The sequence below is a fragment of the Massilia atriviolacea genome (genome assembly GCF_003953935.1).
In the GTDB taxonomy this organism is placed as follows: Bacteria; Pseudomonadota; Gammaproteobacteria; order Burkholderiales; family Burkholderiaceae_D; genus Telluria_A; species Telluria_A atriviolacea.
In genome coordinates this window covers 57,672-112,046 of record NZ_RXLQ01000021.1, presented here as the reverse complement: position 1 = coordinate 112,046, position 54,375 = coordinate 57,672, and the positions used below count along the sequence as shown (strand labels likewise).

Sequence of the window (54,375 nt, the reverse complement as noted above, 5' to 3'; positions counted from 1 at the left end):
GCCAAGATTCTGGGCGACGCAGCAGGTAAGTAATTAGTTAGGGCGGGCCCGGACACGCGTCCGGCGCCCCGTCGAAATCAGGACTTGCCATCAGCGGCCGCACGATGGTACAATTTCTGATTCCACTGAAGTTTTACGTAGGGACGTAGCTCAATTGGCAGAGCGTCGGTCTCCAAAACCGAAGGTTGGGGGTTCGATGCCCTCCGTCCCTGCCACCGTTCTGGTGCAGGGCACCGAAAGTAAAAACGTATGTCTAATCAATCCGTGCAAACCGTCAGCACGTCAAACGACAAGTTTAAAGTCGCGCTGGCAGTGGTTGCCGCGATTGCAGGGGTCGTCGGGTTCTTCTACCTGAAAGGCCAAAGTAAACCAGCTTGGATGTGCGCTGTCGCACTCGCGGCTGGTTTAGTTTTTGCCGTCCTGCTTTTGTGGACTTCGTCCAGTGGCCGTGAATTCCTCAGCTTCGCCAAGGAATCGGTCCGCGAGACCAAAAAAGTCGTCTGGCCCGCTCCCAAAGAAGCAATGCAGATCACCGGTATCGTGTTTGCGTTTGTGACCGTCATGGCGCTGTTCCTGTGGGGCACGGATAAGACGATTGAATTTTTGTTGTACGACGTGATCCTGGGTTGGAAATAAAATGAGCGAAAATGTGCAAGATGATGCGACCGGTGCTCCGGTGTCGGGCGATGACGTTCCGGCACAAGAAGCAGGCGCAGCGCTGAGCGTACCAGTCAGCAACAAGCGCTGGTACGTCGTGCACGCTTATTCCGGCATGGAAAAAAGTGTCATGCGTGCACTGACCGAGCGCGTCGAGCGCGCCGGTATGCAAGATCAGTTCGGCCGCATCCTGGTGCCGGTCGAAGAAGTTGTCGAAGTCAAGAATGGCCAGAAGTCGGTCACCGAACGTCGTTTCTTCCCGGGCTATGTGCTGGTTGAAATGGAAATGACGGACGAAACCTGGCACCTGGTCAAGAACACCAGCAAGGTCACCGGCTTTATTGGCGGTAAGTCGAACAAGCCGACGCCGATTCCCGCGCGCGAAATCGACAAGATCATGCAGCAGATGCAAGAAGGCGTCGAGAAGCCCCGTCCAAAAGTGCTGTACGAAGTGGGCGAGCAGGTACGTATCAAGGATGGTCCGTTCACCGACTTCAACGGCAACGTCGAAGAAGTCAACTACGAGAAATCCAAGGTGCGCGTCTCGGTCACCATCTTCGGCCGCGCAACGCCAGTCGAACTCGAGTTCGGCCAGGTCGAGAAAGTGTAATCGGCATCCATGCCGATTACATCCCCACGACGGTGGGGATCCAAGTTTTTCTAAAGCGCCTAATCGGAGCGCCGCGGCAGTCCAGCGAAATCCGGTAAGAGGAGCCCTGCCATGATTGTACCGGCGGGGCGCTACTACTCAATCCAAGATAGGAGCCATCATGGCAAAGAAAATCATTGGTTTTATCAAGCTGCAAGTGCCAGCTGGTAAAGCAAACCCATCCCCACCGATCGGCCCAGCACTGGGTCAGCGCGGCCTGAACATCATGGAATTCTGCAAGGCGTTCAACGCCCAGACCCAGGGTCAAGAGCCAGGTATGCCTATTCCTGTCGTGATCACGGCATTCGCGGACAAGTCCTTCACTTTCGTGATGAAGACCCCTCCAGCGACCTACCTGATCAAGAAGTTCGCCGGCATCACCAAAGGTTCGCCAACGCCGCATACCACCAAGGTAGGCAAGCTGACCCGCGCTCAAGCTGAAGAAATCGCTAAAATCAAACAGCCGGATCTGACCGCTGCCGACATGGATGCCGCAGTGCGCATCATCGCCGGTTCCGCTCGTTCGATCGGCATCACGGTGGAGGGTCTGTAATGGCTAAGCTGTCCAAACGCGTTAAGGCAATGAAGGCCAAGGTCGACCGCAACAAGGCTTACGGCTTTGACAATGCAGTGGCCCTGATCAAGGAATTCGCAACCGCCAAGTTCAACGAATCGATCGACGTATCGGTTCAGCTGGGCGTGGATCCGAAGAAATCGGACCAGGTCGTTCGTGGTTCCGTGGTCCTGCCAGCAGGCACCGGTAAAGAAGTCCGCGTTGCAGTATTTGCAACCGGCGAAAAAGCCGAGCAGGCCAAAGCCGCCGGCGCCGACATCGTCGGTATGGAAGACCTGGCCGAGCGCGTCAAAGCCGGCGACATGCCTTTCGATATCGTCATCGCTTCGCCGGATACCATGCGTATCGTCGGTACCCTGGGCCAGATCCTGGGTCCACGCGGCCTGATGCCTAACCCGAAAGTCGGCACTGTTACCCCTGACGTCGCTACCGCCGTGAAAAACGCGAAAGCCGGCCAGGTCCAGTACCGTACCGACAAGGCAGGTATCATCCACGCAACGATCGGCCGCAAGTCGTTCGCTGATGCCGACCTGAAAGCTAACCTGGTTGCGCTGATCGATGCGCTGAACAAGGCCAAGCCAACGTCGTCGAAAGGTGTTTACCTGCGTAAGGTTGCCCTGTCGTCGACCATGGGCGCCGGCGTTCGCGTCGACCAGGCTTCCCTGGCAGCGTAAGAGCTGAGAAGTTGGTGTTCCCGTGCCGGACATCGCGCAGCGATGTTCGCCCTGGCGCCGACATACTGAATTAAGTCCACGGTGCAAGCCGTGGCGAATCTTTGGGATGTCCGGGCGCAAGCCCGGGCAGACAATCAAAGACCGTTGGGCTGAAGGCAGCAGGCAGGCCGGAGGTTAATACATCACCCAACGCAGATGGTGCACCCGAGCAAGTTTTGTTAGTCCCGCTGCGTGAATTCATCCGCTCAGTTGTACTTCTAAACGTCGGACGCCGTTGTTCGAACCGATGCAAGGCATTTGCCGCGCATCATTTTAGGAGGTTGACCGTGGGTCTCAATCTGAATGACAAAAAGGCCGTCGTCGCCGAAGTTTCCGCAAAAGTAGCAACTGCGCAAACCATCGTCGTGGCCGAATATCGTGGCATCCAGGTTGGTCACTTGACGCAACTTCGTGCCAAAGCGCGTACCCAGGGTGTGTACCTGCGTGTTCTGAAGAACACGCTGGCTCGCAAATCCGTTGAAGGTACGCAGTTTGCTGGCCTGGCCGACTCGATGGTCGGTCCGCTGATCTACTCGATCTCGGATGATGCCGTTGCTGCAGCTAAAGTCATCGCTGACTTTGCTAAAACCAACGACAAACTGGTCATTACCGCAGGTAACTACGCAGGCAAGCAGCTGGATAAAGCAGCTGTTGTCGCGTTGGCAAGCATTCCTAGCCGTGAAGTCCTCATCGCCCAGATCATGGGTCTGATGCTGACGCCGGTATCGAGCTTTGCACGTGGTCTGGCTGCTCTGGCAGCCAAAAAGAGCGAAGGTTCGGCTCCTGTTGCAGAAGCAGCAGCAGAAGAAGCTCCAGCCGCTGCTTGATTGCAGCGCTGCTCTTTTTAGTCAATACCAATCTATTCAAAAAATTTAGGAGTTTCAAATGGCAATTAGCAAAGACGACATCCTGGCAGCAGTTGGCGAAATGTCCGTAATGGACCTGAACGACCTGGTCAAGGCATTCGAAGAAAAATTCGGCGTATCGGCAGCTGCAGTTGCAGTCGCTGGCGGCGGCGCCGCTGGTCCAGCAGTTGCTGCTGAAGAGCAGACCGAATTCAACCTGGTTCTGGCCGACTTCGGCGCGAACAAGGTTGGCGTCATTAAAGCAGTTCGCGAAATCACCGGCCTGGGCTTGAAAGAAGCTAAGGACCTGGTCGATGGCGCACCGAAGACCGTGAAAGAAGCGATCTCGAAAGCTGACGCAGAAGCCGGCAAGAAAAAGCTGGAAGAAGCTGGCGCGAAAGCCGAAATCAAGTAATAGCAACAAAGCCTTATTTGGCGTTCAGTTCTGCGCCGGAGTCAAAGCTTGCGGTCCTCTCCCGAAAGGGGGAGGATGCGGCTTTGGCTCTTTTGTCGTCCCTGTCGTATAAGTAACGCTTAAGCAGTCCCCAGTAGTATACGTATTATCTTCTTATCACCTGGCAAAAAGTTCGAGACTTGAGGCCTTTCTAGTGCGCGCCCGGCCCTGGAAATTCCTGAATTCTCATCCTTTCTGTCACTCACGGAGTGTCCATGCACTACTCATTTACTGAGAAGAAACGCATTCGCAAGTCATTCGCGAAGCGCGCCAACGTTCACAACGTTCCCTTCCTTCTGGCTACACAGCTCGAATCCTACGAGAATTTCTTGCAAGCGGATACCATCCCGTCGACCCGCAAGAACGACGGCCTGCAGTCGGCTTTCACCTCGATTTTCCCTATCGTGTCGCACAATGGTTTTGCGCGCCTCGAATTCCTGTCGTATGTCCTGGGCGACCCGGCCTTCGACGTCAAGGAATGCCAACAGCGTGGCCTGACGTTCGCGTCGCCGCTGCGCGCCAAGGTGCGCCTGGTGATCCTGGACAAGGAATCGCCGACCAAGCCTGTGGTCAAGGAAATGAAAGAGCAAGAAGTGTACATGGGCGAATTGCCGCTCATGACGACCACCGGCTCGTTCGTCATCAACGGTACCGAGCGTGTGATCGTCTCGCAGCTGCACCGTTCGCCTGGCGTGTTCTTCGAACACGACCGCGGCAAGACCCACTCGTCGGGCAAGCTGCTGTTCTCGGCACGGATCATTCCTTACCGCGGCTCGTGGCTGGACTTCGAGTTCGACCCGAAGGACATCCTGTTCTTCCGCGTCGACCGCCGCCGCAAGATGCCTGTGACGATCCTGCTGAAAGCCATCGGGATGTCGCACGAACAGATTTTGGCGAACTTCTTCGTATTCGACAATTTCAACCTGCGCTCCGAAGGCGCCGAGATGGAATTCGTGTCCGAGCGCCTGCGTGGTGAAGTCGCGCGTTTCGACATCGTGGACAAATCCGGCAAGACCCTGGTGCTGAAGGACAAGCGTATCAACGCCAAGCACGTGCGCGACATCGAAGCGGCGGGCATCAAGCACATTTCCGTGCCAGAAGACTACCTTTTGGGTCGCGTGCTGGCCAAGAACATCGTCGACGCCGACACCGGCGAAGTCATCGCCTCGGCCAACGACGAGCTGACCGAAGACGTGCTGGGCCGCCTGCGCGACGCCTCCGTGGGCGAAATCCAGACCCTGTACACGAACGACCTCGACCAGGGTGGCTACATCTCGCAAACCCTGCGCATCGACGACACCGCCGACCAGATGGCCGCCAAGGTCGCCATCTACCGCATGATGCGTCCAGGCGAGCCGCCAACCGAAGATTCGGTCGAAGCCCTGTTCAACGGCCTGTTCTACAGCCCTGAGCGCTACGACCTGTCGGCTGTGGGCCGCATGAAGTTCAACCGCCGCATCGGCCGCGACGAACTGACCGGCGCCATGACCCTGTCGAACGACGACGTGCTGGCCGTGATCAAGATCCTGGTGGAACTGCGCAATGGCCGCGGCGAAGTCGACGATATCGATCACCTGGGTAACCGTCGCGTACGTTGCGTCGGCGAACTGGCGGAGAATCAATTCCGTGCCGGCCTGGTGCGCGTCGAGCGCGCCGTCAAGGAACGCCTCGGCCAGGCCGAAGCGGACAACCTGATGCCGCACGACCTGATCAACAGCAAGCCGATTTCGGCCGCGATCCGCGAGTTCTTCGGTTCGTCCCAGCTGTCGCAGTTCATGGACCAGACCAACCCGCTGTCGGAAATCACCCACAAGCGCCGCGTTTCCGCGCTCGGACCTGGCGGTCTGACCCGCGAACGCGCCGGCTTCGAAGTGCGCGACGTGCACCCGACCCACTACGGCCGCGTGTGCCCGATCGAAACGCCTGAAGGCCCGAACATCGGCCTGATCAACTCGCTGGCACTGTTTGCCCGCCTGAACGAGTACGGCTTCCTGGAAACGCCGTACCGCAAGGTCGAAAACAGCATGGTCACCGACAAGATCGACTATCTGTCCGCGATCGAGGAAGGCCGCTACATCATCGCCCAGGCGAATGCGACCATCTCGAAAGAGGGCACCTTGTCGGATGAACTGGTGTCCGCCCGTGAAGCCGGCGAAACGATCCTGGTCTCGCCGGAGCGCATCCAGTACATGGACGTCGCCCCAGGCCAGATCGTCTCGGTGGCCGCCTCGCTGATTCCGTTCCTCGAACACGACGATGCGAACCGCGCATTGATGGGTGCCAACATGCAGCGCCAGGCCGTCCCTTGCCTGCGCCCTGAAAAAGCCTTCGTCGGTACCGGTATCGAACGCACCGTGGCAGTCGACTCCGGCACCACCGTGCAAGCGCTGCGCGGCGGCGTGGTCGACTACATCGATGCAGGCCGTGTGGTGATTCGCGTCAACGACGACGAAGCACTGGCGGGCGAAGTCGGCGTGGACATCTACAACCTGATCAAGTACACCCGTTCCAACCAGAACACCAACATCAACCAGCGTCCGATCGTGCAGGTCGGCGACCGTGTCGCCAAGCGCGACGTGATCGCCGATGGCGCATCGACCGACCTGGGCGAACTGGCCCTGGGCCAGAACATGCTGGTGGCGTTCATGCCATGGAACGGCCTGAACTTCGAAGATTCGATCCTGATCTCGGAAAACGTCGTCAAGGACGACCGCTACACCTCGATTCACATCGAAGAGTTGTCGGTGGTCGCACGCGACACCAAGCTGGGCGCCGAAGAAATCACGCGCGACATCTCGAACCTGGCGGAAAACCAGCTGGCTCGTCTGGATGAGTCCGGCATCGTCTACATCGGCGCGGAAGTGCAGGCAGGCGACACCCTGGTCGGTAAAGTGACGCCAAAAGGCGAAACCCAGCTGACCCCGGAAGAAAAGCTGCTGCGCGCGATTTTCGGCGAAAAAGCGTCGGACGTGAAAGACACCTCGCTGCGCGTGCCTTCGGGCATGGTCGGCACCGTGATCGACGTGCAGGTGTTCACCCGTGAAGGCATCGTCCGCGACAAGCGCGCCCAGCAGATCATCGATGATGAACTCAAGCGTTTCCGCCTCGACCTGAACGACCAGATGCGGATTGTGGAAGGCGATGCCTTCCAGCGTCTGGAAAAAATGCTGATTGGTAAAGTTGTCAATGGCGGCCCGAAAAAGCTGGCCAAGGGCGTGAAGATCACCAAAGAGTACCTCGACGACCTCGACAAGTACCACTGGTTCGATATCCGTCCTGCCGACGACGATGCCGCCACCGCCCTCGAAGCGATCAAGGAATCGATCGCCGAGAAGCGTCACCAGTTCGACCTGGCCTTCGAAGAGAAGCGCAAGAAGTTGACCCAGGGCGACGAGCTGCAACCTGGCGTGCAGAAGATGGTCAAAGTCTACCTGGCCGTCAAGCGCCGCCTGCAGTCGGGCGACAAGATGGCGGGCCGTCACGGTAACAAGGGTGTGGTTTCGCGTATCGTGCCAGTCGAAGACATGCCGTACATGGCGGACGGCACCCCGGCCGACATCGTGCTCAACCCGCTGGGCGTTCCTTCGCGAATGAACGTCGGTCAGATCCTGGAAACCCACCTGGGCTGGGCAGCCAAGGGCCTGGGCCTGCGCATCGGCGAAATGCTGAAAGCGCAAGCCAAGATCCAGGAAGTGCGCAAGTTCCTGGGCCAGATCTACAACGAGACCGGCAAATCGGAAGACCTGGATAACTTCAGCGACGACGAGATCATGACCCTGGCGCAAAACCTGAAGAACGGCGTGCCATTCGCAACGCCGGTCTTCGACGGCGCGCACGAGTCGGAAATCCACCGCATGCTGGACCTGGCGTATCCTGAGCCTATCGCGACCAAACTCGGCATGACACCGTCGAAGAACCAGGTCACGATGTACGACGGCCGCACCGGCGAATCGTTCGAGCGCAAGGTTACTGTCGGCTACATGCACGTCCTGAAGCTGCACCACCTGGTCGACGACAAGATGCACGCGCGTTCCACCGGTCCTTACTCGCTGGTCACGCAGCAGCCACTGGGCGGTAAAGCCCAGTTCGGCGGCCAGCGTTTCGGTGAGATGGAGGTGTGGGCACTGGAAGCGTACGGCGCATCGTATGTGCTGCAAGAAATGCTGACCGTCAAGTCGGATGACGTGAACGGCCGTACCAAAGTGTACGAAAACCTGGTCAAGGGCGACCATGTGATCGACGCCGGTATGCCGGAATCGTTCAACGTGCTGGTGAAAGAGATTCGTTCGCTGGGTATCGATATCGACCTGGAACGTAACTGATATTCCCCCTCGTCGCTCCCGCGAAGGCGGGAGCCCAAGTTCGCTGCTTAGTCGCGAACTTGGGCCTCCGCCTTTGCGGGGGCGACGGAGCAAGCGCCGGCGACGTTGAGTTAGACGTACTATAGAAATTCCATCACCTGGAGTGATACATGAAAGCACTGCTCGATCTATTCAAGCAAGTTCAGCAAAACGAAACGTTCGACGCGATCAAGATTGGTCTGGCGTCGCCTGAAAAAATCCGTTCGTGGTCCTACGGCGAAGTCAAAAAGCCGGAAACCATCAACTACCGTACCTTCAAGCCGGAACGCGATGGCCTGTTCTGCGCCAAGATTTTTGGTCCTATCAAGGACTACGAGTGCCTGTGCGGCAAGTACAAGCGCCTGAAACACCGCGGCGTGATCTGCGAAAAGTGCGGCGTCGAAGTTACCCTGGCCAAGGTGCGCCGCGAGCGCATGGGCCACATCGAGCTCGCTTCGCCGACCGCGCACATCTGGTTCCTGAAGTCCCTGCCGTCGCGCCTGGGCATGGTCCTGGACATGACCCTGCGCGATATCGAACGCGTGCTGTACTTCGAAGCCTATGTGGTCACCGATCCCGGCATGACCCCGCTGAAGAAGTGCCAGATCATGTCGGAAGACGACTACGCCGCCAAGTACGAAGAGTACGGCGACGACTTCACCGCCTTCATGGGCGCCGAAGGTATCCGTGAACTGCTGCGCTCGATCGACATCCACCGCGATGCCGAAGCCCTGCGCGTCGAGCTCAAGGAATCGAAGTCGGAAGCGAAGATCAAGAAATACGCCAAGCGCCTCAAAGTGCTCGAGGCATTCCAGCGTTCGGGCATCAAGCCGGACTGGATGATCATGGAAGTGCTGCCGGTGCTGCCGCCGGAACTGCGTCCGCTGGTGCCGCTGGACGGCGGCCGCTTTGCGACCTCCGACCTGAACGACCTGTATCGCCGCGTCATCAACCGTAATAACCGCCTGAAGCGCCTGATGGAACTGCGCGCGCCGGAAATTATTACGCGTAACGAAAAGCGCATGCTGCAGGAAGCGGTCGACTCGCTGCTGGACAACGGCCGTCGCGGCAAAGCGATGACCGGCGCCAACAAGCGTCCGCTGAAGTCGCTGGCTGAAATGATCAAGGGCAAGGGCGGCCGTTTCCGTCAGAACTTGCTGGGCAAGCGCGTCGACTACTCGGGCCGTTCGGTCATCGTGGTCGGTCCCCAGCTCAAACTGCACCAGTGCGGCTTGCCGAAACTGATGGCCCTGGAACTGTTCAAGCCATTCATTTTCAACAAGCTCGAACTGATGGGTCTGGCAACGACGATCAAGGCCGCCAAGAAGCTGGTCGAGATCCAGGAACCGGTCGTATGGGACATCCTGGAAGACGTGATCCGCGAACATCCGGTCATGCTCAACCGTGCACCAACCCTGCACCGCCTGGGTATCCAGGCCTTCGAGCCGGTCCTGATCGAAGGCAAGGCGATCCAGCTGCACCCGCTCGTCTGCGCGGCATTCAACGCCGACTTCGACGGTGACCAGATGGCGGTCCACGTGCCGCTGTCGATCGAAGCGCAGATGGAAGCGCGTACCCTGATGCTGGCGTCGAACAACATCCTGTTCCCGTCGAACGGCGAACCGTCGATCGTGCCGTCCCAGGATATCGTGCTCGGTCTGTACTACGCGACCCGCGAAGCGATCAACGCCAAGAACGAAGGGATGCTGTTTACCGACGTGTCTGAAGTGATCCGCGCCTACGACAACAAGGAAGTCGAACTGACGACCCGCATCACCGTGCGTATCGTCGAGAACCCGAAGGATGCCGAGACCGGCGAATTCGTGCGCACCGTCACGCGCTACGAAACCACGGTCGGCCGCGCCATCCTGTCCGAAATCCTGCCGAAGGGCCTGCCGTTCTCCGTACTGAACCGCGCCCTGAAGAAGAAAGAGATTTCGAAGCTGATCAACACCTCGTTCCGCAAGTGCGGCCTGCGCGCCACCGTCGTGTTCGCCGACAAGCTGATGCAGTCGGGCTTCCGCCTGGCAACGCGCGCCGGTATCTCGATCGCGGTCGACGACATGCTGGTACCGCCGCAGAAGGTCACCCTGATCGCGGCCGCCGAATCCGAAGTCAAGCAGATCGAGCAGCAGTACGCCTCGGGTCTGGTGACCGCCGGCGAGCGTTACAACAAGGTGGTCGACATCTGGGGCAAGACCTCGGACGAAGTCGGCAAGGCCATGATGGACCAGCTCAAGGTCGAAGACGTCATCAAGCGCGACGGCACCAAGTCGACCCAGGAATCGTTCAACGCGATTTACATGATGGCCGACTCGGGCGCGCGCGGTTCGGCAGCCCAGATTCGCCAGTTGGCCGGTATGCGAGGCCTGATGGCCAAGCCGGATGGTTCGATTATCGAAACGCCGATTACCGCGAACTTCCGCGAAGGCCTGAACGTGTTGCAGTACTTCATTTCGACCCACGGCGCTCGTAAAGGTCTGGCCGATACGGCACTGAAAACCGCGAACTCGGGTTACCTGACCCGCCGCCTGGTCGACGTGACCCAGGATCTGGTGGTGATCGAGGACGATTGCGGCACCACCAACGGCGCGCTGATGAAGGCGATGGTCGAAGGCGGTGAAGTCATCGAGCCGCTGCGCGACCGTATCCTCGGCCGTGTCAACGTGCATGATGTCGTCAATCCTGAAACCCAGGAAACCCTGTACGAAGCCGGCACCCTGCTCGACGAAGACATGGTCGAAGAAATCGAACGCCTGTCGATCGACGAAGTCAAGGTCCGTACGCCACTGACCTGCGACACGCGCTTCGGCCTGTGCGCCAAGTGCTACGGCCGCGACCTCGGCCGCGGCATGCTGGTCAACGCCGGCGAAGCGGTCGGTGTTGTCGCTGCGCAGTCGATCGGTGAGCCGGGTACCCAGCTGACCATGCGTACCTTCCACATCGGTGGTGCGGCATCGCGTGCGGCAGTGGCCTCGTCGGTGGAAGCGAAGTCGAACGGTACCATCCGTTTCACCGCGACCATGCGTTACGTTACCAATGGCAAGGGCGCCCAGATCGTCATTTCCCGTTCCGGCGAAGTGCTGATCACGGACGACCACGGCCGTGAGCGCGAGCGTCATAAAGTGCCGTACGGCGCGACCCTGATCGTCAAGGACGGCATGGTCATCAAGGCCGGTACGGCCCTGGCGACCTGGGATCCGCTGACCCGTCCGATCATTACCGAGTACGCCGGTACGGTCCGCTTCGAGAACGTCGAAGAAGGCGTCACCGTGGCACGTCAGGTCGATGAAGTGACCGGCCTGGCTACCCTGGTGGCGATCGATGCCAAGCGTCGCGGTTCGCTGACCAAGACCCTGCGTCCGCAGGTCAAGCTGCTCAACGAAGCGGGCGAAGAAGTCAAGATCGCCGGCACCGAACACTCGGTGGCGATCGGCTTCCAGGTCGGCGCGCTGATCATGGTCAAGGACGGCCAGGCGGTATCGGTCGGCGAAGTGCTGGCACGTATTCCGACCGAATCGCAGAAGACGCGCGACATTACCGGTGGTCTGCCACGGGTTGCCGAGCTGTTCGAAGCGCGTTCGCCGAAAGACGCCGGCATGCTGGCGGAAGTCACGGGTACTGTCGCGTTTGGTAAAGAAACCAAGGGCAAGCAGCGTCTGGAAATCACGGACATGGACGGCAACAAGCACGAGTTCCTGATTACCAAGGACAAGCAAGTGCTGGTGCACGACGGCCAGGTGGTGAACAAGGGCGAGATGATCGTGGACGGCCCGGCCGATCCGCAAGACATCCTGCGCCTGCTGGGTATCGAAGCGCTGGCGCGTTACATCGTCGACGAAGTGCAGGACGTGTACCGTCTGCAGGGCGTGAAGATCAACGACAAGCACATCGAAGTGATCGTGCGCCAGATGCTGCGCCGCGTGCAGATCGTGGAAGCGGGCGATGCCAACTACATCGTCGGCGAACAGGTCGAGCGTTCGGAGCTGCTGGACGAAAACGATCGCGTGATCGCCCTGGGCAAGATCCCTGCAACGTACGAAAACGTGCTGCTGGGTATTACCAAGGCTTCGCTGTCGACCGATTCGTTCATCTCGGCGGCATCGTTCCAGGAAACCACCCGCGTGCTGACGGAAGCGGCGATCATGGGCAAGCGCGACGGTCTGCGCGGCCTGAAAGAGAACGTCATCGTCGGCCGCCTGATTCCTGGCGGTACCGGTCTGGCCTTCCACCGCGCCAAGAAAGAGAAAGAGGCGTGGGAAGTGGAAGAGCGCAAGGCGCTGCTGGACGCTGAAAAGGCGAACATGGCGACCGAGCTGCAAGCCATGGAAGACAACACCGCGGCACAGCACAGCGACGAAGCGTAACCTGGCTTAGGCGCACACGAAAACGGCACCGAGGAGCAATCCCGGTGCCGTTTTTTTATGTCGATTCTCTGATTCCTCCCCCGTCATCCTGCTCTTCGGGGCGCGGCGCCGGGACCGTCTGGCATTCTGTGCTTTGCGCGAGGGACATTCTTCACTCGTAGATTTTACCCATCCACAAAAACTGCGCCATGCGGCACCATGGATTTTCTGGAACCTTGTAGTACTGCAAGCCTTCCGCCGACGCCTCTCCCCAGCTGCGCGCAGCGTCGAGAAAATCGCCGATGGTCTGGTTCTCCCAGCCATTCGTTCGCGGCCCGTAGGGGGAGCTCGGCCGCTCCTTTTCCTCGCCTTGTTCATCGGTCAGTAGGCGCGTCTCGACAGTTCAATCTTCATCATGTCACCATTCACGCTTGTTTGAGGCCATTGTATCCGGCCGGCAGCGACTTACCGTCCAGCGCATCGTCGACAGCCTGCAGTCCCAGGTCTTCCGCGATGCGGAAGGCTTGCATCCCGGCGGCCAGCCTTTCATCCTTGCTGGAAAAATCACGAAAGCGCAAGCGCTTGTGCTTGCCGAAGTAGGCAAACCGGATCGCCGGACGCCTGGCCAGCCACGCAATCAGGGGCCAGTCGAAGCTGGCGAAGGCTTCCGCGACCTTGGGCACCACGATATGGTCCTGCTCCCAGGCCAGGAAGGCGTGGAACAATTGTTCGCGCTTGTAGCGGGGAAACTCGGTTCCGGCCGCGCAGGACGCATGGCAGTCGACCAGCAAGCGCGTGAACCGCGCGCCGATCACCGCCCGGATCACCTCGTTGCCGCCATATTGCCGCGTGTACGTGAAGATGGCATACGCTTCGGCGCAGACCTCGCGGTTGATGCTGCGGAAACGGTCCGCAAACACGGCAACGGCATCGAGCTGCCGCGCGCGCTTGCCGGGGATGCACAGGGACGGCAGCGACGCGATGCGCGCACCGAGCTTTCCCAATCTGAAATAACCGGTCGCCCATAAGGAGCCGTGCGCCGCAATCAGCGCGAAGACATGGCGCTTACCGGACTCATGATATAGGCGCCGATACAGTTTGATGCGCTGCTGCAAATCAGGCAGTTCGCCCGCCAGTGCATAAGCTTCGGTCCTGAGTTGTTCGTATGCCGCTGCTGTCATGGTGTTCCCGCTTGCTCAAGAGTTTTCCGTACTCATCTATACGCAAGCGTTGTGCCACGATGCAGGTATCCGCAAGTGGTTGATTAATAAAGGATTGTTTGCGGCAGCGGGGCGCTGCCTGTCAAGCGCGTGTACAGCAAACGCCGTGCTGCTATCAACGACACTTACACCTGGCCGTCAGCGGCTTGCGCCTGAACGCTGACCGCGCTACCTTTGCGGGATTGGCCGAGGGGATTTCCTTGCGCCCCGGTGAGCGCAATGCTAAGGTGCGGATTGTTTTTCCAATAACATTGGAAAAACAGCAGTCCACAGTCTTGTGTCATTTCCAAGGCTCATTTATCAACGCCATTTCGAGCGCACTGCGCACTGACCATGACCGCGTATCGCTTTCGCCTGCTTCTGTGCCTGTACATCGTCCTGTCGGTCGCGACACTGGCGGCGGCCTTTTACTCCTCCGACCTCATCTCCCCCGCAATGCAGGCGGCATCGGAAGCCGAGCCGCCCGCCTGGGACGTCGCCAATCTGCCGCTCTCGCTATCGATCGTTCTTCCTTTAGCCATCGGCTCGCTGGCCGGATTGGCGGGCATGTTCATGTTCAAATCGTGGGCGCGCACGTTCTCGCTCGTGTTCACCGTGCTCGGCCTGGTGCTCCTGCCCTTGATGGGAACCTCAGTCGTGTCGTGGCTCGATTCCCTGCTGGCGGAACTATGCGCAATGATCTGGGGCGCCATTCTGGCGCTGGCTTATTATTCGTCCGTCAGCAAGCTGTTTTCCGCAGCGCCGCTGTCCGGCGCCGATCATTCATGATGCTTCCCATGCCCTTGTACGCCCGCCTTGCCCGATATGTTCTCTTCGCTGTCCTGGCGTACCTGGCCGCCTGGTTCGGATGGCGCTTCGTTCTTGATATGCACAATGTGATGATGCTGGTGTTCTTCATCTGGACATGCGCGGCCATCGCGGGCCTGTACCGGCGCGTTGCGTGGGGCCGTTTCCTGGTCTCCTGCGTCAGCGTGACGGCGGCCTTCCTCGTCTCCCTGTCGGCCATTCCGCTCGACGACGTGGCGCAACAGGAAACCGCTTTTCACCACATGTTGATGCTCCCGCTCTGGGCATCATGGCTGTGCATCGTCACGGCGGCGCTATTGATTCTGATGCCCGCATTCCTCATCGGCATCCGAAAAGACTGGTTCCGCAATGCGTGGTGGTGATGCGATGAATGAACGAGATAAACATGATTAAACGACTTGGCTGGGCCGCCTCGCTGGCCCTGTTTCTCTGCGCGCTGGCCGTTCCCGCGTGGGCCGCGCAGATCACCGTCGTCAAATCCAAGCGCGTGCTGGAATACAAGGGCGACGGCGTGACGCGCACCTTCAGGATCGGCCTGGGCGGCTCGCCCGTCGGCCACAAGCTGCGCCAGGGCGACCGCAAGACGCCCGAGGGAAGCTACGTCATCACGCACAAGAATCCGCGGAGCCAGTACTACCTCTCGCTCGGCATCAGCTACCCCAACCTGAACGACGCCGCGCGCGGCCGCCAGGCCGGCGTGATTTCGGGCGCGCAGTACGCGGCGATCGCAGCGGCCATCGAGCAAGGCCGCGCACCGTCCCAGCACACGCCGCTCGGCGGCGATATTTTTATCCACGGCAAGGGCGCCGGCAGCGACTGGACCTGGGGCTGCGTCGCCCTCGACGACAGGCAGATGCGCGAGCTGTACGAGCTCGTGCGCCCCGGGGACAAGGTCAGCATCCGGCCATAGCCAGTACCTCAGCCCTGTTTCAGCTGCTCGATGAACCAGCGCCCGGCGCGGCCCGGCGGGTTGTCGGCCAGATGAATCGCATGCATCGAAAATCCCGCTGCCGATGTCGCAGCGCTTTCGAGCTCGACCCGCACCAGCGCGCCGCTGGCGAGATCGGCCTGCACCATATGCAGCGGCATGTGGCCCCATCCCAATCCCGCGCGCAGGAACGCGTGCTTGGCGCCCAGGTCCGCCAGGCGCCACACGCGCGGCGACAGGACACCGAAATTGCGCCCCGCCGTCAGCGCTGAGCGGTCCGTCAGCACCAGCTGGATATGCTCGGCCGCCACAGTTCGCACCACCATGCCCTTCACCGCCGCCAGCGGATGGCTTGGCGCCACGACCGTCACCGCCGCCACGCTCAGCAGATATTCGGATGCGCAAGCCGCCGGAATTTCCGGCAGCGAGCCAATCACCGCCACCCGGCACTGCCCATCGAGCAAAGGCTGCAGCACCGCGCCCAGCGCCTCCACATACAGCCGCAAGGGCGTCGACGGAAACGCCTGGTGAAAGGCCTGGACCGCGCGCGTCAGGTGGGCGATCGGATACATCACATCGACCGCCACGGCCAGCTCCGGTTCCAGCCCTTCGGCCAGGCTGCGCGCCTTGGCCTTGAACTCATCCATGCCGTGCGCGGCCGCGCGCGCCAGCTCCAGCAGCGCCCGGCCCGCCTCGGTCAATTGCGGATAGCGCCCGGTCCGTTCGAACAGGGCAAATCCCACCTGCGCCTCCAGGTTGGCCAGGGTGGTGCTGACCACCGACTGCGCGCGCCGCAGCTTGCGCCCGGCGGCCGAAAAACTTCCTTCATCGGCTGCCGCAATGAAGGTGCGCAACTGGTCCATCGACATCCCGTCCAGCATATATCTACTCCTTGGATACTATCGATCTAATTATATAGGCTTCTTGGATGCGTGAAGGAGGCATAAGATTCACTCATGCACTAACAACAAACAAGGACGAACATCATGGACATGAATCAATCGCAACTTAAACCAATCGCGGCAGCGCAACGCCAACTCGCCGTGCGGTCCGCCGGCCATAGCCACGGCGGCATCACCCGCCTGGTCAGCCCTGGCGATATCGGCCAGCTGATCAAGCCCTTCGTCTTCCTCGACCTGTTCAAGCTCGGCGCCAGCGGCAGCAACATGGGCATGCACCCGCATTCGGGCATCGCCACCGTCACCGTGCTGCTCGACGGCGCGCTGGAATACAAGGAAACCACCGGCAACCAGGGCATCCTGCCCACCGGCGGCGTGGAGTGGATGAGCGCCGGCGGCGGCGTCTGGCACGGCGGCGGCGCCGTTCCCGGCCAGCGTGCCGAAGGCTTTCAGCTGTGGCTGGCCCTGCCGGAAGAAGACGAAAACGGCCCCGCGCAAAGCCAGTACCTGGCGCCGCAGCAAGTGCAGCGCCATGGCCCGGCCCGCGTCATCATCGGCAAGTATGGCGAGGCAAGCAGCCTGATCCGTCCGCGCGCGCCGATCAACTACCTGCACGTGAGCTTGGCCGACGGCGAACACTGGACCTACACGCCGCCGGCCGGCCACGACGTGGCCTGGGTCTCGGTCGCCAGCGGCGCCCTGCAAACGGCGCGCACGGTGATCGGACGCGAAGTGGCGGTCTTCGACGAAGGCGAGGGCGCCATCGGCTTCGTCGCCCAAGGGGCCACCGAATTCGTGCTCGGTTCCGCCCCGAAGCATCCGCACGATCTGGTCACCGGTGACTACTCGGTCCACACCAGCGCCGCGGCACTGGTCAAGGGAGAAAAGGAAATCGATCGCATCGGCAAGCAGCTGCGCGCGGCAAACCTGTTGTAAGCACTAACACCACGTCTTGAACATTTAAAACACTCGAAAGGAAATACCATGAATACCACCAATCCAAACACGTCCGTCGTTCCCGTCATCGGCCGCTTGCTGCTGGCAGCGATCTTCATCTTCAGCGGGGTCGGTAAAATTCTGGCGCCGGCGGCCACCATCGGCTACATCGAGGCCATGGGCCTGCCGCTGGCCTCGGTCGGCCTGGTGGTGGCGATTGCGGTGGAAGTGGTGGGCGGCCTGATGCTCGCCCTGGGATTCAAGACCCGCCTGGTGGCCTTGGGCCTGGCGCTGTTCTCGATCGTAACCGGCCTGGCGTTCCACAATGCGATCGGCGACCAGAACCAGTTGATTCACCTGCTGAAAAACCTGTCCATGGCCGGTGGCCTGCTGCAAGTAGTCGCCTTTGGCGCCGGTGCCTACAGCCTGGATGACAAATCGTCCACGCCGGCTCGCCGCCAACTGGCCTGAGACCAGTGCGNCTGGATGACAAATCGTCCACGCCGGCTCGCCGCCAACTGGCCTGAGACCAGTGCGTGTCCACTTCGGTGCCAGGTCTGACAAACGGACACGAACTGAGCAGAAAATCACAGCTGGGCTCGTGTCCGAATGTCAGACCTGGCACCGGATGGACACAGCTGGGCTCGTGTCCGAATGTCAGACCTGGCACCGGATGGACAGGGCTCGTGTCCGAATGTCAGACCTGGCACCGGATGGACACCGGAAGGAATGCGCTAAACGACCGATTCGCCAACGACCGGCTCATGTCGGAGGCGCCGCACCGATTTATCCGGTGAACGCTTTTTCTTGCGATCGAACCGGTCCAGCGCCAGATACATCGCCGGCGTCACATACAAGGTGATCAACTGCGAAAACACCAGCCCTCCGACAACGGCCAACCCCAGCGGCTGGCGCAACTCGGCCCCCGCACCCCATCCCAGCGCAATCGGCAGGGCGCCCATCAGCGCCGCGATGGTCGTCATCATGATCGGCCGGAAGCGCAAAAGGCAAGCCTGGCGCACCGCCAGCTCCGGCGCCATGCCTTCCTCGCGCTGCAAGTGCAGGGCGAAGTCGATGATCATGATCGCGTTCTTCTTCACGATCCCGATCAGCAGCAAAATGCCGACCACCGCAATCATGGTCAGCTCCATCCCGAACAGCCACAGGGTCAGCAGCGCGCCCACCGCCGCCGACGGCAGCCCCGCCAGGATGGTCAGCGGATGAATATAGCTTTCGTACAGCACCCCCAGCAGAATGTAGATGACGCCCAGCGCGGCCACGATCAGCCACACCTGGCTCGATTGCGCTTCCTGGAACACCGCCGCATCGCCGCCGTAACGCGCCACCATCGACGCCGGCAGCTTCATCTCGCGCGCCATCGCGTCGATCGTCCCTGTCGCTTCGCCCAGCGCCACGCCGGGCGCCAGGTTGAACGACAGCGTGATCGCCTGCAGCTGCCCCTGGTGATTGACCGACAAGGGCCCGAGGGCGCGCTCCACTGTCGCGAAGCTCGACACGTTCACCAGCTCACCGCCCTTGCTGCGCACCGATACATGGCCCAGCGCATCCTCGAACTGGCGTTCGGCCTGCGCCGATTCCAGGATCACCGAATAGGTCGCGGCCGTGCCGTAGATGGTCGCCACCTGACGCTCGCCGAAGGCCGAATACAAGGCGCTGCGCACGTCGGCGATGCGCACGCCGAGCACCGCCGCCTTGTCGCGGTCCACTTTCAAGCGCGCCTGCAAGCCGCGGTTGCGCGCATCGCTGGTCACGTCGGCAAAGCGCGGGTCGGCCTTCATCCGCTCCAGGAAAGCGGAAGCCCATTCGTCGGGCCCGCCGGCGCCCACGCTTTGCAGCGTGTACTGGTAGCGGCTCTTGCTGGGCCGCCCGCCGACCTGGAAATTCTGCACCGGTTTCAGATACACGGCCACGCCGGCGATCCCGCTGGTGGCGCGCTTCAGGCTCTTGACCACCTCGGCCATCGGCGCGCGCTGCCCGCGTGGTTTCAGCAGCAGGAACAGGCTGCCGCTGTTGTCGCCGCTGACCGAGGACGATACATCGCGCACGTTCGGATCGGCCCTGACCGCCGCCGCCACCTTCATGTGCAGCGCCAGCATGGCGGAGGACGAAATGTCTTCCGATGCCTCGGTCGACACGCGGATCTGGCCCAGGTCTTCTTCCGGCAGCAGGCCCTTGGGAATGGCGGCATACAGTCCCACCGTCAGCGCCAGGATGGCCAGCGCCGCCAGCAGCACCAGGCCGCGCCGCGCCAGCGCGCGCTCCAGCGAGCCGGCGTACGCCCGTTCCAGGCGGCCGAACAGGCTTGTCTTGTCCGCCACGTGCTGTTCGTCTTCATGCAGCCAGTGGCTCGCCAGCATGGGCACCAGCGTAAGCGACACCAGCGCCGACACCAGCACCGCCAGCGACACCACCACCGCGAATTCGTGGAACAGCAATCCCATCACACCCGGCATGAAAAAGATCGGCATGAACACCGCCGCCAGCGAGATCGAAATCGATACGATCGTCAGGCTCACTTCGCGCGCGCCGGTCATGGCCGCATCGACCGGGCTCTTGCCGGCTTCGATATGGCGCACGATATTTTCCAGCACCACGATGGCATCGTCCACCACCAGCCCCACCGCCAGGGTGATCCCCAGCAGCGTCACGTTATTCAGGCTGTAACCGAGCCAGTACATCAGCAGCAGCGCTCCGAGCAGGGAAACAGGAATCGTCAGCGCCGGAATCATGGTCGCGGCGGCGCGCCGCAGGAACAGGAAAATCACCAGGATCACCAGCGCGATGGTCAGCCCCAGCGTGATGTTCACGTCATGCATGGCCTCGCGCACCGATACCGAGCGGTCGTTGATGAGACTGACCGCGACCGACTGCGGCAGTTGCGCGCGCAGACGCTCGAGCGTCCGCTTTGCCGCGTCCACCACGGCCACGGTATTCGCATCGGACTGGCGGAACAGCAGCAGCACGATCGACCGTTCGCCGTTGAAGCTGGTGGCCGAGCGCACCGACTGGTAGCTGTCTTCCACATCGGCCACGTCTTCCAGCCTGACCGGCTGGCCGCCGCGCATGGCCACGATCAGGCCCGCGTAGTCGGCTGCCCTGAGCAGCTGCGCGTTCCCCTGGATGACCATGGTCTGCGCCGGTCCGTCCAGCACCCCGAGCGGCGAATTGGCGTTGGCCGCCTGCAGCGCGGCCGACAGTTCATCCATCGACAGGTCGCGCGCCTTCATGCGGCCCGGATCGGCGCGCACGCGCACGGCAAAGCGCTTCTGGCCCAGCACCGTCATCTGCGCCACGCCGGGAAGGCCGGACAAGGCCGGGGCGATCAGGTTTTCGGCGTAGTCGTTCAACTCCGACAAATCCATCGACGGCGACGTCATTTCCATCGACAGGACCGCCGCCTCGGCCGGATTGACCTTGCGGTACGAGGGCAGCTCGGTCATCTCGCGCGGCAGTGCGCGCTGCGCCCGCAGCAGCGCCGCCTGTACGTCGACCGCTGCGGCGTCGATGTCGATGGCCGGGCCGAATTCCAGGGTCAGCGAGGTCGCGCCCAGGGTGCTGGTGGAGGTCATCAGGCTCACGCCGGCAATCGCCGAGAACTCCTTTTCCAGCGGCAGCGCCACCGACGACGCCATCGTCTCCGGGCTTGCTCCCGGCAGGTTGGCCTGCACGTTGATGACCGGCGTGTTGTAGCTCGGGAGGGCGGACACCGGAATGAAGCGGTACCCCAGCAGCCCGGCAATCACCAGGCTGACCGACAGCAGCACCACCATCACCGGGCGCTCGATGCACAGGGCGGACAGGTTCATCCCTTGCCCGCCTCGATGCGCGCACCGGGTTTGAGATTCTGCTTGCCCTCGGTGACGATGGTTTCGCCGCCCGCCAGGCCGGTCACCGCCGCACTCGCGCCAAAGACGTGCAGGCGCGTCACCGGCACCTGCCTGACCGTCCGGTCCTGTCCCACCGCGTACACAAAGGCCCCGGCGGGACTGGCGACGATCGCCGCCTGGGGAATGACGACCGCGCCGCGCAGGGTGCGCACGGTGACGCGCGCGTCCACGTACTGGCCCGGCCACAGCGCGGCGTCGCCATTGTCGAAGCTCGCCTTGACCTTGATCGAACCGGCTACCGGGTCGACGCTGTTGTCGATGAAGCTCAGCGTGCCGCTGCGCCGGTTGGCCTCGACCGCCACCGCGCCGCGCCGCTGCGCCGCCAGCAGCTCGCCCACGTTCGATTCCGGCAGCGTGAACGCCACCGCGATCGGATCGAGCCGCGCGACCGTGACCAGTTTGGTGCTGACCTGTACCAGGCTGCCCGGATATACATCCACCGCGCCGACCCGGCCCGCCATCGGCGCGCGGATCGTGCTGTAGCCGCTGTCCACCTGCACGGCCCGCAGCGCCGCCCGGTCGGCCCGCAGCAGCGCGCGCGCCGCATCGACCTCGCTGCGCAGGGTATCGACCGCGGTGACGGCGATGAACTGCTGGTCCAGCAGCTCCACGCTGCGCCGGTAGCGCTGTTCCAGCCCGGCCAGCGCCGCCTCGTCGCGCATCACCTGCGCCTGCGCGCGCTCCACGTTGGCGCGTCCGGCACGGTCGTCCAGCGAAAACAGCAGCTGGCCTTCCTTGACGAACTGGCCCTCGCGGATGTGCACCTGCTTCACGGTGCTGGTGGTCTGCGCATGCACGTCGACCACGCTGGTCGGGGTCACGGTGCCGGTCGCGCGCAGCACCACCGGCACGTCGCGCACCACCGGCACCACCGTGTTGACCACGACGGCGGGTGGGGAGGGCGGTGGCGCCTCGGCGCGTGCGGACGTGCTCCAGTAGCGCGCCGCGCCGGCCACGGCCAGCGCGCCGCACAGCATCGCCATCGCATGCTGCCTGTTCATGCGGCCTCCCGCGCGCGTGGCGCCAGGCGGAACAGGCCGAATGCGCTCAGGAGCCCGACCGCGCAAAAGATCATCCACGGCAGCTGCGGCCATTGCCGCGCGCCGGAGAATTCGACCAGCCAGCCGCCGGTCACGTTCCCGATCGCGCCGCCGAGGGCCAGGCTGAGCGAGCTGAAACCCAGGAATGTGCCCAGCGCCTGCGGATTGGCCATGCTGGCGATCAGGTTCTGCATCGTCGGCCGTACCAGGATCGCCCCGATCGAGAACGCCGCCACGCACACGAGGAAGGCGGCAAAGGACTGCGCCAGCGCGATCGCGCCGGCACCGAGCGCAATGATGGTCACGCCCAGCACCAGGATCTGCTGGGTCGAGAGCCACTTTTCCGCCACCCGCAGCAGGTGGTATTGCAGCAGCACCGTCAGGCCGGCGCTGAGCGCGAACATGATGCCCACGCTGTCCTGGTTTCCGCTGAGGCGCTCGGCCAGCAGCGGGAAGCTGATGTTGATCTGCACCGCCACGAACCAGTAGCCCATCATCAGGGCGGTAAACAGCAAGAAGGGACGGTCGCGCGCGACCAGGCCGAGACGGTGCGTCATCGTACGCGGCGCCTCCGGGGCGGCCAGCGGCGGCAGCATCCACAGGGCGATGCCGCAGTTGAGCGCAAAGCACGCCGCCGCCGCCAGGCATACCATCTGGAAGTCCACGTGCAGCAGCGCCACGCCGACCAGCGGGCCGACGGTGCTGGCAATGCCGCTGACCCAGTTACTGAGCGCGTAGTAGCGCGGCCGCGTTTCCTCGGTCGTCAAGGCCGCAATCGCGGCCTGGTAGGGTGCTTCGAACAAGGCGCCGCCCAGCGCCGATACCACCATCGCTACGCACAGGCTCAAGCCATCGTCGGCGAACGCCAGGCTGGCAAAGCCGGCGGCGCGCAGCAGCACGCCGAGGCAGATCATGGGCCGCACGCCGAAGCGGTCGGCCAGCATGCCGCCCACCAGCGCGAGCCCCTGCTGCGTCATCTGGCGCAGCGCCAGGGCGCCGCCGACCACGGCCGCCGCCATGCCGGCATTGCTGACAAAATGCACGCTCACCAGCGGCATCAGCATGGCAAAGCCGACCACCATCAGGAAGGTGTACACCAGCAGCGCATTGAGCCCGCGCTTGCGCACCTGGTCGGACAGTACGGTCATGGCGCGCGGTACAGGTAGACGGCGGTCGGGTCGGCGCTGAACTGCGAGAACGGGAAAGGCTCGGCGCACACCGCGGCCACGCCGTCTCCCAAAAAGCGCGGGATGATGCCGCTGCCGGTCTGCGCGTACACGATCAGCGGAATGCCGCGCCGGCGCGCCGCCATCAGGATCTGGTCGAAGGAGCCGTTGGACAGGGTCATGCCGGTGGCGATGATCATGTCGGCCTGCTCCAGGATGGGCAGCATGTCGCGCGCCACTTCCAGCCCGCTCTGGGTGCGCTCCATATTGAAGTCGCATGGGAGGCAAATGCCGCCGTTCCGGGTAATGGCTTCCACCAGCGGGTTGACCACGCCGATCAGGCCCACGCGCTGGCCCGGCTTGATCGATACCAGCGCCGCAATCGCATTGTCGCGCGCCACGGCGCGCACCGGCGGCGCGCCGGCCGGCAGCAGCATGGCTTGCGCCAGCGCCGACTCGCGCGCCGGGCGCACCGCGTTCAGGTAGGCGTCCAGCGCGGCGATGCGCACCGGCAGGCGCGGATCGACCAGCAGGTCGGCCACGCTGGACCCGGCCAGCGCCGGCGCAATGGTGGGGTCGAGCGCGTCGCGTTCGACGCAGCAGGCGCCGAAGGCCGCGCCGACGCGCAGCACCAGGTAGTAGTTGCGGTAGGTTTGCTGGGTGCCCGGAAAGCGAGTGCTCTGCGAAATCCACGAGGCCCCGACCACGTGCATGGACGCCGGCGCCGGTCCGTACAGGCCAGCCTGCACGTCTTCGATCAGGCCCGCCACGTTCCACGGTGGGGCCGGCTCCTTGCCTTCCGCCGCAAAGCCGATCTCGATGCGGGCGAGCGCCTTTTCGGCATACTTGCGCGCATCCAGGCCTTCGGGATCGACCGCCACCACGTGGCCGAGGTAGCAGGCATTGTCGATCGGCGCGGCCAGCTGCTTGCCGGTGGCGTTGGCGATCAGCGCGCGCGCAACGTGCGGTGCATTGGCCACGCTGTCGATCCCGGTCATGGACTTGACCAGTCCAGCGCCCTGCGGCACCAGGAACTTGATGGCGGCGCTGTGCACGCCGGTGTCCTTGCGCGTGAGGTCGGGCTGGCGGCCGAGCGCCAGGTCGATCTGGGCGGACAGGAATTCGATGCCGGTGACCCGCTCGATCAGCTCCGCAATGTAGTTGCCGCCCGGGCGCGGATTGATCTCGACGATGCGCGGTCCCTTGCGCGTGATCTTCACTTCGGTGTGGCTGATGCCGTGGTCGAGGCCGACCGCTTCCAGCGCCGCCGTCACCAGCTCGCACACGGATTCGGTGACGTCGCCGTCGAGCCGCGCCGGGAACATGTGGCCGTCCTCGATGAAGTAGGGGAAACCGGTCAGGCTCTTGTCGGTGACGCCGATGATGGTCGTCTTCCCGCCGAAAGTGCAGGCCTCGACGCTGACTTCCTCGCCCTTCATGTACTCTTCCAGCAGCCACAGAGGCTCGCGCGCCTGCTCGCGGAAGTTGACCGGGAACGCCTCCAGCGCGCTGAACGCCGCATGCAGTTCGTCTTCATCCTTGACCAGCTTCACAAACGCGCTCGACGCCAGGTCGGACGGCTTGAGGATCAGCGGGTAGCCGATGCCGCGCGCCGCCGCGCGCGCCGCGTCCCACGAGGTCACCGCGGCAAACGCCGGATTGGGCAGGCCGGCTTTTTCCAGCGCTTGGCGCACCAGGTGCTTGCGGCGCACCATCGCCACATTGCTGCAGAATGCCTGCGGCAATTCGAGCGCCTGCGCCACCTGGGCCACCGTGTCGATGTAGTAGTCGCAGATGGTCACTACGCCGTCGAATTTGAGCACGCGGTGCTGGGCGCGCAAAAAGGCGATCAGCGCCGGCACGTCGTTCGTCTCGGTGGTGAACACATTGGCGGCATGCGCCAGTACCGGGTGGATCGGAGTGTCGGCGCCGTCCAGGTAGTGGCCGCGGTTGCGCGTGACGAAGGTGTAGGTGTGGCCGGCGCCGGTGATGGTGGCGGGGAAGATGCGGCCGGTGCCGCCGACCCAGCTTTCGATCATTAACAGGTGTGCCATGGTGTTTACTCCCTTTTCAGTTGATGGATTCGGTGGCGGCGCGGCGGTTCCATGCCATCACCGACCAGGGCAGCACAAGGTCCTCGTGCGCGTCGACGTGGGTGGGCGCCAGGCCATTGAGTTCCAGCGCGCTGTCGTGCTGCGCGAAGACCGCGTCCACGTAGCGGTGGCCGGTGTCGGGGGCGATGAACAGCACATTGCGGTCGGGCCGCAGCTGCGCTTCGCGCGCCGCCGCCAGGTAGCAGCAGCCGCTCGACAGGCCGGCGAAGATCGCGTGCCGGCGCAATAGCGCCACCGCGCCCGCCAGGCCGTAATCGAAGCCGATCCAGTGGATCTGGTCGTACAGCTTGTGCTGCACGTTGCGAAAGGGGATGCCGGTGCCGATGCCGGCGATGATGATGCCCGGGTCTTCGATGTGCGCGCAACCGAAGGTGACGCTGCCGAAGGGCTGCACGCCGATCAGCTCCACCGCGTCGTCGGTGTGGCGCAAGGCGCGCGCCAGGCCGCCGGTCGAGCAGCCGGAGCCCACGCCGCCGACGATGGTCAGGCTGTCGGTGCCGAGCAGCAGTTCGATCTGGCTGGCGATCGGTTCGTAGCCGGCGTAGTGGATGTCGTCGTGGTACTGCTGCATCCAGTGCACCTGTGGATTGGCGGCGCGGATTTCGCCGATGCGCGCCACGCGCAGGCTCTGGTCCATCTTCAGGGTGGCCGACGGCGGCACCTGCTCCACATGGGCGCCGAGCAACTGGAGCTGCACCATCAGCGTCCTGTCCACCGTCTTCGAGGCGATGATGTGGCACTGCATGTCGAACTTGTGGCAGGCCAGTGCGAGCGCGTATGCGTAGATGCCGCTGGAGCTGTCGAGCAGCGTGTCGCCGCGCCTGACCACGCCCGCTTTCAGCAGCCGTTCGACCGCCACCAGGGTCGAATACACCTTCATCGTCTCGAAACGGGCGACGTACAGGTTGGGGCCGAGGCGTACGAAGTCCGGCGCCTTGATGGCGTCCGCAATGTGATCGAACATGGTCAGAATCCTGTCTGGACGAAGCGGCTCTGGAAGCCCAGGCCGCGAAAGAATGAGGAAAGCGCGCCCATTTGCGTGGGCCCCGGTTTGTGAATGAACAGATAGCCCGCCAGGCTGCCCGTGTGCGCGACGAAGATGCCGTCGGCCCCGTAGCGCGCCTGGTTCTTCAGCAGTGCGCCCAGGGTGCGCTTGGGGATGGCGTCCTGCCCCAGCACCGCACTGGCCGTGGCGCAGGCGGCAATCGCCGCCAGGTCGTTGCGCACAAAGGCGTCGACGGCGTTCTCCAGGTTGGCGGTGTAGGGCGTCAAGCGTTCCTGGTACAGCGCGAGCAGGCGCGCGCCGGTTTTTTCGGTATCGATGCGCTCGCCCTCGTCGATATAGCAGGCGTGAAAAGTGGGCGCGCTGCCGAAGCACTGCACCACCTGCTGGCGTCCGCTCAGGTACAGCGCGTAGGTATCCAAAAACACGCTGTCGGAACGCTCGATCGCGCGCAGGGTGGCCGATATCGATTCGCCGCACGAGTTGACGCCGAAGATCGCATCGAGGCAGCGGATGGTGGCCACGATGTCGGCCGTCGAACTGGCCATGCCTTTGCCTTCCAGCAGTTCCGAATCGTGGCTCCAGGTCCCGGGCGGCAGGCGCCTGCCGTGCCGCGCGAGATAGTGGCCGATCGCCTGCTGGCATTTGGTCTTGGTGGCCAGCGCGTTGTCCGTGCCCGCCCGTTCCCCGTGGGTGAAATGCATGCAGCTGTATTTTTTGACCGGCAGCGAGATCAGGCTGATTTGGGCGGCGCCGTTTTCGATGTACGGTCCCTGAATCAGCTCGCCCAGGGTGCCGTGGCAGATCCCGCTGCTGATCGTTGCCGCCGTGCCGGCATGCCAGGCGAAGTCGGGGCGCGCCGCCGGTGTGTATCTGCTGTCTGCGAAGTCGATGGAAGGCACGGGATCCTGGCTTTCGTGGTGAATGTCGAGAGAGAGTTACCTGACTGCTTGGCGTTAACGATAATGCATTATCATTAGTGAGGCAAGCATTTGTTCAGCTTTATGGGATAATGGGTTTTTGCTTCAACAGCCTTGCCATGGAACGTTCCACACGCCAGCGGACAGCGATTCGTACTGTCATCGACGCAGCGGCCCGCCCGCTCACTCCCCAGGAAATCCTCGCCGGGGTACGCGAGACCGTGTCCGAAATCGGTATCGCGACCATTTACCGCAACCTCAAGCTGCTGATCGACGACGGCACCATCCAGACCGTGAGCCTGCCGGGCGAAAACGCGCGCTACGAAATGAGCCACGCGGCGCATCACCATCACCACCACTTCCACTGCGTGCCGTGCGACCGCGTGTTCGATGTCGAAGGCTGCCCCGGTTCGATGGACAGCCTGGCGCCGGCGGGCTTCGAGATCGACCGTCACGAGCTGACCCTGTACGGCGTGTGCGCCGACTGCGCCGCCGAACGCGCGGCGGAGCGCGCCAAAGCGGCGCCGGTACCGAAACGCCGCGCACGCGCGCCGAAGACGCACTAGCCCGTTGATCTGCCCCGATTCGTCGTTTTGCCTATCCCCCGTCGTTTCGGCTATCCCCCGTCGTTTCGGCTATCCCCCGTCGTTTCGCCTATTTACCGTCGTTCCCGCGCAGGCGGGAACCCAAGTTCGTAACGCCGCCCAAGACTGCTTGGCAAACTCAGGTTCCCGCCTGCGCGGGAACGACGGGGGTGCGCAGGCGCTTACACCTTCATCCTCCTCCCGCTCCACAGCATCAGCATCACCGCGCACGCCAGCACCCACAAATACCCCACCGCGCCGCCGACAGCGCCGGCCACGCCATCCATCGGACGGTCCGCCTCGAAGCGCGGGATCTTGTCGTGGTCCGTGAAATTCATCCGCCCCGCACAGCCCGGGCATGCATTGCCGGGATTGGCCGCTTCGGCCAGTGCGCGCGGCCAGAAGAAGGCCCGCAGTTCGTCCGTATAGTCGCCGGTGCGCTCGAGGAAGCGCTTGTGCCGTTCCACGCCGCTGCCCGCCGCCTGCTGCAACAGGGTGTCGAACACCATCGCCGGCGACAGCCAGCGCAGCGCGGCGGCCTTGCCTGATGCGGCGTCGTTCTGGCGCGCCGCTGCCTCTGCGCGCTGCGCAACCTGGCGCTCCACCGCCTGCTGCACCGCGATCTGCTTGGTCGCATACGACACCTTGCCGACCCGCTCCGCCGCCGCCGCATACGCCGGATCGGCGCGCGCCATGGCCGCGAACAGCGCATCGCGCTCGGCCGGCTTGAAGTCGTTGGCGCGCCGCAGGTCGTCCAGGTACAGCAGCGGCGAGGGCGCCGGATACGCCATGCCGATGAACAGGGCGCCGGCCGCCGGCACGAAGAAGGTGAATCCGATCCACAGCGACACCAGCCGCAGGTAACTGCCCACCACCCCGATGCGGCTGGCCACCAGCGCCGTCAGCGCCACCCAGAACAGGGTAAAGCCGGCCAGCGCGGCGCCCAGCAGCAGCATGGTGCCCGCCGTCTGCATGCTCCAACAGGGCGTGCCCGCCACCACCAGGGCCAGCACGGTTGCCGCCAGCGTCAACGGCACGCACACGGCGGCGGCCACGCTGAACTTGAGCATCACCAGCTGGCGGAAGGAGGGCAGTTGCGCCGCCATCAGCCGCAGCGCGCCGGAGTCGCGTTCGGCCGCCAGGCGCGAGGCGCCGATGGCGATCAGGGCCAGCGGCAGCACGTACACCAGCACGAACGACAGGTCGAAGTCGCCCAGGCTCAGGATGCGCGGGTTGATGAAGTCGAAGGCGGCCGCCGGCGGCGCCACGTAATCGAGATCGGTCTTGATATAGAACGGCAGCAGGCGTGACTGGCCGATGGCGATGCCCGCCAGCGGCGACGGCGGCTTGACCGCGTACGCGGCCAGGCCATAGCGCATGTAGCCGGCCGCGTCGGACGGGTCCTGCCAGTACGGCAGCACCGTATCGGCCGGGCGGTTGTAGCGCGCCACGTCGGCCTGCTGTTTTGCCAGCCTGGCCGCCGCGTGCACCTTCACCCGCTCGACCGTGGCCTGCTGCGCGTCGGCGTTGGCCTGGCCGTTGATCGCTCCCCAGCAGAGTGCCGCAAACAGCAGCGCGCCGATGACCCATGTGAAGCGCGCCTTGAGCAGCATCGCCAGTTCGAGCTTGAACAGTGCGCGCGTCATGGCTGCACCCCTTTCGCCGCGCGCCAGGCGGCAAGGCCGGCCAGCACGCACCATCCGGCCAGCAGCAGCAAGGGCGCCGCCGCATTCGCCAGCACGCTGCCCAGCGCCGGCGCGCGGTAGGCAAAGGCCGGCACCGATTCCCAGAACTGCCTGCCGGTCGATTTGCTGGCGTCTTCATGTTCCGTGTGTCGCATCAGATCTCCATTGAGCCGGTTGACCATCGTGCGCCGGTAGGTTTCGGCGGCCTCGATGAAATGCCGGTGCTGATAAAAGTCGGTGCCGGCGACGGCCGCGCCGGACGCCTGCAGCGCCACCGTCGGCGTGAGCGCGCCCAGCCAGCCGAAGGTGCGGTCCTGCTGTTCCACCGAATCGTAGAAGCGCCCCAGCACGCGGTCGAACACCGCATGCGATTCGCGCTCGGACTGGTCGAGCTGCGCGGCGCGCACATTGTTCACGCCGGCCTTGATCAGCGCCTGGCGCCGCGCTTCCCATTTGTCGGCGCCTTCGTAGGCGGGCGACTCGGTTTCAAGGCGGCTGCGCACCTCCTGGTACGAGGGCACGGGCGCGAGCACCTGGGCCGCGTTGCCGGCGGCGCGCGGCAGCACCACGCACAGCACCAGCCAGAGCACCAGCATGATGGTCAGCGCGGCGCGCGCGCTCGGCGCCTTGAGCGAGACCGCCAGCGCGATCAGCAGGAACACCAGCAGGTACAGGAAGTTCAGCAGGCTCCAGAGAGCCAGGCGGGCGGCCCCGCCCCAGCCGGCATCGGGCAGCGCCTGCAGCGCATAGCCGCCCATCGCCACCACCGGCGCCAGCGCCATGCACACCAGCAGGCCGACCATCACCGCGAAGCGCGACAGCAGCAGCCGTCCCGGCGTGGCGCCGTTACCGAAGGCCATGCGCAAGGTGCCGCGCTGGCGGTCCTGGGCAAAGCCGGCAAAGCCGAGCAGGATCGCGAACATCGGCCCGAGCACTTCGAGCACCTGCGCCACCGAGGCGGCGCTGCGCATGATCGGATCGGCATCCTGGTTGGGACGGAAGATCATCTCGTTGCGCTTGTGCGCCTCCAGCCAGACCGACAGGCCGACAAACGGTTCGATGCCCGGCGCCAGCACCTGCAGCGGCGAGGACGGCTTGACCGCCCACACGCCGAAGTGGGCAGCGCTGTGCGGGTCTTTCTGGCCCTGTTCCACCCAGCGCGCGCGCTCGGATGCGGCAAAGCGCGTGCGTTCCTCGGCCATGCGCGCAGCGCTGTTCATCGACGAGAAAAACACGATCAGCAGCAGCAAGGGCGCCAGCATGGCGACCCAGCGCAGGCGCGGTTCGCGCCACAGGCGCCGGGCTTCGGCGCGCAGCAGCGCCGTGTGCAGCTGTGCGCTCATCGCGCCAGCTCCGCGATGTAGACCTGCTCCAGGGTCGCGTGTTCGGTCGTCTGCGGATCGATCTCGCGTTCGATGCGCCCCGCGTGCAGCACGCCGACGCGGGTTGCCACTTCCTTGATGCGGTACAGGTCGTGCGTGGCCATGAGGATGGCGACGCCGCGCTGCGATGCCGCGCGCAACAGGCCGGAGAGTTCCGATGCCGCCAGCGGGTCGAGGCCCGAGGTCGGCTCGTCGAGCAGCAGCAGTTTGGCGTCGCGCGCCATCGCAATCGCAATCCCGACCTTCTGGCGCATGCCTTTCGAGTAGTTGCGCGCGGGGCGCTCGTGGGCTTCGGCGCGCAGGCCCGCTTCGGCGAGCAGGCGGCGCAGGGTAGCGTCGTCCAGCTCTTTCGACGCCAGCAGCGAGAAGTAGCGCAGGTTTTCCAGTCCGCTCAATTCGGGATAGATCGCCACCTGTTCGGGCAGATAGGCGATCGAGGCGCGCGTGCGGGCCGCGTCCCCGGCCACCGGTTCGCCGCACACATGGATGCTGCCGCCGTCCGGCTGCAGGAAGCCGAGGATCAAATTGAGGGTGGTGGTCTTGCCGGCGCCGTTGGGGGCGAGCAGGGCGTACACCTCGCCCGCCTGCAAGGTGAGCGAGAGGCCGTTCAGGGCCACGCGCTCGCCGAAACGGCGCGTGACATTGTCCATCTGGAGGGCGGGTTTCATCATGTCCATGAGATTGACTTCACTAAAAGATTGCGGAATTGTCGAGGACTATACGATAATGAGAACTTATTATCAATAGGAGTCTTGCCGTGAAATTGAGAAAGCTGCCGTGCGCACTGCTTTGCCTGTACAGCCCTTTGGCCGCCTACGCCGACGATGCGCCTCCGCCGATGCCCGTGGTTGTCATCGACAGCGCGCGCGCGCCGGCCGGCAGCGACAGCACGGCCCTGGGCAGCCGCCTCGACCTGACCCTGCGCGAAACCCCGGCCTCGGTCGAAGTGATCGACCGCGCCCTGATCGAGGTGCGCGGCGCGCGCAGTCTCGATGAAGCGCTGCGCGGCGCGGTCGGCGTCACTCAGGGCGGTAATGCCACCTCGCCTTCGCAGACATCCTCGCGCGGTTTCAGTTCGGGTTTTGTCAGCTATCTGTACGACGGCAGCCGCATCGCCGTGCCGACCATGAGCGCGCGCACCCAGGACACCTGGAATTTCGAGCGCATCGAAGTGCTCAAGGGCCCGGCCTCGCTGATGTCGGGCGACGGCGCGATCGGCGGCGCGATCAATTTCGTGACCAAGCGCCCCGACCGCGCGCAGGCGGCCAGCGAGGCGATGCTGTCGTACGGGAGCTTCAATACCTGGCGCCTGGGCGCGGGCATCAACCGCCCGCTCGGCGAGGCGCATGCGGTACGCATCGACTACAGCCACCAGCAGAGCGACGGCTACATCGACCGCAACAAGCAGCGCTACGACAGCCTGACCCTGGCCACGACCAGCGCGCTCACGCGCGACGTCACGCTCGACCTGAGCCTCGACCTGCTGTCCGATAAGGTGAACGCCTACCAGGGCTCGCCCCTGGTGCCGCGCGCGCTGGCGGCCGACCCGGCGGGCGCGGTCGACGACGTGGCGGGACGGGTGATCGACCGCCGCCTGGCCTTCAAGAACTACAACGTCGACGACGCGGTGATGGAGTCCGAGAGCGCCTGGGCGCGCGCCAGGCTGACCTGGAAGCTGGCCCCCGACTGGACCCTGCGCAACGAGCTGTCGTACTACACGGCCGACCGCAATTGGCGCAACGCGGAGAGCCATACCTTCAGCGCACCGCGCCAGATCGTGCGCGACCTGGTCGGCGTGACCCACGACCACCAGGTGTTCGGCAACCGGCTCGACCTGTCCTACAGCGGCAAGCTGGCCGGCATGAAGCAGCGCTTCGCGGCGGGCGCCGAATACAGCAAGACGCGCTTCGCCACCGCGCGCAGCTTTTCCAACGGCGGCGCCGCCGCCAATGCCGCCCTGACGGTGGACCTGTTCGATCCCGTCTACGGCAGCTACGACGCGTTGAGCGCCAACGGCGCGCTGTACACCGGGGCCGGCAACCGCAGCAATTTTTCGACCAGCATTCCGACAATCTCCCTGTACCTGGAAGATGCGCTGTGGTTGACCGACAAATGGACCATCGTGGCCGGCCTGCGCCAGGACCGCGTCAAGCTGGAACGCCGCACGGCGGACCTGAACACCGGCGCGGCGACCGCCTATGGACAAACCTACGATCCGCGCTCGCTGCGCATCGGCACCGTGTACGCGTTCGACAAGGACCTGTCGGTCTATGCGCAGCACACCAGCGCCTCGGCGCCGGTCGGCTCGGGCAACCTGCTGCTGCTGTCGGCCGCGAACGCCGCCTTCGACCTGTCGAAAGGGACGCAGAGCGAAATCGGGATCAAGCAGTCGCTGTTCGGCGGCAGCGTCGATTACACGCTGGCGCTGTACCGGATCGGACTCGATAACATCCTCTCGCGCGACGCGGCGCTGCCGACCCTGACCGTCAACAGCGGCAAGCAATCCTCGCGCGGGGTGGAGCTGGCGGCGGCGTGGCGGCCCACGCGCCAGGTGAGCATCAACGGCAACGTGGCGCTGCTCGATGCGCAGTTCGACCAGTTGATCGAAGCGGGTAAGGTCTCGCGCGCCGGCAAGCTGCCGCCCAACGTCGCCAGGAAGACCGGCAACCTGTGGGTCGACTACAAGGTGGACCAGCTGCCGCTGAAGGTCGGCGCCGCGCTCAATTACACGGGCGAGCGCTATACCAACAACGCCAATACGATCCGCATGAACGCGTTTGCCACGGCCGACGTGTACGCGAGCTGGCGCCTGGGTTCGGGCGACCTGACCCTGCGCGTGCGTAACCTGGGCGACAGGCTGTATGCCGGCTGGAGCGGGGCCAATGTGAACAGCCAGGTCATCCTGGGCGCGCCGCGCAGCGCCGACCTGACCTATCACGCGCGGTTTTAGGCAGGCTTTGTTACGGACGGCTTAAATGAACGGCGACGGGCGCCGGTTTGCTGTGGCGAAGCCGAAAATCGGAGTAAGATTGCCGTTCTTATCAACCTTGCAAACCGGAGTACATCATGAGTTTCGACAATTTTCTGACTCGCCTGAAAACCAAAGCCGGTGAAATGAAAACGGACGTATTGAAATTCAAGAACAAGAATTTCATGGATGCGGCCATGGCCGGTTCGGCCCTGATCGCCATGGCGGACGGCAGCATCACGTCGGACGAAAAGCAAAAAATGGTCAAGTTCATCGAGACCCACGACGCGCTGTCGGTCTTCACGACCAGCGACGTGATCAAGGCCTTCCAGGATCACGTGGGCCAGCTCGAATTCGACCGCGACATCGGCGAGTCGAAGGCCTACCAGGCACTGGGCAAGATGAAGTCGAACGGCGAAGCGGCGCGCCTGCTGGTGCGCATGGTGATCGCCATCGCTTCGGCGGACGGCAATTTCGACGCCAGCGAAAAAGTCGTGGCGGTCAAGATCTGCAAGGAATTGGGCCTGAACCCGGCCGAATTCGAACTGGCATAAAAAAACGGGGTGGGCGCCATGCCCACCCCGCTGTGCCTTATTTGGCCGACGCGCGCACCTTGCCGAAGGCGTCGCCGGCTTTCCAGGCCGGCATCTTCGGCGCGTTCGCCACCCGCATGCCCAGGTTCAAGGTGAATTGCGCCTGCTGCACCATGCCTGCCAGATCCCACGTCGGATCGTATTCGTCGCCCACCTGGTGGTAGCGCGCGCGGTACGAAGCCTGCTTGGCCTTGGCGCCTTCCAGATCCTTCACGTAGTCCTTGCCGCCTTCGATCGAGAAGGCCGGAATGCCCGCCTTGGCGAAGCTGAAATGGTCGCTGCGGAAGTAGCCGCCCGCCAGGTCCGGCTCCGGCGTGCGCACCACCAGGCCCATGGCCTTGGCGGTCGCTTCGGCCATCGCGCCCAGTTCCGTGCGCTCGCTGCCCTTGGTGCCGATATCCCTGGCCGCGCCGACGAAATTGAGGCTGTCCAGGTTCAGGTTGGCCGCGGTTTTATTCGCTGGCCACAGCGGGCTGCTGGCGTAGGCCGCGCTGCCCAGCAAGCCCTGTTCTTCGGCCGCGACCCACAGGAACATCTGGCTGCGCCTGGCCGGCGCGCGCACCGCTTCCTGCGCCATCGCCAAGAGGCCAGCGGTGCCCGACGCATTGTCGACCGCGCCGTTGTAGATGGTGTCGGCGCCTTCGCCTTGCTTGCCCAGGTGATCCCAGTGGGCGCTGTAGATCACCACTTCGTCCTTGAGTGTCGGATCGGTGCCCGGCACCACGCCGGCCACGTTGAACTGTTCGACCATGCGCACGGCCGCCTTCATCTCGCCCTTGACCTTCGCTTTCAGGGCCACCGGCTTGAAGTTCTTGTTCTCGGCGGCGCTGCGCAGCAGGTCCAGGTCCTGGCCGGCGGCGGCGAACAGCGTGCGCGCGGCCGCCTCGGTCATCCAGCCTTCCATGTTCGCGCCCAGTTTGCCCTGCGCCAGCTGGAAGCGTTCGGCCAGCCAGCTGTTCTGCACCACGCTCCAGCCGTACGAGGCCGAGGCGTCGGTGTGAATCAGCAGCACGCCGGCGGCGCCCTGGCGCGCGGCTTCTTCGAACTTGTAGGTCCAGCGGCCGTAGTAGGTCAGGCCCTTGCCGTTGAAGCGATTCGGCTCGGCGGCCGTCGGCGCCGGGTCGTTGACCATCATGACCACCACCTTGCCCTTGACGTCCATGCCCTTGTAGTCGTCCCAGCCTTCTTCCGGCGCGCTGATGCCGTAGCCGACGAACACCAGCTCCGCATCCATCGCGTGGGTCGCCTTGGCGTCGCCCGGCGCCCATACCCAGTCCTTGCCGAAGGCCAGGGTCTGCGCCTTGCCGCCGGCTTCCAGCGCCACGCTGCTCGACTCCGGGGTCGACTTCACGCCGGCGATCTTGACCGACTGGCGGAAGCTGTCGCCGTTGCCCGGCTTGAGGCCGGCGGCCAGCGCCTGCGATTCAAGGTAGGCCACGGTCAGGTCGCCGCCGCGCTGGCCGGTGCCGCGCCCTTCGAGCAGGTCGCTCGACAGGAACGACAGGTGGGCGCGCAGCGGCGCTTCCTTGACGATGGGGGCGGGGCCGGCGGCGTAGGCAGGGAAAGCGAGGGCCACGCTGGTAGCGATGGCCGTGCTGACGAAGGAGGAAAGCATCTTTTGCATGGGTTCCTAGTGCGGTAAATGGAGGGTAAATACGGCGCCCACGAAGGGCGGAGGAACATTGTATGCCATTCCATCGCATCGGCAACCGGCAGCGCCGGGGCTTGCGCCCGGCGCTGCGTTACTGAGCGCTTAGTCGAGCGTCCAGACGTAGGCGATCTGCGCCCATGCCGGTTCGGCCACGCCGCCCACCGTGGCCGGCTTGAATTTGCACAGGCTCAGGGCCGCGAGGGCCGCTTTGTCGAGATCGCGCGATCCGCTCGATTTGTCGACGCGCGCATCGCTCACCTTGCCGTCGACGCCGACCAGCAGCGCGAGGTTGACGGTGCCGGTGGCCCCATCGCGGGCGGCGCGCGCCGGGTAGTCGGGCTTGACGCAGGCCGAGGCGTCGGCCAGCACGGCGGTGCGCTTCTCGGCGGCCGGGCGGGGCACGGCCGGCGGGGTATCGGTGACGGCCGGGCCGCTCGGCTGGATCGCTGCCGGCGGCGGTGCCACCTTGTCGCTCACTGTGGCGACAATCGGGTTGTCCGGCGGCGGCGCGATGTGGTTATCGATCGGCGGAGGAATCACGATGGTCGGCTGCAGCTGTTTGGGCTCGAAGTTCTGCGGCTCCGCTGGCGGCGGCTCGACCGGTTTTTCGATCACCGGCGTCACCTCGATCGGCCCCGCTTCGCTGATCGAAAACGAGGGCACCCGGTTCATGCTGTGGATCAGGGCCGCGCCGACGACGACGTGCAGGGCGGTGACGATGGCCATCTTGGTGAATTTGTTGCTGGCGCCGATGTGCTGTTGAGAAAAATGCATGGTGTGCTCCGTATTGTTGTGTTCACGAAATGGGTCGCATGGTGGAGGTCCGCACTGCCTTCTTCCAGTCCATGGATCAAATATATGCTATGTCCTAGCAATTGAAAAGGGTTTTAGTGGTAATTATTTTGCAGAGTTCGCCGCGAATCTGGTTATGTCGATGGCAAATCGGGCGCGCCGGGCGATGGCTCGCGTCGGGGGCGGATGTGTGAAATAATCTGGTAGGCGCGGCGTGCCTGCCGTCGGGTCGCACACATTGATGCGATTCAATGGCAAGGCGGAGTAAGCGGACGCAGCCTTTACCCGTGGAGAGTACAAGTGCAGACAGAGCAAAAATCGATTCGGGTCTTGCTGGCGGACGACCATCCGATCGTGATGACCGGTTTCGCCATGTCGCTGGCCGGCGTCGGCATGGATGTGGTGGGACAGGCCAAGACGCCCGATGAAGCCGAAGAAATGTACGCCGCCCTCGATCCGGACGTGCTGGTGCTCGACATCCGCTTCGGCACCGAGTTGACGGGGCTGGACGCGGCCAAGAGCATCCTCGCCAAGTTCCCGCAAGCGCGCATCGTGTTCCTGAGCCAGTTCGACCAGGATAGCCTGATCAAGGAAACCTACCGCCTGGGCGCGCGCGCCTTCGTCACCAAGGATTGCGACCCGGCCGACCTGGCCACGGCGGTCAGCCATGCGCACGAGGGCAAGCTGTACTTCCTGCCGCAGATCGCCGAGCGCCTGGCCAACCTGTCGGTGCGCGGCGACGCCTCGCCGCAGTCGCAGCTCGACCAGCGCGGGCTGGAGATCTTCAAGCTGATGGCCGAAGGACTGACCAATGCCGAAATCGCCGAGAAGCTGAACCTGTCGACCAAGACGATCAGCAATATCAGCCAGTCGGTCAAGGAAAAGCTGGGCGTGCACCGGCAGGCGTATATCACCAAGCTGGCCGTCAAGTACGGCTTGATCGAGCCCTAGTGGGAGGTCGCGTGAGGCTGGCGGTGGCCGATGGCGGCGGTGCGCTGCGGCGCGCGTTCAGGGGCGCCTGCCTGGCCGTGGGCCTTGCGCTCGCCGGCACGGCCGCTGGCGCCGGCGTCATCAGCCCGAGCAATGCCACCGACCCGAGCGGGTTCCGCTTCCAGATCGTCACCGCCGACGATTCCGGCGTCACGCGCCGCATCGCCGACGACTTGTACAAGCAGCTGGTGCCGATCTTCGGCGGCTTTCGCACCGAACTGGCGCAGCACCGGCGCATGGTGTACGTGGCCATCGGCCCGGTCGCGCTGCGCAATGTGGCGGCGCGCAAGTGCGACTGCGTCGTCATCGCCGCCTTCACCTCCAGCCAGGTGTGGCGCTCGGTCACCGAGAGCCTGCCGCCGGCGCGCGCGCTGTCGATGACCGCCATCTACGCCGAGCCGGCGCCGGTCGACCAGCTGCGCCTGATCGAACTGCTCTACAAGCGCCCGGTGCGCGTGGCGGCCATCGTCAGCAGCAATACCGGCTTCCTGAAGCCGACCCTGCAAGGCATCGCCGAACTCGAACACTACGACCCCAGTGAGGATATCAACGTGGTCCTGAACCGCATCGGCAAAACCGAGGTCCTGCTGGCCATGCCCGACCGCAGCGTCTACAACACCGAGAACGTGCGCAACATCCTGCTCTCGACCTACCGCCACAACCAGGCGGTGATCGGCTTTTCGGCCGACATGGTCATGGCCGGCGCACTGGCAACCACTTACTCCACCATCGAGCAGATCAACGCCCAGGTGGCCGACGTGGCCAACGAATTCGTGGCCACCGGCGAACTGGCGCCGCCCCAGTTCCCGCGCTACTTCAGCACCGTCATCAACGAAGGCGTGGCGCGCTCGCTCGACGTCGCGGTCGACGAGGCGGCCCGTAATTTCACGCGGCGTCCACCGGTGAGGCGACAATGAACCTGCGATTCTGGCAAAGCTGGAGCATCGGCACGCGCATGGCTTTCATCACCATGCTGCCGGTGGTGTTCCTGTTCTCGTCCTTTGTGGGCTACTCCTGGTACTCGCACCGCGCCCAGGTGGCGCTCGAACTCGAAGAGCGCGGGCGCATCCTGGCCAAGGCGCTGGCCGAAACCAGCGAATACAACGTCATCTCGGGCAACCTGTCCGACCTGCGCCTGACCATCAATGGCCTGGTCCAGTCGGACAAGAGCATCCACCGCATCGAAGTGGTGGACGCCAACCAGAAAGGCGCCATCAGCGTCATCTCGCAGGGCTCGGCCATCGGCGAGGACCGCTTCTACGAAGCGCCGATCAAGAAGCAGATGATCTGGATTAACCTGTTCTCGGACAACGGCGTGCCGCACGTGTCGGGGTCGAGCGACACCAAGCCGACCACCGTGCCGACCGAGGTGGTGGGCTATGTGCGGGTGACCATGTCGCCCACCAACATGCTGCACAAGCAGGCGCGCCGTTTCCAGGTCGAACTGGCGATGGCCGCGCTGGCGCTGGTGGTCAGCGGCGTGCTGGCCTACGTGCTGGCGCGCAGCCTGACCATTCCGCTCAAGTCCTCGATCGGCGCGCTGCGCGAAATCCGCGGCGGCAACTACCAGGTGGCGCTGCCCGTCACCACCGGCGGCGAGGTGGGCGAGCTGCAGGAATCGATCACCGAAATGTCGGTGGCGCTGGGCCGCTCGCGCCAGGACCTGGAAAACAAGGTGGCCGAACGGACCAAGGACCTGGTCGAATCGCGCAACGAGGCGCTCAAGGCCGACGCCGACAAGCGCAAGCTGATTCAGAAGGTGAACTCGATCGTGGAAGATGAGCGCAAGAGCATCGCCATCGAGATCCACGACGAACTCAATGCCTCGCTGATCGCCGCGCGCCTGGAGTCGCAGAGCATCCTGCACCTGGCCGGCAAGGTCGAGCAGGGGCCGATGATGGACGAGATCAAGCAGAAGTCGCAAGCCATCACCAAGCTCACGCTCGACCTGTACGCCAGCGGGCGGCGCCTGGTGCGGCGCCTGCGTCCCGAGGTGCTCGACATGCTCGGCCTGCACGGCGCGGTGGAAGAGATGATCCGCCACTACGACGCCAGCCATCCCGAATGCCATTTCCAGTTCCACTCGGACGGCGATTTTTCGGGCCTGGAGAGCGAACTGGCCATTTCCGCCTACCGCATCGTGCAGGAAGCGCTGTCGAATGTGCTCAAGCACGCCGGCGCCACGCACGCCCAGGTGGTCATGACCCTGTCCGAACAGGACGACACGCTGCACATCGAAATCGCCGACGACGGCGCCGGCTTTCACACCGCCAGCGCCTCGTCGGGGATCGGCATCATCGGCATGCGCGAGCGCGTCTACGCGCTGGGCGGCACCATCGACTTCAGTTCCGAGCCTGACAAAGGCACCGTGATCGGCATCGCCCTGCCGATCGCACAAACCGCCTGACTGCCGCATCGACCATGCAGGCAGGAGGCACCGTGTTAACCTTCATCGCAGAACATACAATGTCGAACGAATTGAAAACGCCCTACGAACAGGGCAACAAGAACCAGACCACGACCTGGGCCGACTGCATCGCCTGGTACGAAGCGCTGGCGCGCCGCTATCCCGGCGTGCTGCAGTTCGGCGTGGTCGGCACGTCCGACGCCGGCCTGCCGATCCACGCCGGCGTGGTCTCCAGCGACGGCGTGTTCGACCGCCAGCGCATCAAGGACGAAGGACGCCCGGTGTTCTTCAACAATAACGGCATCCATCCGGGCGAGCCGGAAGGCGTGGACGCCTGCATGGCGCTGGTGCGCGACTTCTGCACCGACCAGGCGCGCCTGGCCGCGCTGGGCAGGACCGTGTTCCTGTTCGTCCCGCTCTACAACGTCGACGGCAGCATCAACCGCGCCGACACCTCGCGCGTCAACCAGGACGGCCCCGAGCAGTTCGGCTTTCGCGGCAACAGCCGCCACCTCGACCTGAACCGCGACTTCGTCAAGTGCGACAGCCTCACCGCGCAGGTCTTCAACAAGCTGTTCACGGCCTGGGACCCGGACGTGATGGTCGACACCCACACGTCCAACGGCGCCGACTATCCGTACACGATGACCCTGATCCACACCCAGACCGACAAGCTGGGCGGCGCGCTCGGCCGGTTTTTGCAGGACACCATGCTGCCGCATATGTTCGCCGAGATGGCGCGGCGCGGCTGGCCGACCTGCCCCTACGTCAATCCGGTCAAGGACAGTCCGGACCACGGCATCGCGGAATTCCTGGAGACGCCGCGCTTTTCGACCGGCTTCGCGGCGCTGCACCACACCATCGGCTTCATGCCCGAGACGCACATGCTCAAGCCCTTCGCCGACCGCTACGACTCGATGCGCGCGCTGGTCGAAACGGCGCTCGAGTTCACGGTCGCGCAGGCGGCCACCATCCAGGCCCTGCGCCGCGCCGCGCGCGACGAAGGCAAGGCGCGGCGCGAGTGGCCGGTGCACTGGTCGATGGACGCGGACAAGCCGTCGACCTTCCCGTTCCGCGGCTACGCGGCCAAGTACACGCCTAGCACGATCGGCAACTACACGCGCCTGTCGTACGACCGCAGCGCGCCGTGGGAGCGCGATATCGCCTACTTCAACAGCTTCCCGGCCGATATCGTGGTGGCTACGCCGCGCGCCTACGTGGTGCCGCAAGCCTGGCGCGAAGTCGTCGAACGCCTGCAGTGGAACGGCGTGGCGATGACGCGCATCGAGGCCGACCGCGTGCAGCAGGTGCGCTGCTACCGCATCGTCTCGGTCGACTCGCGCGCGAACGCCTACGAAGGGCATATGTTCCACGACGACGTGCAGCTGGAGGCCTTCACCGAGGCGGTGACCCTGCGCGCGGGCGACTGGTGGATCCCGCTGGACCAGGACATGGCGCGCTACGCCATCGAAACGCTGGAGCCGCAGGGCCACGACAGCTTTTTCCGCTGGGGTTTCTTTAACAGTGTGCTGGAGAAGAAGGAAGCGTATTCGGACTACGTGTTCGAAGACCACGCGGCCGAACTGCTGCGCGACGAACCGGCATTGAAAGCGAAGTTCGACGCCTGGAAGGCGGCCAATCCGGCCCTGCTGTCGGACCAGTGCGCGGTGCTCGACTTCATCTTCGCCAACTGCGCGCGCTACGTGGAGCCGGAGTGGCGCCGTTATCCGGTGCTGTCGGCGATGTAAGCGAAACGGGGGAACGGCTGCGTTCCCCCTGCTGGTTTACTGGTTCTTCTCGATCCAGCGATTGACCTTCGCTTCCAGCAGCGACAGCGGCAGGGTGCCGTCTTCCAGCACGATCTCGTGGAACTTCGGCAGGCTGAATTTGTCGCCCAGTGCCGCCTCCGCGCGGCGCCGCAGTTCGGCGATCTTGAGCGCGCCGATCTTGTAGCCGAGCGCCTGCCCCGGCCACACCATGTAACGCTCGGTCTCGCTTTTCGCCGACGACTCCGGATAGCCCAGCGTGTCGCGCATGTACTGGATCGACTGCTCGCGCGTCCAGCCCTTGGCGTGCATGCCGGTATCGACCACCAGCCGCACCGCGCGCAGCATTTCATCGTTCAGGTGGCCGAAGTAATCCTCCGGCTTGTCGAACAGCCCCATCTCCTTGCCCAGGGTTTCCGCGTACAGCGCCCAGCCTTCGGTGTAGGCCGTGTTGCCGCTGAACTGGCGGAACTTGGGCAAGTCCAGCTCCTGCAGCAGGGCGATGTGGAAGTGGTGGCCCGGCTGGCCCTCGTGCAGGAACAGGGTCACCATGCCGGTGCTGCCGTACTGGGTCGGATCGTTCACCACCGACCAGAACACGCCCGGGCGCGAACCGTCCATGGCCGGCGCCGTGTAGTGGTCGGACGCGGTCGCGCGCGACAGTTCCGGTTCCAGGCGCAGGTCCAGCGGCGCCTTCGGCATCAGGGTGAACAAGGCCGGCAGCTTGGTGCGCAGCAGCGCGTCGAGCTTGCGGTAGACGTCGATCACTTCCTGCTCGGTCTTGAACGGCTTGTACTTTGCCTGCTGCGACACCCACGCCGGCAGGCCCGCGGCCGGTCCGGTGTAGCCCATCTTCGGTCCCACCACGCCGTATTCGGCCTGGATGCGCGCCACTTCGGCCAGGCCGATCGTGTGGATGGCTTCCGGCGCGAGGTCGGTGGTGGTGCGCACCGCCACGCTCTTTTCGTACCACTGCCTGCCCTCGGGCAGGGCGCTCCAGCCGGTGCTCGTGCGCGCCGCCGGCAGGTAGTCCTGTTCGATAAAGGCGGCCAGGCGCGCCAGCGCCGGCGCCAGCTTGCCGTCGATCGCCTTGCGGTAGGCGGCCGTCAGCTGCGCCTTGTCGGCAGCCGAAAAAGCGGCAGGCATCTTGCGGATCGGGCTGTAATAGATGCTCTCTTCGGCCTTCGCGCCGGCCAGCTTCTGGTACTGCGGCAGCATCGACACCACCGCCGCGCGCGGCAAGGTGACGTTCACGCGCATCCCTTCGCGCATGTTGGCGATGGCCTGGTCGATCCATGCCGGCAGCTGCGTCAGGCGGTTCAGGTAAGCCTTGTACTGCTTGACCGTCTTCAGGGGCTGGGCGGCGTCGCCGCCGGCGTAGTTGGCCAGGGTGACCGGCAGGCTGTCCATCTGGTTCAGCGGCAGCATCAGTTCCGGCAGGTTGGAAAACGACAGCAGGCTGTTCAACTCGAATTCGAGCACGTCGTAATTGGTCTGCGAACGCAGGTCGAGCGTGCGCCGGTCGATGCCGTGCAGGCGGTTCAGGAACACGTTGTAGCGGGCGTTCTGGCGCGCCCGCTCCTTGGGGCCGATGCTCATGCCGATCTGGTCGTCGAAGCGATTGTCGCCGCGCTCGGTGGCCTCGACCGGGTCGAAGCGCGCCACCGCTTCGTAGTAGTCGGCGGCGAGCGTGTCGAGCTGCTTCCTGGCCTGGGCCGACACCACGCCCGATACCTTGCCGGCCGGCGGCGCGGCCAGCGCCGGGGCGGGCGCGAAGGTCAGGGCGAGCGCCGTCCACAGCGCAGTCTTGGCAAGCGTTTTATGCATAGTAGTTATCCGGTGAAAAATGGTCGCGGCAGACAGGATACGCGATTTTCCGGGTGCGGAACGGTGGCCGGAAGCCGATAGATTTGCCTGATCGGCGCTGCGCGCACGAATGGCATTTTGTATTGTCGTCACGGCGTGCCCGCGCGTATGATCGACGCCTGACGATGTCTCCCGCCGAGCCGGCAAACTGCGAATGCCGGCCGGCCCAGGCAAGCCCGCTTGCAGCGCCTCGCGCCGAGCATGTGGCCGCTGCCATTCGAGCCGCTCCCCGGTGTTCGGGAGCGGCTTTGTTTTGTCAGCGCACCGCCGGCGCCTGGCCCAGCATGCCACGGCGCTTGAACCAGATTTCCAGCGGAATCGTCACCAGCGGCGGCACGGCGGCCAGCACGGCGATCAGGGTCGCCCACCATGGCCAGCGCAGGCGCAGCGCGGCCAGTACCGTCACTACCACGTAGAACATGAACGCCACCCCGTGCAGGCGGCCGAACAGCCACACGCCCAGGTCGGTCACTTCCAGCGTGTATTTGAGGAACATGCCGATCAACAGGCCGGTCCAGGTCAGGCCTTCGATCAGGCAGGCGGCGACGAACAGCTTGCCGATGCCTGAGGGTTTGGGGATTGTCATGCCAGCTCCGCAGTAATTGAGATGCGCGAAGCATAGTCACTCCGGCCGCATCGATCAAGCTGGTTCTTGTCGCGGCGCGATCCGGTAAACACAGCGCGTGGCGCCGGCCAGCACATGCTGCTCGCGCGTCACGCTGGCGGCCGGGCCGGCGATCTCGGCGAACAGCTGCAGCTCGGAGCGGCAAAAACCCTGGCAGGCGCGCGCCGCCGCGCAGATCGGGCAGTGGTCTTCGATCAGCAGCCAGCCCTGTTCATCGGACTCGATGCGCGCCATGTAGCCTTCCTCGGTGCGGATCGCGGCCAGCTGCGCCAGCCGTTCCTCCAGGGTGGGGCCGGCGCAGGCCTGGCGGTACAGCGCGCGCGCCTCGCTTTCGCGCTGCGCCACCAGCTTGTCCAGCCCCTCCTCGCCGAACAGCTGGCGGATCGATCCGATCAGCTGCACCGTCATCTGCGCGTGCGTGTCCGGAAAGCGCCGGTTGCCGGCCTCGGTCAGCACCCAGTCCTGGCGCGGCCGCCCGACCCCCGCCGCTTCCTGCTGGCGGCCGGCGATCAAGCCGGCCGCCAGCAGCTTCTGCACCTGCTGGCGCGCCGCTTCCGGCGTCATGTCCAGCATCTGCGCCAGCCTGGCGGTGGGGCTGGGACCCTTGGACTTGAGAAAAAACAGGATGCGCTCGGCCGGCTTGCCATCGGCCGAGTTATCCAACGATTTGCTTGCGTAATTCACGGTTCAGCCTTATTATCCAAACGTTTTCTTGCATATTAAGCCAATCCCGAAGTCCTGTCGATAACGCGCCATGTCCACTGCCTCACCCGCCACCGCCTCCTGGGGCACCCTGTTTTCCGGCCAAAACGGCCTGCTGGCCCTGGCCCTGACCGGGGGCGTCGCGCTGCACGCGATTAACGTCCACATCGTCACCACCGTGCTGCCGTCGGTGGTGCGCGATATCGGTGGGCTGGACTGGTACGCCTGGAACACCACCCTGTTCGTGGTGGCCTCGATCGTCGGCGCGGCGCTGTCGGTGCGCCTGCTGGCCGGCGCCGGTCCGCGCGGGGCCTGCCTGGCGGCGCTCGGCATCTTCGCGCTCGGTTCGGCCGCCTGCGCCAGTGCGATGTCGATGCCGTGGATGCTGGCCGGGCGCAGCGTGCAGGGCCTGGGCGGGGGCGCCCTGGCGGCCCTGAGCTACGCGCTGATCCGCGTGGTGTTCCCCGCGCCCCTGTGGCCGCGCGCGGTGGCGCTGGTGTCGGGCATGTGGGGCGTGGCCACCCTGTGCGGGCCGGCCGTGGGCGGCCTGTTCGCCCAGGCCGGGCACTGGCGCTGGGCCTTCTGGACCCTGCTGCCGGCGGCCCTGCTGCAGGCGCTGCTGGTGGCGGCGCGGCTGCGTCCGGCGGCTGCGGCGTCGGCGCCACCGGCGATCCCGCTGACCCAGATCGCCTTGCTGGCCGCCTCGGTGCTGGCGGTGGCGGCGGGCGGCCTGTCGCGCGCGCTGGCCTGGCAGGGCGCCGGCGTGGCGGCCGGGATCGCGCTCGGCGTGGCGGCCATGCTGGTCGAGCGCCGCTCGCACGTGCGCCTGCTGCCGTCCGGAACCTGCGCGCCGGCCTCGCCGCTGGGCGCGGTGTATGCCAGCGTGGCGCTGCTGTTGGTCGGCACCACCACCGAAATCTACGTGCCCTACTTTTTGCAGACCCTGCACGGCTACACGCCGCTGGCCGCCGGTTACCTGACGGCGGCCATGGCGGCCGGCTGGAGCCTGAGCTCCATGCTCTCGTCCGGACGCCAGGGCGCGGCGGCGGCGGGCATGCTGCGCGCCGGCCCGGTACTGGGGGCGCTCAGCCTGGCGGCGCTGGCCTTGCTGGTGCCGGCCGGCGACGCGCTCTCGCCCGCCATGCTGATGCTCTTGTACGGCGTGGCGCTGGCCGGCGCCGGCGCCGGCGTGGGCCTGGGCTGGCCGCATCTGCTCACGCGCGTGCTGACGCTGGCCCCGGCCGGCGAGGGCGGCCTGGCCTCGGCCGCGATCACCACCGTGCAGTTGTACGGCATGGCGATCGGCGCGGCGGTGGCGGGGCTGGTGGCCAACGCCGCCGGCCTGAGCGCGCCGGGAGGCAAGGCGGGGGCGCAGTCGGCGGCGCTGTGGCTGTTCGCCAGCTTCGCGCTGGCGCCGGCACTGGCGGCGCTGCTGGCGCGCCGCATCGCAGGCGGACACGGAGACGGCGCATGAGCACCGCGTCCTCCATCTGGCTGTTCCAGTCGGTGCACGCGCTGGGACTGGCGGCCTGGCTGTCGATTGCCGTCATCAACAACCTGCAGGCCTTCGCCGGGTCGGCCGGGGCGATCGGCGCCACCATGTCGATGGCGCCGCTCAGGCAGGCGCCGGCGGTCGCGACAGCGCTGCTGGCGCGCGCCCTCGCTTCGCCAGCGCTGGCGCGTTGTGCGCTGCTGCTCGTGCTGGCGTTGCAGATCGCCGCCGCCGGGGCCTGCTGGTCTGGCGCATATACGCTGGCGATCGGCCAGGACCTGGCGGCCGCGCGTGCGGCGCTCAACCTGGCCATGAGCGGCTTCGCCGCCTTCCTGTTCGCGATGCACTTGGGCGGCCTGTGGTTCGGCTACTGGATCCGGCAGGAGAGCCTGCAACTGACGCATATCGGGCTGCTGGTGTGGAGCGTGGCGGCCTTTTTGCTGTTTAACCTGCCGCTGGCCTGAAGGAGGGCGCGATGCGCGAACGACTGGAACAACTGCTGGCAGCGGGGCGCGACAATGCCCTGCTGCGCTTCGGCCTGGGTAACGCCTGCCTGAAAGAAGGCGACGCGGCGGCGGCGGCCCTGCATCTGCGCCAGGCCACCGAGCGCAATCCGGCCCATTCGGCCGCCTGGAAGCTGCTCGGCAAAGCGTGGCTGGCGCTGGAGCGCCCGCAGGACGCGGAAGCGGCATGGAACAAAGGACTGGAGGTCGCCGTGAAGCAGGGCGACCTCCAGTCCTCGCGCGAGATGACGGTGTTCCTCAAGCGCCTGCGGCGCTGAGGTCCGCGCTAGGCTACTTGTAGAAGCGCCAGCCCGGCCTGAAGTCGCGCGCCACCTTCTCGTTCTTGAGGCGCGCGCGCACCAGTTCGATCGGCAGCATGCCGCCGTCGAGAATCCGGTCGTGGTAGTCCAGCAAGCTCATCTTGCCGCCGTCGACCAGCTCGCGTTTCAGTTCGCGCAGTTGCAGCGCGCCGACCATGTAGCCGGCCTGGTACAGCGGCGGATAGTCGCCGTTGAACGAGCGCCGCACCTCGGCGCGCGCATTGTCCGGCTCATGGCCGACGCGTTGTATCAGCATGTCGACCGCCTGCTCGGGCGTGATTTTGCCCATGTGGAAACCGAGCGAGAACAGGATGCGCGCGGCGCGGTGATTACGCCAGAACATCATGCCGATGCGGTCTTCCGGCGTGACCGCGAAATTGCGCTCGTACAGCAGCATCTCCCAGTACACGGCCCAGCCTTCGACGTAGAAGGGCGAGTCGAACAGGCGGCGCTGCGGCTGGTAGCGGTCGGCCATGAACAGTTGCAGGTGGTGGCCCGGAATCAGCTCGTGCTGCACGGTCGCGCGCGAGAAGTGCGGGTTATTCCCGCGCATCGACATCATCTTCTGCTCGTGCGTCATCTCGGCCGTGGGGTAGGACACCAGGATCGTGTCGCCGCCCAGGAAGAAGGGGCTGATCAACTGGCTCTCGGGCGAGAGCATGTCCATGCGCCAGCTGCGGCGCGCCACTTCCGGCACCGTCACCAGCCTGTTGGCCTCCATGTAGTCGATCGCTTCCTTGGCCAGGCGCCGCACCATGGCCGGCTGCTCGCCCGGCGCCACGTAGGTGGTCTTCACCTTTTCCATGGCCGCGTGCCAGTCGGCGCCGAAGCCCATCTCGGCCGAGGCCTTGCGCAGTTCGGCCTCGCCCCAGGCCAGCTCTTTCTCGGCCAGCGCCATCAATTCTTCCGGCGTGTACGGGATCATCTCGCGCTGCAGGGCGCTGAGCAAGCCGTCGCGCCCGATCGGGTCGCCCGTCACATTGAGCAGTCTGGCCGAGGCCTTGCCGACCAGCCGTTCGTTCAGGCTGGCCGCATACTCGCCCATCGCCTTGTCCAGGTCCGCATACGGACGCTTGACCCACCAGGTGAGCTGCGGATCGTAGCCTTCGTAGTAGGCGTACCAGGCCTTCAGGTCGCGCGCGGTGGACGCCAGCACCTGCGCGGCGCGGTTGGCCACGCTGCGCGAGGCCATCGGTTTGCGCGCATGGATGTCGGCCCCGGCCAGCAGCGCGTCGTGCGCCTTGCGCACCGCCAGCAGCGCCCCCTGCAGGACCGCCGCGCTGGCCGCGCCATCCTGCGCCTGCATCGTGCGGCGCGCTTCGGCCATGTCGATCAGGGGACGCGCAAACGGCACCAGCGGCTCGGCTTCGGCAAAGCGCTGGCGCCGCGCAGCCAGTTCGCGCAGTTCGAAGTCGATCTGGCTGCGCATCATGACCGCGTCGATGCGGTCTTCCACGCCGTAGCTGTCGAACGGCAGCGCGTCGAGCGCCGCGCGCCACTGCGTGAAGAAGTCTTCCATCTGGCGCGCCCGCGCCGTGCCGTTGGCCACCGTGTACAGTTTGTCGAGACTGGCGTAATCGAGCTGGTAGCGCTGGATAAACGCCGGCATCGCCTGCTGCGCGATGGCGAAGTGCGACAGCGGCGGCGTCAGCGCCGCGCGCGGCTGCGCGCCGGCGTGCGTGGACAGGCCGGCCGCGCCCAGGGCCGCCGCCAGCAGCATCGCGCCGCGCATCAGTAAGTCGCCAGCGCGGACGGGGCGCCGTTCTTGAAGGTGTAGACGGTGACGGCCGACTGCTTCATGTTGCCCTTGTCGTCGTAAGCATAGGTGCCGACCACGCCCTTGTAGCTGCTGGCGCGCATGGCGGCGGCCACCACGGAGGGATCGAGCGAGTTGGCCGACTTCATGGCCTGCGCCATGAACATGGTCTGGTCGTAGAACGAGGCTGCGTAGACGTCGGGCGCCTGCTTGAAGCGCGCCTTGTAGCGGGCCTGGAAGGCCGGGCCCTCGGCTTGCTTGTCGAGGATCGCGCCGCCCTGGGCGCACAGCACGTTCTCGCCGACCGCGTCGCCCCCCAGCTTGGCCATCTCCGGGCTGCACAGGGTGTCGCCGCCGAGCAGCTTGACGTTCAGGCCGAGCGCGCGCATCTGGCGCGCCATCGGTGCGCCCTGGGGCGCATAGCCGCCGAAGAAAATCGCATCGACGTTCTTCGCCTTGAGCTTGGTCAGGATGGCGGCGAAATCGGTCGCCTTGTCGGTCGTGAACTCATGGCCCGCCACGGTGATGCCGGAGGCCTTGGCCTGCTTGACGAATTCCATCGCGATGCCCTGGCCGAAGGCGGTGCGGTCGTCGATCACGCCGATGTTCTTGAGCTTTAACTGCCTGGCCGCGTAGCCGGCCATGGAAGCGCCGAGCTGGGTGTCGCTGGCGACGATGCGGAACACGCCCTGGTAGCCGCTCTGGGTCACCTTGGGATTGGTGCCGACGGTGGACATGAGCGCGCCGGCGTCGTTGTAGACGCGCGCGGCCGGAATGGCCACGCCCGAGTTGTACGGGCCGAGCACGAAGCGCACGCCGGCGTCGACCAGCTTTTGCGCGACCACCACGCCGGCTTTCGGATCGCCCTGGTCGTCCTCGGACTTGAGTTCGAACTTGACGGGCTTGCCGGCGATGCTGATTTTTTTGGCGTTCAATTCTTCCAGCGCGAGGCGCACGCCGTTTTCGTTGTCCTTGCCGGCGAAGGCATTCGCGCCCGAGAGCGGGCCGGTCACGCCGATCCTGACGACCTGCTCCTGCGCCAGCGCGGCCTGGGAAGCGAGCAGCAGGGCGGCTGCGGCGAAGGGGATGTGTTTTTTGTTCGGTGCCATGCGTTTGTCTCTCCTCTGATCTGGACAGCGGCATCATCGCACGATTCGCGGCATTTTTATATGCGGTTTTAAGCGGGCAGCCGTTTGGAAATGAGATCGAGCGGCAGCGCCGTGGTGTACTTGATCTGCTCCATCGAGAACGCCGACGACACGCCGGTGATGTGCGCCGTCTTGATCAGCTTCTTGTAAAAACGGTCGTAGCCGCCGATGTCGGTGGTGACCACCTTGAGCAGGTAGTCGACGTCGCCGCTCATGCGGTGGAACTCCATGACCTCGGGCAGGGCGATGACGGCGGCGGCGAAGCGGGTCAGCCATTTTTCGTCGTGTTCGGTGGTGCGCACGCTGACGAACACGGTGACCGGCAGGCCCACCTTTTCGCGGTCGATGATGCTCACGCGGGTCTGGATATAGCCTTCTTCCTCCAGCCGCTTGACCCGTTTCCAGCACGGGGTGCTGGACAGGCCGACCTTCTCGCTCAGGCCCGCGATCGACAGGGTGGCGTCGGCCTGCAGGGCCGCGAGGATGGCGCAATCATACTTATCGAGAGAACTCATTCTGCTTTTTTCTGAAATGTGAGATGAATATGCTAAACGAGTACAAATACGAGCAAATTTTGGCATATTTTCTCACGTTTTAGCCGATAACATATCACGCAAGAATGACATTACCATTTCGCCCCGCCATGCACACCGAAATCTACCTTGACGCAAATGCCACATCGGCCGTCCATCCCGCCGCCATCGCCGCCGCCGAACAGGCCATGCGCGACTGCTACGGAAACCCCAGCAGCAGCCACGCCACCGGCCTGAAAGCGAAGGCCATGCTCGACGGCGTGCGCGCGCTGGCGCGGCGCGTGCTCGGCGCCGGGCAGGGCCGGCTGATGTTTACGAGCGGCGCCACCGAAGGCATCCAGACGGCGGTGCTGTCGGCGCTGTGCGAGGTGCGCGCGCGCCGCGCCAGGGGCGAAGCGGGCGGCGACCTGCTGCTGTACGGCGCCACCGAACACAAGGCGGTGCCCGAAAGCCTGGCGCACTGGAACGCGCTGCTCGGCACCGGGCTGGAACTGCGCGCGCTGCCGGTCGACGGCGACGGGCGCCACCGCCTCGACGTGCTGCGCGAACTGGCGCCGCGCGCCGCCTTCATCTGCACCATGGCCGCGAATAACGAAAGTGGCGCCATTTCCGACCTGGCCGGGATCGAAGCCGTGTTGAACGACTGCGCACCGCAGGCGCTGTGGATGGTCGACAGCGTGCAGGCCCTCGGCAAGCTGGCGCTCGACCTGGCCGCCACCCGCATCGACTACGCGCCGTTCTCCGGCCACAAGCTGTATGCGCCCAAGGGCATCGGCATGCTGTATGTGCGCGAGGGCGCGCCCTACACCGCGCTGATGATGGGCGGCGGCCAGGAGTCGGCCCAGCGCTCGGGCACCGAGAACATGAGCGGCATCGCCGCCCTGGGCGCGGTGCTGGCGGCGCTGGACGAGGGCGGCGGCTTTCGCAGCCACGCGCAGCTGGCGGACATGCGCGAACGGCTGGTCGGCGCCCTGCGCGCGGCGCTGCCCGGCATCGTCTTCAACGCGCCGTTCGCCACCAGCCTGCCGACCACCCTCAATTTTTCCGTGCAAGGCCTGGCCGGCAAGGAACTGCTCGACCTGTTCGACGCCGCCGGCGTGCGCGTCAGCGCGGGCTCGGCCTGTTCGGCGGCCAAGGCCGCGCCCAGCTACGTGCTGGCGGCGATGGGCCTGGCGCCATGGCGCTGCGCGGCGGCGGTGCGCATGTCGTTCGGACCGATGGCGGACGAGGCCTTCATCGACGCCGCCTGCGAGCGCATCGCCCGCTGCGGCGCGGCCTTGCGCGCCAGCTGCCTGGTGCCATCGAGCATGCCCGCGCAGGACGGCGACGGCGTGATTCAACTGGGTAGCGACGGCGCCTGCACCTGGCTGCTGCTCGACGCCGCCAGCCGCACCTGCGCCATCGTCAATCCGCAGGCGCCGCTGGCCGGGCGCATCAACGACTTCGTGCGCTGCCAGGGCTACCGCGTGCGCGCCGTGATCGACACCCATCGCGGCGGCACCGGCCGCGCGGCGCTGGTGACGGCGCTGGGCGGCCAGCTGGCCGGCGCCGTCAGCCACGAGGCGCTGGGCTGGCCGGTGCTGGCCGACCAGGTCACGCTCGATAACGGCCAGAGCGCCGGTGCGCTGATGTTCGGCAGCCGCCTGCTGGCGCGCGTGGAGCGCGACGACGGCGCCAGCTATCTGTTCGGCGAGCGTTCGGCCGCCGGCCTGGCCGCCGGCGACGTGCGCTTCGCCTTCACCGGGCCGAACGCCGACATCGAGCAACTGGCGGAACTGGTGTCGCGCAAGACCGTCGTGTGCCAGGCCCGCGAAGCGGCCAGCCTGGCCTGCACCACGCTGGTGGCGGAACGCGGCGGCGCCATCGCGGCCGCCAACCCCTTGACGATGCAGCTCGAGGCGCATGGCCTCGAGCGCTTCTTCGACCAGCATCCCGACGCGCTGCTGATCGACGTGCGCGAAGCCTACGAACACGCGGCGGCCGACGCCGGCCAGTGGCACGGCCGCCGAATCGAGAGCGTGCCCTTGTCGCGCCTGGCCGACCGCCTGTCGGTCTGGCTGCGCGCGGAGGAACGCCCGCTGGTGTTTTTCTGCCGCAGCGGCGCGCGCAGCATCAAGGCGGCGCAGTGCCTGCAGCGCCTCGGCTACCGCAAGGCCTGGCATGTGGCGGGCGGGGTGGCGTTGGACGCCAAATTGCCGCTGGCGGCGTAAGCGGACCCATTGCGGCTTGCCGCCGGCGCGGGCACGCTTGCCGTCGGTGTCATCGCACGCCAAAAAAACAACCCTCTATAAACAGCTTGTAATTTTTGCACGGGAAGCGGATATTGGTTTTCCCCTCCGCTCTGTACGAATCGCTCTTTTTGGCAGGCGGAGCCCTCCCTTGTTTGTACGCTGTTCTTACCCATGAGGTAATAAGATGACTACGTGCGCCAGTCGAAGGAAGTTCAATAGCCAGACGTTTGCCCTGATGAGCGGTGCCTTGTTTCTTCCACAGTCGACGTTGTATGCCCAAACCACCAAGCCGGTGGTCAAGACGGTCACCCGGCAGCCGCTTTCCACGGTCATGGCCGACGCTGCCCGGCGCGAGCAGCTATTTACCTTGTTCGAGCGGATGCGCGCACTGCCTGCCTCGCATCCTTCCAGTTATTTTTTTCAAGCCGCGATCCACTGGTTTCCCGATTTTTCCGATAAAGACCCTGGGGTCCAGGCCATCAAGGCGATATTCGACGCCGATCCCAAAGCCAAAGATGCGCTGCCTTACTGGGATCAATGTACGCATTTCGGAAAGGGCCAGCCGGCGGATTTCCTGGTATGGCACCGGGCTTACGTTTATCACTTCGAGCAGAGCGCCAGGCACATACTCGGGGACCCTTCCTTTGCATTGCCTTACTGGGACTATACGTCCCCGCAGGCCGGCAGCCGCATGCTGCCCGATATTTTCATCGGCAAGCAGCGGCAAAAGGAGGGAAAATCCATCTCCAATTCCTTGTTTCCCACAGGCGGACCCGATCGGACCCTGAAAAACAAGGGAGATCAGCTCAGCCTCGCTGCCGTGAACATTACCGACGCATTCAACGCGGAGCGCTATTTTGCG

General features: G+C 64.8%; 44 protein-coding genes and 1 tRNA gene (1 of these 45 cut by a window edge). 26 read left to right on the top strand and 19 right to left on the bottom strand.

Annotation, left to right across the window (positions count from 1 at the left end):
* Nucleotides 1–139 precede the first annotated feature (139 nt).
* The 9 genes from EJB06_RS27790 to rpoC all read left to right on the top strand — a co-directional run bounded on the left by EJB06_RS27790 (nucleotide 140) and on the right by rpoC (nucleotide 12,599).
* A tRNA-Trp gene (locus tag EJB06_RS27790) sits at nucleotides 140–215 on the top strand.
* A 34-nt stretch (nucleotides 216–249) separates the two neighbouring features.
* The gene (gene secE, locus EJB06_RS27785) at nucleotides 250–636 is read left to right on the top strand and encodes a preprotein translocase subunit SecE (RefSeq protein ID WP_126077281.1); all 387 of its coding nucleotides are present in this window, start codon (nucleotides 250–252) and stop codon (nucleotides 634–636) included.
* 1 nt (nucleotide 637) lies between these two features.
* Nucleotides 638–1,267, top strand: coding sequence for a transcription termination/antitermination protein NusG (gene nusG, locus EJB06_RS27780; RefSeq protein ID WP_126077280.1), 630 nt, complete (start codon nucleotides 638–640; stop codon nucleotides 1,265–1,267).
* 160 nt (nucleotides 1,268–1,427) lie between these two features.
* Nucleotides 1,428–1,859, top strand: a complete 432-nt coding sequence (rplK, locus tag EJB06_RS27775) for a 50S ribosomal protein L11 (RefSeq protein WP_054265745.1) — start codon at nucleotides 1,428–1,430, stop codon at nucleotides 1,857–1,859.
* Nucleotides 1,859–2,554 carry a 50S ribosomal protein L1 gene (gene rplA / locus EJB06_RS27770; RefSeq protein ID WP_126077279.1) on the top strand — a complete coding sequence of 232 codons (696 nt, stop codon included), beginning with the start codon at nucleotides 1,859–1,861 and terminating at the stop codon, nucleotides 2,552–2,554. The genes rplK and rplA overlap by 1 nt, the downstream gene beginning before the upstream one ends.
* 326 nt (nucleotides 2,555–2,880) lie before the next feature.
* Complete coding sequence (rplJ, locus tag EJB06_RS27765; RefSeq protein ID WP_126077278.1) at nucleotides 2,881–3,420, top strand: 50S ribosomal protein L10; 540 nt, start codon at nucleotides 2,881–2,883, stop codon at nucleotides 3,418–3,420.
* Between the two features lie 58 nt (nucleotides 3,421–3,478).
* Nucleotides 3,479–3,853 (top strand): 50S ribosomal protein L7/L12, encoded by a 375-nt coding sequence (gene rplL, locus EJB06_RS27760; RefSeq protein WP_126077277.1) that lies wholly within the window; start codon nucleotides 3,479–3,481, stop codon nucleotides 3,851–3,853.
* Between the two features lie 254 nt (nucleotides 3,854–4,107).
* On the top strand, nucleotides 4,108–8,214 hold the full coding sequence (gene rpoB / locus EJB06_RS27755; protein ID WP_126077276.1) for a DNA-directed RNA polymerase subunit beta: 4,107 nt from the start codon (nucleotides 4,108–4,110) through the stop codon (nucleotides 8,212–8,214).
* A gap of 149 nt (nucleotides 8,215–8,363) precedes the next feature.
* Nucleotides 8,364–12,599, top strand: a complete 4,236-nt coding sequence (rpoC, locus tag EJB06_RS27750) for a DNA-directed RNA polymerase subunit beta' (RefSeq protein ID WP_126077275.1) — start codon at nucleotides 8,364–8,366, stop codon at nucleotides 12,597–12,599.
* Between the two features lie 404 nt (nucleotides 12,600–13,003).
* On the opposite strand, the gene EJB06_RS27745 is transcribed toward rpoC, so the two are convergent.
* Nucleotides 13,004–13,759: a hypothetical protein gene (locus EJB06_RS27745; RefSeq protein WP_164558058.1), complete on the bottom strand. Its 756-nt coding sequence runs from the start codon at nucleotides 13,757–13,759 to the stop codon at nucleotides 13,004–13,006.
* A 372-nt stretch (nucleotides 13,760–14,131) separates the two neighbouring features.
* On the opposite strand from EJB06_RS27745, the gene EJB06_RS27740 reads away from it, so the two are divergent.
* From EJB06_RS27740 to EJB06_RS27730, 3 genes are read left to right on the top strand one after another with little or no spacing between them, the layout of a single operon-like run.
* Nucleotides 14,132–14,566 carry a hypothetical protein gene (locus EJB06_RS27740; RefSeq protein WP_126077273.1) on the top strand — a complete coding sequence of 145 codons (435 nt, stop codon included), beginning with the start codon at nucleotides 14,132–14,134 and terminating at the stop codon, nucleotides 14,564–14,566.
* 8 nt (nucleotides 14,567–14,574) lie between these two features.
* Nucleotides 14,575–14,967, top strand: a complete 393-nt coding sequence (locus tag EJB06_RS27735; protein WP_126077272.1) for a hypothetical protein — start codon at nucleotides 14,575–14,577, stop codon at nucleotides 14,965–14,967.
* 23 nt (nucleotides 14,968–14,990) lie between these two features.
* The gene (locus EJB06_RS27730; protein WP_126077271.1) at nucleotides 14,991–15,515 is read left to right on the top strand and encodes a L,D-transpeptidase family protein; all 525 of its coding nucleotides are present in this window, start codon (nucleotides 14,991–14,993) and stop codon (nucleotides 15,513–15,515) included.
* Nucleotides 15,516–15,523: 8 nt separating this feature from the next.
* Here EJB06_RS27730 and EJB06_RS27725 read toward each other — a convergent pair whose 3' ends face one another.
* Nucleotides 15,524–16,414, bottom strand: coding sequence for a LysR family transcriptional regulator (locus EJB06_RS27725; protein ID WP_126077270.1), 891 nt, complete (start codon nucleotides 16,412–16,414; stop codon nucleotides 15,524–15,526).
* Nucleotides 16,415–16,519: 105 nt separating this feature from the next.
* Between EJB06_RS27725 and EJB06_RS27720 the strand changes: the two genes are divergently transcribed.
* On the top strand, nucleotides 16,520–17,368 hold the full coding sequence (locus tag EJB06_RS27720) for a pirin family protein (RefSeq protein WP_229427324.1): 849 nt from the start codon (nucleotides 16,520–16,522) through the stop codon (nucleotides 17,366–17,368).
* Nucleotides 17,369–17,416: 48 nt separating this feature from the next.
* Nucleotides 17,417–17,839 (top strand): DoxX family protein, encoded by a 423-nt coding sequence (locus EJB06_RS27715; protein WP_126077269.1) that lies wholly within the window; start codon nucleotides 17,417–17,419, stop codon nucleotides 17,837–17,839.
* 263 nt (nucleotides 17,840–18,102) lie between these two features.
* Here the strand turns inward: EJB06_RS27715 and EJB06_RS27710 are convergent, their stop codons facing one another.
* The 6 genes from EJB06_RS27710 to EJB06_RS27680 are packed head-to-tail and all read right to left on the bottom strand — an operon-like array spanning nucleotide 18,103 to nucleotide 27,501.
* Nucleotides 18,103–21,195, bottom strand: a complete 3,093-nt coding sequence (locus EJB06_RS27710) for an efflux RND transporter permease subunit (protein WP_126077268.1) — start codon at nucleotides 21,193–21,195, stop codon at nucleotides 18,103–18,105.
* Nucleotides 21,192–22,277, bottom strand: coding sequence for an efflux RND transporter periplasmic adaptor subunit (locus tag EJB06_RS27705; protein ID WP_126077267.1), 1,086 nt, complete (start codon nucleotides 22,275–22,277; stop codon nucleotides 21,192–21,194). The genes EJB06_RS27710 and EJB06_RS27705 overlap by 4 nt, the downstream gene beginning before the upstream one ends.
* Nucleotides 22,274–23,464, bottom strand: coding sequence for an MFS transporter (locus EJB06_RS27700; protein ID WP_126077266.1), 1,191 nt, complete (start codon nucleotides 23,462–23,464; stop codon nucleotides 22,274–22,276). Before EJB06_RS27700 ends, EJB06_RS27705 begins: the two co-directional genes overlap by 4 nt.
* Entirely contained in the window at nucleotides 23,461–25,536 is a 2,076-nt protein-coding gene (locus EJB06_RS32290) for an ATP-grasp domain-containing protein (protein WP_198420932.1), read from the bottom strand. Before EJB06_RS32290 ends, EJB06_RS27700 begins: the two co-directional genes overlap by 4 nt.
* A gap of 16 nt (nucleotides 25,537–25,552) precedes the next feature.
* Nucleotides 25,553–26,560, bottom strand: a complete 1,008-nt coding sequence (locus EJB06_RS27685; RefSeq protein ID WP_126077265.1) for a pyridoxal-phosphate dependent enzyme — start codon at nucleotides 26,558–26,560, stop codon at nucleotides 25,553–25,555.
* A 2-nt stretch (nucleotides 26,561–26,562) separates the two neighbouring features.
* Complete coding sequence (locus EJB06_RS27680) at nucleotides 26,563–27,501, bottom strand: GHMP family kinase ATP-binding protein (RefSeq protein ID WP_126077264.1); 939 nt, start codon at nucleotides 27,499–27,501, stop codon at nucleotides 26,563–26,565.
* 137 nt (nucleotides 27,502–27,638) lie between these two features.
* Between EJB06_RS27680 and EJB06_RS27675 the strand changes: the two genes are divergently transcribed.
* Nucleotides 27,639–28,085: a Fur family transcriptional regulator gene (locus tag EJB06_RS27675; RefSeq protein WP_126077263.1), complete on the top strand. Its 447-nt coding sequence runs from the start codon at nucleotides 27,639–27,641 to the stop codon at nucleotides 28,083–28,085.
* Nucleotides 28,086–28,285: 200 nt separating this feature from the next.
* Here EJB06_RS27675 and EJB06_RS27670 read toward each other — a convergent pair whose 3' ends face one another.
* The 3 genes from EJB06_RS27670 to EJB06_RS27660 are packed head-to-tail and all read right to left on the bottom strand — an operon-like array spanning nucleotide 28,286 to nucleotide 31,838.
* The gene (locus tag EJB06_RS27670; RefSeq protein ID WP_164558057.1) at nucleotides 28,286–29,749 is read right to left on the bottom strand and encodes an ABC transporter permease subunit; all 1,464 of its coding nucleotides are present in this window, start codon (nucleotides 29,747–29,749) and stop codon (nucleotides 28,286–28,288) included.
* Nucleotides 29,746–31,131, bottom strand: a complete 1,386-nt coding sequence (locus tag EJB06_RS27665; protein WP_126077261.1) for an ABC transporter permease subunit — start codon at nucleotides 31,129–31,131, stop codon at nucleotides 29,746–29,748. The genes EJB06_RS27670 and EJB06_RS27665 overlap by 4 nt, the downstream gene beginning before the upstream one ends.
* On the bottom strand, nucleotides 31,128–31,838 hold the full coding sequence (locus EJB06_RS27660; protein WP_229427323.1) for an ABC transporter ATP-binding protein: 711 nt from the start codon (nucleotides 31,836–31,838) through the stop codon (nucleotides 31,128–31,130). The genes EJB06_RS27665 and EJB06_RS27660 overlap by 4 nt, the downstream gene beginning before the upstream one ends.
* Before the next feature lie 89 nt (nucleotides 31,839–31,927).
* Between EJB06_RS27660 and EJB06_RS27655 the strand changes: the two genes are divergently transcribed.
* Nucleotides 31,928–34,120, top strand: a complete 2,193-nt coding sequence (locus EJB06_RS27655; protein ID WP_126077260.1) for a TonB-dependent receptor — start codon at nucleotides 31,928–31,930, stop codon at nucleotides 34,118–34,120.
* 116 nt (nucleotides 34,121–34,236) lie between these two features.
* Nucleotides 34,237–34,692: a tellurite resistance TerB family protein gene (locus EJB06_RS27650; RefSeq protein WP_126077259.1), complete on the top strand. Its 456-nt coding sequence runs from the start codon at nucleotides 34,237–34,239 to the stop codon at nucleotides 34,690–34,692.
* A 37-nt stretch (nucleotides 34,693–34,729) separates the two neighbouring features.
* On the opposite strand, the gene EJB06_RS27645 is transcribed toward EJB06_RS27650, so the two are convergent.
* A complete protein-coding gene (locus EJB06_RS27645; RefSeq protein ID WP_126077258.1) occupies nucleotides 34,730–36,355 on the bottom strand; it encodes a M28 family peptidase in 1,626 nt (541 codons plus the stop codon).
* A gap of 129 nt (nucleotides 36,356–36,484) precedes the next feature.
* Nucleotides 36,485–37,156 (bottom strand): energy transducer TonB, encoded by a 672-nt coding sequence (locus EJB06_RS27640; RefSeq protein WP_126077257.1) that lies wholly within the window; start codon nucleotides 37,154–37,156, stop codon nucleotides 36,485–36,487.
* Nucleotides 37,157–37,474: 318 nt separating this feature from the next.
* Here EJB06_RS27640 and EJB06_RS27635 point away from each other — a divergent pair, with 318 nt between their 5' ends.
* The 4 genes from EJB06_RS27635 to EJB06_RS27620 are packed head-to-tail and all read left to right on the top strand — an operon-like array spanning nucleotide 37,475 to nucleotide 42,319.
* Nucleotides 37,475–38,125 (top strand): response regulator transcription factor, encoded by a 651-nt coding sequence (locus EJB06_RS27635; protein ID WP_126077256.1) that lies wholly within the window; start codon nucleotides 37,475–37,477, stop codon nucleotides 38,123–38,125.
* A gap of 11 nt (nucleotides 38,126–38,136) precedes the next feature.
* Nucleotides 38,137–39,081: a hypothetical protein gene (locus EJB06_RS27630; RefSeq protein WP_229427322.1), complete on the top strand. Its 945-nt coding sequence runs from the start codon at nucleotides 38,137–38,139 to the stop codon at nucleotides 39,079–39,081.
* Nucleotides 39,078–40,571 carry a sensor histidine kinase gene (locus EJB06_RS27625; protein ID WP_126077255.1) on the top strand — a complete coding sequence of 498 codons (1,494 nt, stop codon included), beginning with the start codon at nucleotides 39,078–39,080 and terminating at the stop codon, nucleotides 40,569–40,571. The genes EJB06_RS27630 and EJB06_RS27625 overlap by 4 nt, the downstream gene beginning before the upstream one ends.
* 59 nt (nucleotides 40,572–40,630) lie before the next feature.
* A complete protein-coding gene (locus tag EJB06_RS27620; RefSeq protein WP_126077254.1) occupies nucleotides 40,631–42,319 on the top strand; it encodes a M14 family zinc carboxypeptidase in 1,689 nt (562 codons plus the stop codon).
* Nucleotides 42,320–42,355: 36 nt separating this feature from the next.
* Here EJB06_RS27620 and EJB06_RS27615 read toward each other — a convergent pair whose 3' ends face one another.
* The 3 genes from EJB06_RS27615 to EJB06_RS27605 all read right to left on the bottom strand — a co-directional run bounded on the left by EJB06_RS27615 (nucleotide 42,356) and on the right by EJB06_RS27605 (nucleotide 45,512).
* Nucleotides 42,356–44,164 carry a DUF885 domain-containing protein gene (locus EJB06_RS27615; protein WP_126077253.1) on the bottom strand — a complete coding sequence of 603 codons (1,809 nt, stop codon included), beginning with the start codon at nucleotides 44,162–44,164 and terminating at the stop codon, nucleotides 42,356–42,358.
* Nucleotides 44,165–44,459: 295 nt separating this feature from the next.
* Entirely contained in the window at nucleotides 44,460–44,789 is a 330-nt protein-coding gene (locus EJB06_RS27610) for a DUF3817 domain-containing protein (protein WP_126077252.1), read from the bottom strand.
* A gap of 54 nt (nucleotides 44,790–44,843) precedes the next feature.
* A complete protein-coding gene (locus tag EJB06_RS27605; RefSeq protein WP_126077251.1) occupies nucleotides 44,844–45,512 on the bottom strand; it encodes a helix-turn-helix transcriptional regulator in 669 nt (222 codons plus the stop codon).
* A 70-nt stretch (nucleotides 45,513–45,582) separates the two neighbouring features.
* Between EJB06_RS27605 and EJB06_RS27600 the strand changes: the two genes are divergently transcribed.
* Genes EJB06_RS27600 through EJB06_RS27590 form a run of 3 tightly spaced genes read left to right on the top strand, consistent with a single transcriptional unit; the run spans nucleotide 45,583 to nucleotide 47,803 of the window.
* Nucleotides 45,583–47,004 (top strand): MFS transporter, encoded by a 1,422-nt coding sequence (locus EJB06_RS27600; protein ID WP_126077250.1) that lies wholly within the window; start codon nucleotides 45,583–45,585, stop codon nucleotides 47,002–47,004.
* A complete protein-coding gene (locus EJB06_RS27595; RefSeq protein WP_126077249.1) occupies nucleotides 47,001–47,486 on the top strand; it encodes a DUF2165 family protein in 486 nt (161 codons plus the stop codon). The genes EJB06_RS27600 and EJB06_RS27595 overlap by 4 nt, the downstream gene beginning before the upstream one ends.
* Before the next feature lie 11 nt (nucleotides 47,487–47,497).
* Entirely contained in the window at nucleotides 47,498–47,803 is a 306-nt protein-coding gene (locus EJB06_RS27590; protein ID WP_126077248.1) for a tetratricopeptide repeat protein, read from the top strand.
* A gap of 13 nt (nucleotides 47,804–47,816) precedes the next feature.
* On the opposite strand, the gene EJB06_RS27585 is transcribed toward EJB06_RS27590, so the two are convergent.
* The 3 genes from EJB06_RS27585 to EJB06_RS27575 form a co-directional block, all read right to left on the bottom strand.
* Nucleotides 47,817–49,577: a DUF885 family protein gene (locus tag EJB06_RS27585; protein WP_126077247.1), complete on the bottom strand. Its 1,761-nt coding sequence runs from the start codon at nucleotides 49,575–49,577 to the stop codon at nucleotides 47,817–47,819.
* Nucleotides 49,577–50,710, bottom strand: coding sequence for a branched-chain amino acid ABC transporter substrate-binding protein (locus EJB06_RS27580; protein WP_126077246.1), 1,134 nt, complete (start codon nucleotides 50,708–50,710; stop codon nucleotides 49,577–49,579). Before EJB06_RS27580 ends, EJB06_RS27585 begins: the two co-directional genes overlap by 1 nt.
* A 68-nt stretch (nucleotides 50,711–50,778) precedes the next feature.
* Entirely contained in the window at nucleotides 50,779–51,264 is a 486-nt protein-coding gene (locus EJB06_RS27575) for an Lrp/AsnC family transcriptional regulator (RefSeq protein ID WP_126077245.1), read from the bottom strand.
* A 104-nt stretch (nucleotides 51,265–51,368) separates the two neighbouring features.
* Between EJB06_RS27575 and EJB06_RS27570 the strand changes: the two genes are divergently transcribed.
* The gene (locus tag EJB06_RS27570; protein WP_229427321.1) at nucleotides 51,369–53,492 is read left to right on the top strand and encodes an aminotransferase class V-fold PLP-dependent enzyme; all 2,124 of its coding nucleotides are present in this window, start codon (nucleotides 51,369–51,371) and stop codon (nucleotides 53,490–53,492) included.
* A gap of 256 nt (nucleotides 53,493–53,748) precedes the next feature.
* A protein-coding gene (locus EJB06_RS27565; RefSeq protein ID WP_164558056.1) for a tyrosinase family protein crosses the window boundary here: on the top strand, nucleotides 53,749–54,375 show its 5' portion. Its footprint extends 981 nt past the window's final position; 627 of the gene's 1,608 nt are visible here — the first part of the coding sequence; it begins with the start codon at nucleotides 53,749–53,751; its stop codon lies beyond the right edge, outside the window.

What these genes read in the sequence shown, in the direction of transcription:
- EJB06_RS27705 (WP_126077267.1), bottom strand. Translation starts at nt 22,277, where the DNA reads ATGAACAGGCAGCATGCGATGGCGATGCTGTGCGGCGCGCTGGCCGTG.
- EJB06_RS27685 (WP_126077265.1), bottom strand. Translation starts at nt 26,560, where the DNA reads ATGTTCGATCACATTGCGGACGCCATCAAGGCGCCGGACTTCGTACGC.
- EJB06_RS27710 (WP_126077268.1), bottom strand. Translation starts at nt 21,195, where the DNA reads ATGAACCTGTCCGCCCTGTGCATCGAGCGCCCGGTGATGGTGGTGCTG.
- EJB06_RS32290 (WP_198420932.1), bottom strand. Translation starts at nt 25,536, where the DNA reads ATGGCACACCTGTTAATGATCGAAAGCTGGGTCGGCGGCACCGGCCGC.
- EJB06_RS27730 (WP_126077271.1), top strand. Translation starts at nt 14,991, where the DNA reads ATGATTAAACGACTTGGCTGGGCCGCCTCGCTGGCCCTGTTTCTCTGC.
- EJB06_RS27740 (WP_126077273.1), top strand. Translation starts at nt 14,132, where the DNA reads ATGACCGCGTATCGCTTTCGCCTGCTTCTGTGCCTGTACATCGTCCTG.
- EJB06_RS27570 (WP_229427321.1), top strand. Translation starts at nt 51,369, where the DNA reads ATGACATTACCATTTCGCCCCGCCATGCACACCGAAATCTACCTTGAC.
- EJB06_RS27665 (WP_126077261.1), bottom strand. Translation starts at nt 31,131, where the DNA reads ATGAGCGCACAGCTGCACACGGCGCTGCTGCGCGCCGAAGCCCGGCGC.
- EJB06_RS27645 (WP_126077258.1), bottom strand. Translation starts at nt 36,355, where the DNA reads ATGCAAAAGATGCTTTCCTCCTTCGTCAGCACGGCCATCGCTACCAGC.
- EJB06_RS27650 (WP_126077259.1), top strand. Translation starts at nt 34,237, where the DNA reads ATGAGTTTCGACAATTTTCTGACTCGCCTGAAAACCAAAGCCGGTGAA.
- EJB06_RS27610 (WP_126077252.1), bottom strand. Translation starts at nt 44,789, where the DNA reads ATGACAATCCCCAAACCCTCAGGCATCGGCAAGCTGTTCGTCGCCGCC.
- EJB06_RS27595 (WP_126077249.1), top strand. Translation starts at nt 47,001, where the DNA reads ATGAGCACCGCGTCCTCCATCTGGCTGTTCCAGTCGGTGCACGCGCTG.
- EJB06_RS27580 (WP_126077246.1), bottom strand. Translation starts at nt 50,710, where the DNA reads ATGGCACCGAACAAAAAACACATCCCCTTCGCCGCAGCCGCCCTGCTG.
- EJB06_RS27735 (WP_126077272.1), top strand. Translation starts at nt 14,575, where the DNA reads ATGCCCTTGTACGCCCGCCTTGCCCGATATGTTCTCTTCGCTGTCCTG.
- EJB06_RS27590 (WP_126077248.1), top strand. Translation starts at nt 47,498, where the DNA reads ATGCGCGAACGACTGGAACAACTGCTGGCAGCGGGGCGCGACAATGCC.
- secE (WP_126077281.1), top strand. Translation starts at nt 250, where the DNA reads ATGTCTAATCAATCCGTGCAAACCGTCAGCACGTCAAACGACAAGTTT.
- EJB06_RS27615 (WP_126077253.1), bottom strand. Translation starts at nt 44,164, where the DNA reads ATGCATAAAACGCTTGCCAAGACTGCGCTGTGGACGGCGCTCGCCCTG.
- EJB06_RS27670 (WP_164558057.1), bottom strand. Translation starts at nt 29,749, where the DNA reads ATGACGCGCGCACTGTTCAAGCTCGAACTGGCGATGCTGCTCAAGGCG.
- EJB06_RS27660 (WP_229427323.1), bottom strand. Translation starts at nt 31,838, where the DNA reads ATGAAACCCGCCCTCCAGATGGACAATGTCACGCGCCGTTTCGGCGAG.
- rplA (WP_126077279.1), top strand. Translation starts at nt 1,859, where the DNA reads ATGGCTAAGCTGTCCAAACGCGTTAAGGCAATGAAGGCCAAGGTCGAC.
- EJB06_RS27585 (WP_126077247.1), bottom strand. Translation starts at nt 49,577, where the DNA reads ATGCGCGGCGCGATGCTGCTGGCGGCGGCCCTGGGCGCGGCCGGCCTG.
- EJB06_RS27625 (WP_126077255.1), top strand. Translation starts at nt 39,078, where the DNA reads ATGAACCTGCGATTCTGGCAAAGCTGGAGCATCGGCACGCGCATGGCT.
- EJB06_RS27600 (WP_126077250.1), top strand. Translation starts at nt 45,583, where the DNA reads ATGTCCACTGCCTCACCCGCCACCGCCTCCTGGGGCACCCTGTTTTCC.
- EJB06_RS27675 (WP_126077263.1), top strand. Translation starts at nt 27,639, where the DNA reads ATGGAACGTTCCACACGCCAGCGGACAGCGATTCGTACTGTCATCGAC.
- nusG (WP_126077280.1), top strand. Translation starts at nt 638, where the DNA reads ATGAGCGAAAATGTGCAAGATGATGCGACCGGTGCTCCGGTGTCGGGC.
- rpoB (WP_126077276.1), top strand. Translation starts at nt 4,108, where the DNA reads ATGCACTACTCATTTACTGAGAAGAAACGCATTCGCAAGTCATTCGCG.
- EJB06_RS27620 (WP_126077254.1), top strand. Translation starts at nt 40,631, where the DNA reads ATGTCGAACGAATTGAAAACGCCCTACGAACAGGGCAACAAGAACCAG.
- rpoC (WP_126077275.1), top strand. Translation starts at nt 8,364, where the DNA reads ATGAAAGCACTGCTCGATCTATTCAAGCAAGTTCAGCAAAACGAAACG.
- EJB06_RS27575 (WP_126077245.1), bottom strand. Translation starts at nt 51,264, where the DNA reads ATGAGTTCTCTCGATAAGTATGATTGCGCCATCCTCGCGGCCCTGCAG.
- rplK (WP_054265745.1), top strand. Translation starts at nt 1,428, where the DNA reads ATGGCAAAGAAAATCATTGGTTTTATCAAGCTGCAAGTGCCAGCTGGT.
- EJB06_RS27720 (WP_229427324.1), top strand. Translation starts at nt 16,520, where the DNA reads ATGGACATGAATCAATCGCAACTTAAACCAATCGCGGCAGCGCAACGC.
- EJB06_RS27640 (WP_126077257.1), bottom strand. Translation starts at nt 37,156, where the DNA reads ATGCATTTTTCTCAACAGCACATCGGCGCCAGCAACAAATTCACCAAG.
- EJB06_RS27715 (WP_126077269.1), top strand. Translation starts at nt 17,417, where the DNA reads ATGAATACCACCAATCCAAACACGTCCGTCGTTCCCGTCATCGGCCGC.
- rplL (WP_126077277.1), top strand. Translation starts at nt 3,479, where the DNA reads ATGGCAATTAGCAAAGACGACATCCTGGCAGCAGTTGGCGAAATGTCC.
- EJB06_RS27745 (WP_164558058.1), bottom strand. Translation starts at nt 13,759, where the DNA reads ATGACAGCAGCGGCATACGAACAACTCAGGACCGAAGCTTATGCACTG.
- EJB06_RS27700 (WP_126077266.1), bottom strand. Translation starts at nt 23,464, where the DNA reads ATGACCGTACTGTCCGACCAGGTGCGCAAGCGCGGGCTCAATGCGCTG.
- EJB06_RS27725 (WP_126077270.1), bottom strand. Translation starts at nt 16,414, where the DNA reads ATGCTGGACGGGATGTCGATGGACCAGTTGCGCACCTTCATTGCGGCA.